We start from the raw sequence: 57,671 nt of genomic DNA, 5'->3' as shown, positions 1-57,671 counted from the left end.
ACCCGGTTCATCAGCTCGTGCAGCAGGACGGCGATGTAGGTGCTCTTCCCGGCGTTCTTCGCCCCGACGAGCGCGACGATCCGGCCGAGGGAGTCGCAGTACGCCGACGGCAGCGGGTTGTGGCACTCGGGGCAGGCGCGGTTCCCGGTCGGCACGCCGCACGCGGGGCAGTCGGCCCGGCCCTTGCGCCCGGACGCGGCGAACACCGGCGGCAGCGACGCCCCCGCCGTCGACCCGGTGTAGGCGGCGAGCTTCTCGTCCAGGACGGGGGCGCAGCCCTGCCGCCGCCCGGCCTGCCCCCGGCACCGGAACAGGATCCGCTGCGGCGCGACCGAGGCGAAGCAGTAGGGGCAGGTGACGCCCTGCCGGGACGGAACGCCGGGGATCGCCACCCGGGCCAGGGGTCTCGTCATCAGGGGACCTGCAGTCGGCGGACGGGGGGATCGCTCAGCTCGACGGCGTCGTCGTCGGCGAAGCAGCGCAGCCAGTACGGCCCCGGCGCGCGGGGCGCGCCGAGCGACAGCTCGCCCGGCACGGGCACCTGGTCCCACGCGGCGAGGGTCTCGCCGTCGGCCGCGCGCTGCGGCATGACCCGCCCGGCGCGCAGCACCAGCGACAGCCGCGCGACCCGCAGCGGGCGGGACGAGGTGAGCCGGATCGTCAGGGCCCGCCGCCACGGCGGGCCCGACCGCAGCACGTCGTACCGGACGACCGCGGTCGCCGCGACCTCGGCGGTCACCGGCGGGCCGGTCACCCGCGCGCCGCCCACCGTCCCGGCGGCGGCGACGGACAGCTCGACGGGCTCGTCCTCGGGGACGGGCAGGCGGATCCCGCCCTGCGTGTCGTAGGCGGCCCGGGTGACGCTCTGCGCGGCTCGGACCGGGACGGCCGCCGGGTCTGCGGTGTGCGCGGGGTCGCGCCCGATCCGGTAGGCGATGTCGACCTCCGCGACGTCCGGCGGCCAGTCGAACCCGACGTGCACGTACGCGCCCCGCCGCTCGGCGACCAGCCGGCGCGGCGGCGGCAGGTTCACGTGCCGGTGGTACGCGCCGATCGCGGCCGTGCCCTCCGCGACCGTCACCGCGAGCAGCCACCCCCCGGCCCCCGGCCGCACGGCGAGCCCGCCCGGCGCCGGCGCGCACGCCAGCCGCCGCGTCTCCCGCCGCACCTCCTCCAGCGGGACCAGCGCGCTGCGCGGCCACGGCGGCGGCCCCTCGCTCAGCACCAGCTCCACCGTCCCGTGCGCGGGCGGCTCGAACCGGGCCCGGACCAGCCCGGGGTCGGCCGCGTCGGTCTCGGCGGCCAGCTCGTACACCGGTTCGGGCGGCGCGCTCGGCGTGGCCGACGCGGCCACCCCGTCCGTCACGACCTCCCGCCCGGACGCGTCGAGGTAGACGGCGGAGACCCGGTAGTGGTGCGTGCGGCCGTTCGGCACGCGCTCGCGGAACCCGTCGCGGCCCGCCGCGACGGGCTGCCCGTCCCGCAGCACGACGACCCGCGCCGCCTCCGCCGGGCACCGCCACCGCCCGGTGACCTGCCCGTCCCCGGCGGTCAGCTCGACCTCGTCCGGCTCGGGCCGCACGACCACCGGCCCGGCGACCGCGGGCGCCGCGGCGGCCTCGCCCCGCACCGCGAACACCCCGTAGTACAGCGGCACGTTGACCGGGGGGCGGGTGTCCAGCGCCCCGCCGACGGCCGTGCCGTCGCGCACGTCGCGCGGAGCCCTGCCCGCCTGCCGCACGACGTGGTGGGCCACCTCGCCCCCGGTGGACGGCGAGTCCTCCCAGGACACCCGCACCGACGCGCCGTCCACGTCGAGGCGCGCCGCCTGCGCCGGGCGGGGCGGCAGGCGCCGCAGGCGGGCGGCCGCGCCCGGGAGGTCGCGTACGAGGCGCAGCGCGTCGGTGAGCATGCCGTAGGCGCGGTCGGGGTCGGGTTCGGCGGACGCGGCCTCGCGCAGGCGCAGCGCGGTGGCGAGGCGGTGCCGGGCCTCGGCGGCGAGCACCTCCTCCTCGGGCGCCTCGGTCCCCGAGGAACCCGGGGACGGGGGCGGGACCTGCGCGGCGTCGGCCAGCTCGGCCGCCGCGTGCACCTCACCCGCGTCCAGCAGCGCCCGGAGCCGCCCGGCGAGGCCGCCGCCCGGGTCGGTCTCGCGCACGACGGCGAACACCAGGCGGCGGCCGTCGCCGTGCTCGACGCCCAGCTCCTCGACGGCGTACCGGAGCAGGGCGCGCTCGGACGCCCGCTGCCGCAGCCGCTCGCGGAGCCGGTCGGCCACGTCGAACAGCAGCAGTCCGGGCAGGTCGGCGCCCGAGCGCAGCGCGGCCAGCACCGTGTCGGCGTGCGTGGTGCTGGTGTCGCGGCTGCGGCGCGCCCACTCGGCGCCCGCGGCGGCGACCGCGTCCGCGTCCGGGCGCAGGCCGCCGCCCTGGACCGCGAAGCCGTCCAGGACGCGGAAGGGGCCGGTGAGGCGGGCGCCGAACAGGAAGTCGGCGAGATGCCGCTTGCCGAGCACGTCCAGCGACTCGCGCACCTTCCGGTACGCGGGGTAGGGCGCGGCGGACGGCAGCCGGTCGGGCTCGCGGATCTCGATGCCCTCGGCGGCGGCGAGCTCCACCAGCTCGGCGCCCCGCACCCCGGCGGTGCGGGCGATGGCCTCGACCTCGGCGGGCGCGGCCATTCGCAGCGTCCCGGCGGCGTCGGCGAGGCGGGCGCGGGCCCCGCCGAGGCGCCGCTCGGCGCGTTCCCGGCCGCCGCGCAGCCGCGCCTCCAGCGGGCGCAGGTCGCCGCGCTCGGCGGCCGAGAACAGCGGCATCAGCTCGCGGTGCTCGGCCTCCAGCCGGTCGATGAGCTTGCGGTACTTCAGCTGCCCGCGCGCCCGCCGCCAGAACTGGCGGACCTGCTTGACCCGCGCCGCGACGGCCGCCGCGTCCAATCCGCCATCGAGCGCGTAGCGGGCGCGCAGGTCCTCGGGCGGCTGGTCGCCCGCGGCCCGCGCGGGCTCCAGCACGTCCCGCCGGTAGTCGTCGTCGAACGCCACGGGCGCCTCCAGGGGCTCCGCCGCCCGCTCAGCTGACCTGGACCCGGGAGAGGGCCTTGCGGGACCGCTCGACCTCCTCCTCCGACATGCCGCCGACGTCGACCTTCAGCTCCAGCCGCTCGCCGGTCTCCTTCTCCACGGCCGTGACGTTGAGCAGGCCGGAGGAGTCGAGCGCGAACGTCACCCCGATCGGCCAGCCCGCCTTCTTGCCCGGCGGGACGCGGATCTCCCCGGTCGCGATCTCGGTGTTGTCGATCAGGTCGGCGGACTCCACGACGCCGGCCTGCTCCATCACCCGGATGTCGGCCGAGGCCTGGTCGTCGTAGACGGTGAAGAAGTCCTCGGTCTTGGCGGCGGGCAGCTCGTCGTTGGCGTGCACGAGGTGCGCGACGCTCTCGGCGCCGGTCTCCCGGTCGACCACCACGATCCCGAACGCGTGCGAGGCGACCGTCCTGATCCGCCGCCCGGCGATCTGCCGCTGCTGCTCGGCCGACAGGCCCGCCCGGGTCGCCATCTCCTCGGCGCGCTCGGCGGCGCCCTCCCGGACGAGCCGCCGGTAGGTCTCCTCGAACGCGTACAGGGCGGCGCCCTTGGCGACCGCGAGGTCGGGGTCCTGGAGGCGGGGGGTGATGCCGAGCTCGGTCGCCAGCCGCGCCGCGACGACCGGCATCTTCGTGGAGCCGCCGACGAGGACGAGGTCGTCGTAGTCCTCCACGCCCTTCTCGGCCGCGGTCGCCAGCGTCCGGCCGGTGATCTCCACGGTGCGGTCGAGGAGGTCCTTGGTCAGCTCCTCCAGCTTCTCGCGCGTCACCTCGACCGCCGCGACCCGCCCGCCGTGCATCACCCGGACGGTGTGGGACGTGCGGGTGGTGAGGGCCTTCTTGGCGTCCTCGGCGTCGCGGCGGAGCTGCTGCTCGGTCTGCCGGTCGTCCAGCGGGTCGCCCGCCTCGGGGTGCTCGGCGCGGAACCGCTCGGCCAGGTGCTCCACGAGCCGCGCGTCCCAGTCGGCGCCGCCGAGCTCGTGGTCGCCGTCGGTGCACACCACCTCGATGTGGCCGCCGCGCAGCGCGATGACCGTGGTGTCGAACGTGCCGCCGCCGAGGTCGTAGACCAGGATCGTCCGGTCGGCCTCGGGGTTGAGGACGCCGTAGGTGATCGCGGCGGCGATCGGCTCGGACACGATGTCGATGACGTTCAGCCCCGCGATGCGGCCCGCCTTGCGGGTCGCGTCCCGCTCGGCGGCGCCGAAGTAGGCCGGGACGGTGATGACCACGTCGCGGGCGTCCTCGCCCGTGGTGGTGCGCGCGTCGGTGGCCAGCTTCAGCAGGATGAACGCCGACACCTCCTCGGGGGTGAAGTCGATCCCGTGGATCGGGCGCGTGACGTCGCGGCCCATGTCCCGCTTGATCAGGCTGACGACGTTGTCGGGCTCCAGGACCGCGGTGTCCTTCGCGGTCTGGCCGACGACGACGTTCTCGCCGCTCTCGAAGAACACGACGGACGGGGTGGTGTCGGTGCCCTCCAGGTTCCGCAGGACCGCGGGCCGGCCCACATCGTCGATGGAGGCAATGCAGGAGTACGTGGTTCCCAGGTCGATCCCGTAGACGGCCATGTCCCTCTCACCCGCTGTTCGTCGTCTGTCCGTTGTGCGTCGCCTCGCCGGCGGACGCCGGCTCGGCGGGCCTGGCGGCGGACGCCGGCTCGGCGAGCCTGCCGACGCTGACCGCCGCCTTGCGCAGCACCTTCCCGCTCTGCTCGAACCCGTCGGACTGGACGGCCGTGACGGTGCCGTCCGCCACGGGGTCGTCGACCGGCGTGACCGCGACCGGCCGGTGCCGGGACGCGTCGTAGGGGGCGCCCGGCTCGACGGTGAACCGCTCGACGCCGAGTCGCGCCAGCGCGTCGGCGACCTCGTCGGCCACCGCCGCCAGCAGCGCCGCGGTCCGCCGCGGGTCGGGCGCCTCGGCGAGGTCGGGCGCGCGGAGCCGGTCGGACTCGCGGCGCGCCTGGTCGTGCAGCCGGTACAGCGCCGCGCGGACCGGCTCCAGCATCGCCTGCAGCTCCCCGCGCCGCAGCCGCTGGTTCTCCTCGTGCAGCCGGTCGATGACGGCCTCGCGGTGCGCGGCGCGCTCGTGCTCGCGGTCGAGCCGTGCGGCGAGCCCGGCGAGCGCGTCCCGCACCTCGGCGTGCAGCGCCGCGCCGACGCCGCCGACGCCGCCGGCGTCACCGGCTCCGGCCGGGGCCGCCTCGTCCCCGGCATCTCCGGCATCCCCGGTGGGCGCCGGCTCCGGCTCGGCTCCGGAGTCCTCGCTGACTGGGGGTTCCCCGTCCCTCGACACGTAGAGTCACCTTAATGATGGGCGGCAGGAGACGTCAGGCCATTCGATGACCTCCACCGGACTCTAGTTTGACCTGTACCACCCTTCCAGCACCGACTTTCCGTGCCGTTTTCTTGGGACGACACGTATGGGTAACACGGGGGAAACGGGGGTCGCCCAAAGTGGAGACCTCGCACGGAGACTGGAGGTGGCGATGTTGCTGCGGATACGGGTGCGCCTGCCGGACCGTCCCGGATCGCTGGGGCAGGTCGCGCGCACTCTGGGCGCGGCGGGCGCGGACGTCGTCCAGATGGCGGTGCTGGAACGCGCCAACGGGCGGGCGATGGACGACTTCACCGTCGCGTGGCCGGCGGGGGCGGGCTCGGAGCGGCTGGCCGAGGGGCTCGGCTCGGTGCCGGGCGTGGAGGTCGTCGGGATCTGGCCGACCGCCGAGCCGCAGGGCGCCTTCCCGGACGCGGCCGTGATCGGGCAGGTCGCGGCCGTCCCGGAGCGCGGCCTGGAGGTCCTCGCCGACGCCGTCCCGGCGATCCTGAGCGCCGACTGGGCGGGCCTCGCCGAGCTGAAGGGGGAGGGCGAGGCGGTCCTCGTGCACGCCAGCTCCGGCGGCACTCCGGGCACCGGCCTGCCGGAGCTGCGGCCGCTGCGCCCGCGCGCGTTCACCGCGCCGGACGGCGTGCGCTTCGCGGTCTGCCCGCTCGCCACGGGCACGATCGCGCTGGTGGTCGCCCGGACGGGCGCGCCGCCGTTCCACCGGACGGAGGTGTTCAGGCTGGAGCAGCTCGCCGGGGCGGCGAACGCCGTCCTGTACCGGGACCGCCGCACGGCACAGCTCTGAGCCCGCGTCGCTCCCGCTCCGTGCGCTTCGTCGGCGTCACCCCAGGAGGGCGAGGACCGCGTCCAGGTCGGTGAGGCAGGCGTCGGAGCCGAGCCCCTGCGCGACGGTGGCCGCCGCGGCGGTGCCCCAGCGCGCGGCCTCCAGGACGTCCTTGCCGTGGGCGAGGCCGGTGATGAACCCGGCGCAGTACGCGTCGCCGCAGCCGGTCGTGTCGACGACCTCGACGGGCAGGGCCGGCAGCCGGTGCGCGCCCTCGGCGGTGGCGACGAGGCTGCCGCCCCCGCCGAGCGTCACGACGACGGTGCTCGGCCCGCGCGCCAGCAGCGCGGCGGCGGCCCGCTCCGGGTCGTCCTCGCCGGTCATCAGGGCGGCCTGCTCCCCGTTGGGCAGGAAGTGGTCGACGTGGGGGAGGAACGCGGCGGCGCCGGTCAGCAGGTCGGGCATGTTGGACAGCAGGTCCATCGTGACGACGGTGCCGGCCTCGCGGGCGGTGTCGAGCATCGCGAAGAACCCGGGGTCGTTGAGCCCGAACGTGACGTCGGGGCCGCCGAGGTGCACCGCGCTCGCCGCGCCGAGCAGGCCCGGCCCCACCGCGCCCGCGGTGAGGGTGAGGTTCGCGCCGGGGACGTGGAAGCTCGGCCGCCCGCCGTCCGGCCGGATCGGCAGGATGGACGCGCTGGTCTGGTCGGCCTTCCGCCGGACGAGGCCGCGCACGTCCACGCCCTCGCGCGCCATGATCCGCACCAGCAGGTCGCCGAGGTCGTCGTCGCCGATCGCGCCGACCGAGACGACCCGGTTGCCGAGCCGGGCGAGGGCGACGGCGGTGCCGGCGGCGGCGCCCGCCGCGGTCACCCGGATCTGCTCGACGACGACGGTGTCCTGCCCGTCCGGGATGCCCTCCACCGGGCGGGCGAGCACGTCCAGGATGTGCGCGCCGAGAGTGACAACGGTCATGGCCGGCCCCTTAGTGATCGTCCGGGCCGTAGCGTACGCGGTGCAGGCCATGAAATGTGAGAGGTATTCGCATGTTGCTGAGGGACGAGCGGGACGCGCTGTGCGAGGTCGGCCGCAGGCTGGCCGCGACCGGGCTGGTGACGGGCGCGTCGGGCAACGTCAGCGTCCGGTCGGGCGATCTGGTCGCGGTCACGCCGGGCGGGATGATGCTCGACCGGATGGAGCCCGCCGACTGCCCCGTCGTGAACACCGCCGGGCAGTGGGTCGACGGCGACAGGGCGCCGTCGTCCGAGACGCCCATGCACCTCGCGCTGTACGAGGAGACCCCGGCCGCCGCCATCGTGCACACGCACTCCACCTACGGCGCCGTGGTGGCGACGACCATGTCCGAACTGCCGCCGATCCACTACAACACGCTGCTGCTCGGCGGCGTGGTGAAGGTCGCCGAGTACGCCACCTACGGGACGCCCGAGCTCGCCGAGAACGTCCGCGAGGCCATGGCGGGCGGCAAGCGCGCCGCGCTGATGGCCAACCACGGTGGCGTCACGATCGGCCGCGACCTGGAGGAGGCGTACGAGAACGCCCGCCTTTTGGAATGGCTCTGCGGCGTCTACGTCCGCGCCAGGATGATCGGCGAGCCGCGCGTCCTCACGGACGAGGAGCTGGCGAAGGTGGTCGAGCGGGGCCTCGCGCCGCCCGAGTTCCCCCGCGTGTAACCTAACGCTTGTTAGGTCACTCTGGGAGGCCCGCCTTGCCCTTCGTCCTGGTCGACAAGCCGCGCCCGAACGTCACCCTCATCACCCTCAACCGGCCCGAGCGCATGAACGCGATGGCGTTCGACGTGATGGTCCCCTTCCGTGAGGCCCTGGAGGAGGTCAGCCGCGACAACGGCACCCGCGTCGTCGTCATCACCGGCGCCGGGCGGGGGTTCTGCTCCGGGGCCGACCTGGAGAACCCGGGGAGCATCCCCGGCATCGACGGGCTGACGCTCCCGACGATCGCGCTGCGCTCGATGGAGCTGCTGGACGACGTGGTGCGGGCGATGCGGCGCGTCCACCAGCCGGTCATCGCGGCGGTCAACGGCCCGGCGATCGGCGGCGGCCTGTGCCTGTCCCTCGCCGCCGACATCAGGCTCGGCGCGGAGACGGCCCTGTTCCGCGCGGCCGGCATCAACAACGGGCTGACCGCCAGCGAGCTCGGCCTCAGCTACCTGCTGCCGCGCGCGATCGGCGCCTCCCGCGCGTTCGAGCTGATGCTGTCCGGCCGCGACGTGGACGCCGCCGAGGCCGAGCGGATCGGCCTGCTCTCCCGCGTCGTCCCCGGCGACAAGCTCCTCGACGCCTGCTACGAGCTGGCCGAGCGCATCGCCGGGTTCAGCCGCCCCGGCACCGAGCTGACGAAGCGCATGCTGTGGTCGAGCCTTGACGCCGCGAGCCTGGACGCCCACATGGGCCAGGAGGGCCTCGCCCAGCTCTACGTCCGCCTCACCACCCACAACTTCGAAGAAGCCATCAAGGCCCGCCGCGAGAACCGTCCCCCGGACTTCCAGGACTGACGCACACCGGCAGGGTCCGCCGCTGGTACGACCACGCCGCGGCGCCCACCGCCACGCCGTAGGCGGCGAACGCGCCGATCCCGCACGCCGCGACCGTCCAGCCCGACCATCCGCTGATGAGCCCGTCATGGGGGAGACCGCCCAACCCCAGGACGGGCGGCAGCAGGTAAGCGACGGACCCGACGACCCCGTAGGGGCCGAGCGTCAGGGCGCCGAGCCAGGCCGGCGCGAGCGGCAGCCAGCGCGGCACCCGGCGCCCGGCCAGCGGCGGCGCCCATCGCGGGAAGACCTGCCCCCACTCATGCGTGAGCCCCATCAGCAGGAAGACGCCGGCGAGCGCCGCCAGGGTGGTGAAGTCCAGCCCGTACCTCTCCAGCGTGAGGACCAGCCCGGACGCGCCGTTGCGCTCGAACTCGGCGACGACCCGCTCGCCCTCGATCCCCGCGAACGAGCCCCCGAGCGCCCACGTCGTCTTCATGGCGATGTAGGGCGCGAACCCGAGCGCCCCGGCATAGGCGGCCCACCGCACCGCACGCGGCGCGGGGGACACGGGCGCCGGGACCCTGACCGTCCCCGCCTCGGCGTGCGCTCGGCCGCATCGCGCGCACGTCCCCGCGGTGGCGCGCTGGTAGGCCAGGGCCGTCGCCGCGAGCAGGGCCGCGCCCACCGCGCACAGGACCTCGACGCCGAACCTCGGCCAGTCGTCGACCGTCCCGTCGAAGACGAGTTGCAGCGCGTTCATCACGAAGCCGAACGTTCCGGCCGCCGCCAGCACGCACGCCGCCCAGAGCCCGGTGAGGGGCCACCAGCGCGGCATCTGCCGCCCCACCTCGCGGACGCTCGACACCGCCATGATCCCGCCGACCCCGAGGAAGGCGGCGATCACCCACGCCGCCGCTCTCGTGCCCGCCGACGGGGACCCGGCATCCCCGCCGCCCGCCCAGTACAGGGCCACCCCTACCGCGACCACCGACCATGCCCCGGCCGCGTACCCCGCCCAGCGCGGCCGCAGCCTCCCGACCGATTCCATGGGACGAGCCTCTCCGCGCTTCCGGTCGCGGCACCTCCCGCCCAAGGGCGAATGCCCTGCCCCGCGCGGGGGAGCGGCGTGGGAGGGTGAGGGGGTGCCGAAGCTTGCGCCGGACGAGGCGCGCCGCCTGCTGACGACCGTGCCGGTCGCGCGCCTCGCGACCGTGGGGGAGGACGCCCGCCCGCATCTCGTCCCAGTGACGTTCGCCGTCCACCGCGGCGCCGTCTACACGGCCGTCGACCACAAGCCCAAGAGCACCCGGGAGCTGCGGAGGCTCGCCAACATCCGCGCCAACCCGCGCGTCGCGCTCCTGGCCGACCACTACGAGGACGACTGGGACCGCCTCTGGTGGGTCCGCGTCGACGGCCACGCGACCGTCGTCGACGACCCCGCCCGCATGGCCGACCCCGTCCGACTTCTGGCGGACCGCTACCCCCAGTACCGCGACCACCCGCCGGAGGGCCCGCTCATAGCCGTCACCATCGAAGCCTGGACAGGCTGGTCCGCGTCCTAGAGGGAGCGCTGGAAGGTGGTGACGGCGGCGGCGACCTCGTCGGGGAACTCCACGTGCGGGTGGTGGCCGCCGCCGTCCAGCAGGACGACCTGGCCGTTGAGCCTCTGGGCGACCCATTCGGCCTCGGCGGCGGGGTCGGGCCAGTCGATGTCGGCCGTGCCCATGATGACGAGCGTGGGCGCCTGCACCCGGTCGAGCCGCGCCTCCGACTCGGCGTGCGACATGCTCAGGTACTCGGCGATGACCTTGTCGCGGCCGGGCTCCTTGAGGTTGGCCTTCAGCTTCGCCTTGTGCTCGGCGAAGTCGGCGGGCGGCTTCGGCTCCCACTTCGGGTAGTAGGCCATGTAGAGCGGCAGGGCCAGGCCGGGGACCCGCATGAGGGCGGTGGTCAGCCGCTGCGCGAACCCGCCCTTGCCGTCGCGGACGAACGGCGCCGCCAGCACGAGGCCCTTCACCAGCTCGGGCGCCTCGGCCGCGACCCACACCGCGGCGGCCGCGCCGTTCGAGCACCCGTAGACGAGGGCCGGGCCGGCGTCGAGGTGGCGCAGCAGGGCCAGCAGGTCGTGGGCCAGGGGCGTGCTCCCGTACTCGGGCCACCGCGCGCTGGTCTCGCCCATCCCGCGCTGGTCGACGGTCACGACCCGGTACCCGGCCTTCAGCAGCAGCGGCTTCAGGAACCGGTACTGCGACCGCAGTTCGAGCATCGGGGGCAGGCAGACGACCAGCGGGCCGTCGCCGTCGTCGTCGTAGGCCAGCCGCCCACCGGGAAGGTCGAGGAACCGGGTCTCGCTCATCGCGCACTCCTTGAAGCTATGTAGCTCTATAGCTAATGAGATTAGCTTCAGGGCGGGCGAGAGTCAAGAGCGGTGCTCTCGCGGGATCAGTCCCAGGCTCCGCCGAGCCTCGCGAGGTCGTTGGCGTACTCGATGCGGGCGGACCATTCGGCGGGCCAGGCGTCCATGCCGAGGCGGGCGCCCGCGAACGCGCCGGCCAGGCAGGCGATCGAGTCGGAGTCGCCCGAGCTGGCCGCGCCGCGCCAGATCGCCTCGACCGGCTCGTCCGGGAACAGCAGGAAGCACAGCAGGCCGGTGGCGAGCGCCTCCTCGGCGACCCAGCCCGCGCCGGTGGTCTCGCAGGGGTCGGACGCCCGGTCCGCGCGCGCGACGGCCTCGTCCAGGCGGTCGAGGACGGCCAGGCACTCGTCCCAGCCCCGGGCGATGAACGCCTCCGGAGTGTCCATGCCGGGCCGCTGCCAGAGCGTGCCGAGCCAGCGCTCGTGGTAGACGGCGCGCTGGTCGTGGCAGCGGGCCCGGAGCGCGCCGGGCAGGTCGGACGGGGCCATCCCGTCGGCCAGCCACCGGACGGCGAACGCGGTCAGCTCGCTCGCGGCGAGCCCGGTGGGATGGCCGTGGGTGAGCGCGGCCTGGAGCTGGGACGCCCCGGCCCGCGTCTCGTCCGACAAGCCCGGGGCCAGGCCGACCGGCGCGACGCGCATGTTGGCGCCGCACCCCTTGGAACCGGTCACGGTGGCCTCCACCCAGGGCTTTCCGGCCGCCAGGCCCCGGCATGCGATGAGGCAGGTGTTCCCGGGCGCGCGGTTGTTGTCGGGGCTGTTCAGCCAGTCGACGAAGCGCCGCCGCCACATGGGCGTGACCAGGTCCGGGGCGAACGGGGGGTTGGCCAGGGCGTCCAGCAGCCCGAGCCCGACCGCGATCGCCATCTGCGTATCGTCGGTGACGAGCGCCGGATCGCCGTTGAGCTGCGTGGGCCCGTGGTCGCCGAAACGCCTGTGGATCTGCTTCATGTCGAGGAACTCGGTCGGCGCCCCCAGGGAGTCCCCGTACGCCAGCCCGAACATCGCACCGCTCGCCCGTCTCATGGCGGGCATTCTTCCCCAGACGCCCTCAAACGGCCGACTGGAAGCGTCCGGGCGTCATGCCGTAGCAGCGGACGAACCAGCGCGTCAGATGGCTCTGGTCGGCGAAGCCGGTGCGGGCCGCCACGTCCCCGATGGCCTCGCCCCGGGCGAGCAGGCGGCGCGCGGCGCGCAGGCGCAGCTGGCGCTGGTAGTCGCTCGGCGCCATGCCGTACTCGCGCCGGAACCCCCGGTACAGCGCGAACCGGCTGCACCCCGCCGCCTCCGCCAGCGCGTCGGCGCCGATGTCCTCGGTGCAGGACTCCTCGAGCCGCCGCCGGGCCCGCTCGACGAACCCGCCGGCCGGCGACGCGCGCACCCGCCGCATGGCGGCCCGGTCGACCAGCGACCCGACGGTCGCGGTCAGCAGCTCGTCGCGCCGGAGGGCGGGCGCGCCGCCGAGCAGCGCCGCGTGCAGCGCGCGCAGGGTCCTCGCCAGGCCGGGGTCGGGCACCACGGGCGCGTCGAACAGCGGCAGCCCGACCGGCCGGTCCGCGATGTCGGCGAGCACGTCCGAGATCAGCCCCGCCCCGATGTGGACGATCCGGTACGTGAAGCCGAGCTCGTCGGCGGGGTGGCCGTCGTGCGGGTCGTCGGGGTTGAACGCGAGGACCATCCCGGCCGCGCTCGTGTGCGCCCCGCCCCGGCACCGGAACGCCTGACGGCCGTCCTCGGTGACGCCGAACGAGTACGTCTCGTGGCTGTGCCGGTGGTAGACGTGCCGCTCGAAATGGGCGTGCATCGCCTCCAGGGGACGGTCGGGAGACCGCCAGTACCTGCTCCAGTCCACGCCTCCAGTCTGGCGCACGAGCGTTCAAGACGGCGCGGCACGACCAGGGGAAGGATCGGCCGCATGCGTTTCGACACCAAGATCGGGATCGTGGTCCGGGACGACCTCGCCGCCTGGCAGCGCCTCAACGTCACCGCGTTCCTCGCCAGCGCGGTCGCGGGCGGCGTCCCCGGCGTCATCGGCGAGCCGTACGAGGACGCGTCGGGCAACACCTACCTGGCGATGTTCAGGCAGCCCGTCCTGGTCTACGAGGCCGGCGCCGAGGCGATCGCGCAGGCCCACGCCCGCGCCCTCGCCCGCGGCATGGACACCGCCGTCTACATCGAGGACATGTTCAAGACGGGCCACGACGAGGCGAACCGCGCGACCGTCCGGGCCGTCACCGCCGAGGAGATGCCCCTCGTCGGGTTCGCCGTCCACGGCCCCCGCAACGGCGTGGACAAGGTCCTCAAGGGGTTGCGGCTGCACCCGTGAGCCCGGCCAGCGCGGCCAGGCGCTCGCGGTGCCGGTCGGGCGACCCGAAGAGCTCCCGCGACGACTGGGCCCGCTTGAAGTACAGGTGCGCGTCGTGCTCCCAGGTGAACCCGATGCCGCCGTGCAGCTGGATCGCCTCGCCCGCCGTGTGGAAGAAGGCCTCCGAGCAGTACGCCTGGGCCAGCGCGGCCGCGGCCGGCAGCTCCTCCGGGCTCTCGTCGGCGGCGGCCGCCGCGTTCAGCACCGCCGACCGCGCCGACTCCACGAGCACGAACATGTCCGCGCACCTGTGCTTGATCGCCTGGAACGATCCGATCGGACGTCCGAACTGGTTGCGCACCTTCGCGTACTCGACCGTCATGTCCAGGGTCCGCTGCGCCCCGCCGAGCTGCTCGGCCGCCAGCGCCACGGCCGCGACGTCGAGGGCCCGCGCCAGCGCCTGCGGCCCGCCGACCCGGCGCGCCGGAACGCCGTCCAGCTCGATCCGCGCCAGCTTCCGCGTCTGGTCGAGCGTCGGGAGGGCCCGCCGGACGAGCCGCGCCGCGTCCTCGACGGCGTAGACCCCGACCCCGTCCTCACCCCGGGCAGCCACGAGGACGAGATCTGCGATGTGCCCGTCCAGGACGTAGTTCTTCGTCCCCCGGAGCACCCCGCCCTCGAAGACCGCCCGCACGGAACCCGGATCCCAGGACCCGCCGTCCTCGGCCACCGCGAAAGTCGCGATCACCGACCCGTCGGCGATGCCGGGCAGCAGGTCGTGCCCGCCCTCCCCGGCCTCCAGCGCCGCCGCGGCCGTGATCGCCGCGAGGAAGGGCGCGCACACCACGGCCCGCCCCATCTCCTCGAACACGACGGCCAGCTCGCGAACCCCGAAACCCGCCCCGCCGTGCTCCTCGGCGATCGCGAGGCCCTGCAGCCCGAGCTGCTCGGCCATCTGCCGCCACACCTTCGGGTCGTAGCCCTCGGCCGTCTCCATCAGCCGCCGCACCTCGGCGCCGGGGGACCGGTCGGCGAAGAAGCGCCGCAGCGCGTCCCGCAGCTCGCGCTGCTCCTCGGTGACGACGAGCTTCATCGGGCGTCCTCCCACACGTGTCCCAGGCCTACCGGGTCATCGTGCCGTACGCCCGGCGTCCGCTTCCAGGCCTTCCCGGCCACCGGGACGGTCAGGGCGCCCAGTCGTGCGGCCCGAGCACGTACCCCTTGCTCGTCGAATGCAGGTGGTTGATCGACACGAGGTGCCCGAGCGCGGCCCACAGGTCCTCCTCGGGCGCGTCGACGAGCGCGCCGATCGTCTCGAAGTCGGCCGCGCCTCCCTCCTTGTCGATCTCCGCCACGGTCTCGTACACGGCCAGCTCGAAGTCCGACAGCTCCTGCACGTCCCCACGCGGAACATCTCGCTCATCCATAGACACACCGTGCCCACTCGCACTCGTTCTAAGTCCCGCGCGGGGTGCGGCACCGTACGCTGGGATTGGAAAGCTCGGCAACTACGTTCTGTATGCGAAAGGTGGCGCTCTGCTTATAGACTCGCTCGCGAGGAAAGGAGCAGGGCATGACTGTGATGGTTCAAGAGCCTCTGTCGCGCGATGACGCTGACGTCGTCCTGGAAGGTTTCCTCGCCCTCGACACCCCGGAGGGCTTCCGAGCCGAGCTGATCGACGGAGAGATCGTCGTGACCCCACCCCCCCTTGGCGACCATGAGGACTGGATCGCCGAGCTGTCACTGCAAATCGTGCGCGACACGCCGCGCAGGTTCCACTGGGCGGGCCAGAAGGGCCTGGTCATCCCGGGCGACGACGAGCACCGGGAGAACCGTGTGATCCCGGACATGGTCATCGCTCCCGCCGAACTGCGTCTCTTCCGGGGAGCTCCGGAGTGGATGCGGGTCGAGCCCGAGGGCATCGCCATGGTGGTGGAGGTGACGTCCTCCAGACCGGAGAACGACCGGGAAGGCAAGCGATACGGGTACGCGAGGGCCGGGATCCCGCTCTACCTGCTGATCGACCGGGACGAGCGAAAGGTCCTCCTGTTCAGCGGACCGGACGGCGGGGACTACGCGCACATCGATCAGGTGCAGTTCGGTAAGCCGCTGCCGCTGCCGGAGCCCTTCGACATCGATCTGGACACCTCCGCGTTCGGCTGAGCGCGTGGCCGCGGTGGTGTGTCCGGCTGTCACAGGGGCTGGTGGTGTGTCGTCTCCCTGGGGAAAGCAAGGAAGGTAGAGGGGGACGCCCATGAAAGCTGTACGCATCCACAAGCCCGGCGGTAGTGACGGGCTGGTGTTCGAGGACGCGCCGATGCCGAGTCCGGCCACGGGCGATGTCGTGGTTCGGGTGCACGCCGCCGGGTTCGTCCCGGACGAGTTGGACTGGCCCGGCACGTGGGTCGACCGGGCCGGGCGCGACCGGACGCCGTCCATCCCCGCGCACGACGTCGCCGGGGTGGTCAGCGAGGTCCGCTACGGCACCGCCGGGCTGGCCGTGGGCGACCGCGTCTTCGGTCTGGCCGACTGGCACCGCGACGGGGCGGCGGCCGAGTACGTCGCGGTCGAAGCCCGCAACCTCGCCCTCATGCCCGAGTCGCTGACCTACACCGAGGCCGCGGCGCTGCCGCTGTCCGGGCTGACCTGCTGGCAGGGGCTCTTCGTCCATGGCGGCCTGGAATCCGGGCAGACGGTGGTCGTCCACGGTGGCGGGGGCGGCACCGGCGCGCTGGCCGTCCAGCTGGCCCGGCAGGCCGGAGCGCAGGTCATCGCCACGGGCCGCGGCCGGGCGGCCGACCTCGCGATCGAGATGGGCGCGCACACCTTCGTCGACCTGGAACGGCAGCGCTTCGAGGACGCCGTCGAGCCGGTCGACCTGGTCTTCGACACGATCGGCGGGGACCTCCTCGCCCGGTCGGCGGGCAGGGTGAAGCCGGGCGGCGCGCTGGTCTCGATCACCGCGCCGCCCCCGGTCGCGCCGGAGGGCGGGCGCGCCGTCTTCTTCATCGTCGAGCCCAACCGCGAGCAGCTCACCGAACTGGCGAAGCGGGCCGAATCGGGAGGCCTGCGAAACCACGTCGGGGCCGTCTATCCCCTGGCACGGACGCGCGAGGCGTTCCAGGCCAAGCGGAACGGCATCCCGGGCAAGGTCGTACTGGAGATCTGATCTCGGCGAGGGGCCCGCGCCGCTTCCCGGCACGGGCCCCGCCGCTGCTGCTGATCGATGCAGCCCGCCAGAGCTTCCTCGCGGCGGCGGGGCGCCTCATCGGGGGTTCTCGCTGAGATGGCCGCCCGGGTGACAGGTCATGCGGGCAGGGCGCCGTCCTGCAATTGCAGGACGGCGTGGACCAGCGGCGCGAGCGCGGGGTCTCCGGCGGCCTCGTCGAGGGCCTCGCGCAGAGCGGTGTTGTGGGTGGGGCGGGCCTCCTCCAGCAGGCGCAGGCCGGCCTCGGTGACATCGGTGTAGATGCCGCGCCGGTCGGTGGGGCACAGGTAGCGGGAGAGCAGTCCGCGGTCCTCCAGCCGGGTCACCAGCCGCGTGGTGGCGCTCTGGCTGAGGACGACCGAGTCGGCGACCTGCCGCATCTGCAGGTGCCCGCCCTCGCCGTCGTGCTGGCGGCTCAGCACGTCCAGCAGTGAGTACTCGCGTGCGCTCAACCGGTGCCGGGCCTGGAGCGCGCGTTCGACCCTGCTCTCGATGCGCCCGTGCAGCAGCGAGAGGGCCGACCAGCCGTGCGCCAGTGCGGTCATCGCCGGGTCGGTGGCGGTCATGAGCGGCTCCCTCGGTCGGGCCGTGCGAGCGGACGCGTCGGCGGTGCGCCTGCCGCCGTGTTGCGGACCTCACTATACCCGCGTTTGCCAATAGTCCGCGTGTGCAAATATTGTCAACGCCGGTAGAGCGCTTGCACAACTTTGCCCGGAACGTCGAGAGGACCGCCACCATGCCGCTCGCGCTGCTGGCCCTGGCCATCGGGGCCTTCGGAATCGGCACCACGGAATTCGTGATCATGGGGCTGCTGCCCCAGGTCGGCGCGGACCTCGGCGTGTCCGTGCCGACGGCCGGCCTCCTGGTCACCGGCTACGCCCTCGGCGTCGTGATCGGCGCACCGATCATGACCGTCCTCGGCACCAGGATCTCCCGCAAGACCATGCTCATGCTGCTCATGGGCCTGTTCATCCTCGGCAACCTCATCTCCGCCGCCGCGCCGGCCTTCGCCGTCATGCTGATCGGCCGGGTGGTGGCATCGCTGGCCCACGGCGCCTTCTTCGGCATCGGCTCCGTCGTCGCCGCCCAGCTCGTCGCGCCGGAGAAGAAGGCCGGCGCCATCTCCATGATGTTCACCGGCCTGACCGTGGCCAACGTCGTCGGCGTGCCCCTCGGCACCTTCGTGGGGCAGACCGCCGGCTGGCGCGTGACCTTCCTGATCGTCGCCGCCCTCGGCGTGATCGGCCTGGGCGGCGTCGCCAAGCTGGTGCCGGACGTCCCCAAGCCGGAGGGAGTACGGCTGCGGCACGAGGTGGCCGCCCTCAGGAAGCCCCAGGTCGTCCTGGCCATGGCCATGACGGTCCTCGGCTTCGGAGGGGTGTTCGCCGCTATCACCTACATCGCGCCGATGATGACCGAGGTCGGCGGCTTCGCGGAGTCCTCCGTCACCTGGCTGCTGGTCGTCTTCGGACTGGGCATGGTGGCCGGGAACCTCATCGGCGGCCGCTTCGCGGACCGCAGGCTCATGCCGATGCTGTACACCGCCCTGGGAGGCCTGGCGCTGGTCCTGCTGCTGTTCACCTTCCTGGCCTCCGGAAAGGCCGCGTCCGTCGTGGCGGTCTTCCTCATCGGGCTTCTCGGCTTCGCCACCGTCCCACCGCTGCAGAAGCGCGTCCTGGACCACGCCCACGGCGCGCCCACGCTCGCCTCCGCGGCCAACATCGGCGCCTTCAACCTGGGCAACGCCCTGTCCGCCTGGCTCGGCGGCCTGGTGATCTCCGCAGGCCTCGGCTACACGGCGCCCAACGCCGTCGGGGCCGTCCTGGCCGCCGGCGCTCTGGTGCTGGCCGTCATCTCACGGCGGCTCGAAGTGCGCCAGGCCCGCACCAGCGCGGCCTCCGCGCCGACGAGCCCCGCGCCCGCCGAACACGGCGCCACTGCCGCCGCACCGGAACCTGCCCGCTCCTGACCCCGCACCTCCGCCGCACCGACCCGGCCTTCGATCACTGGGCGGTCCAGCCTCCGTCCACGGCGATGAGAGCGCCGGTGATGAAGCTGGAGGCGCCGGGCGACCCCCGCGTGCGGCAGGTGCTCGCCGAACTGCTGGAGCGCAGCCCCGAGTTCGCCGAGCTGTGGGGGCGGCACGACGCGCGCGGGAAGGCGCTGGAGCGCAAGCGCTTCGGGCACCGGCACGTCGGGCCGCTGACGCTGACCATGCAGACGTTCGACGTGCGGTCGAGCCCGGGGCAGGAGCTCGTCGTCTACCACGCCGAGCCCGGCTCGGAGAGCGCCGATGCGCTCGCCCTCCTCGGGTCGCTCGCAGCGACCGGGCGTCAGCCGTAGCGCTTCATCTCGTGGAAGAAGTCCGGCACGGTGTTCAGCGCGCCCGACGACGCGACCTGGTCGTAGACGTACTTCGCCACGGCCAGGTCCAGGACGCCCAGGCCGAACGGTGAGAAGACCACCGGCTTGTCGGCGGGCGGGGTCGTCTTCTCCGTCAGGACGTCGTACAGGGTCCCGGCGACGAAGTCGCGGTTGCCGACCCGCTGCTCGGCCAGGTGCGGGGACGTGTTGGCCTTCATGCAGTGCTCGACGTCGTCCACGACGTTGTAGGACGCCAGGATGATCTCGGGGGAGAGGTCGCGCAGCGACACGTGCAGGACGAGGGGGTTGTGCGCGAACCAGTCCGGGTCGGTGACGTGCGGCTCCCCGGCGACGGTCGCGAAGACGACCAGGTCGGACGAGCGGATCAGCGACTCGGCCGAGTCGTGGATCGTGATCTCGCCCTTCTCTGTGCGCTCCAGGTAGCCCTGGAAGCCCTCGGCGTGCTCGCGCGACAGGTCGTGGACGCCGAGCTCGTCGAAGGTGAAGCCGTTGCCCGCCAGATAGGTGTGGATGTACCGGGCGATGAGGCCGACCCCGACGAAGCCGACCCGGCGGGGGCGGGCGCCGCGGCGGTCGGCGAGGGCCGCGGCGGCCAGCGCGGCGGACGCGGCGGTGCGGGCCGCGGAGATGATGGAGCTCTCCAGGCACGCGAACGGGTAGCCCGTCTCCGCGTCGTTGAGGATCAGCACGGCCGACGCGCGCGGGATGCCGTTCGCGACGTTGCCGGGGAAGCTGGAGATCCACTTGATGCCGTGCACCCCGACCTCGCCCTTGACGGACGCGGGCAGGGCGATGATCCGGTCGGACGGGCGGTCAGGGAAGCGCAGGAAGTAGGAGTCGGGGTTGACGGTCAGGCCCTCGCCGTGCAGCCGGTAGGCCGCCTCGACCATCCGGGTGACCTCCGCCTCGCGCCCGGCGACCGCCTCGTGGACCTGGGCGCCGGAGACGACGGCGAACGTGGGGGCCTGCGTCATGGGGAGAACTCCGTCTTTCTGTAGATGATCAGTCGCCGAGGATGGCGGCCGGGTCGCCGAAGTGCTCGCGCACCCAGTCGTCCTCGTAGATGGAATCGAGGTAGCGTTCGCCGAGGTCGGGGGCGATGGCGACCGCCACGGGGTCCTCGCCGGGGTACTTGGCCTCCAGCCAGCGGGAGGCGCCCGACACGACGGTCCCGGTGGAGCCGCCGAACAGGAACCCGCGTGCGGCGAGCGCGTGGACGGTCCGGATCGTGTCGGTCTCGGGGACGTGCACGACGTCGTCGATGAACGACTCGTCCACCAGCGCCGGCTTGCTGCTGGTGCCGAGGCCCGGCACCATCCGCCGCTCGGGGATGCCGCCGAAGGTGACCGAGCCGACCGCGTCCACCGCCACGATCGTGACGGGCCGGCCGTGCTCGCGGAAGTAGCGGGCGCAGCCCATCAGGGTGCCGGTCGTCCCGGCGCCGACGAACAGGACCTCCAGGTCAGGGAACTCGCGGTCGATCGCCGGGGCGGTGCCGCGGTAGTGCGCCAGCCAGTTGTTCCGGTTGGCGTACTGGTTCAGCCACACGTACTCGTCGCCGGACGCGCACAGGTTGCGGACGTAGGCGATGCGCCCGCCGAGGTAGCCGCCGTTGGCGTCCCGGTCGGACACGACGCGGACCTCCGCGCCGAGCGCCCGCATGACCCGCATCGACGCCGGGTTGCAGCGCGGGTCGGTGACGCACACGAAACGCAGGCCGCGGCTCGCGGCGATCAGGCTGAGCGCGATCCCGAGGTTGCCCGAGGAGGACTCCACGATGATCGAGTCCGGGGTCAGCGCGCCGTCCCGCTCGGCCGCCTCCACCATCGCCGCGGCCGCCTTGAGCTTCACCGAACCGGCGAAGTTGAAGCCCTCGCATTTAAGGTAGAGCGGGCGGTCAATGACATGCCGAAGATCGACGTAAAGGTCGTCGACATTGAATTCCTGCGGCGAGGTTATTATCGGCACGCTGCCACCCTGAAATGAAGAAGCAATTCCCTCGTCTTCCCCCGAAGTTCGCCGCGGGCTTCACGCCAGAGCCATGGCGGAGCATCACGGTACCTTCGGGCATCTTGCTGCCGCAACCCCCTGATTACCCGCCGGTAGGGCAGAATGCGTGGTGCTTCTGCCGGGCCGGACTTAGGCTATGGCGGCCGCTTTGTTCCGCTGTTACAGCGGAGAAGTTCTACAACACGGAGAGTAATGATGAGTGCTCGCGGACCCGCCGTGGACCGGCTGCTGCCCCTGGCCGGGCTGCCCGCGCTGGACGTGCCCGCCGCGCAGGCGGAGCGCGCCCGCGAGCTGGCCGCGCGGCTCGGGATGCTCCGCGAGCGGGACGTCGACCTCGCCGACCCGGTCATCACGCGGGTGGAGCGGATCGCCGCCGAGCGCGACCGCCCCGCCGTCGCCGACGAGCACCGCTCGCTCTCCTACGCCGAGCTGGCCGCCGAGGCGCGCCGCCTGGCCGCGCTGCTGGAGGACGAGGGGGTCCGCCCCGGCGAGGTCGTCGGCGTGGGCGGCGGGCGCTGCGCGGGCGTCATCGCCGCGTTCCTCGCGATCGAGCTGGTCGGGGCCCTCTACGTCCCGGCCGACGAGACCTGGCCCGCCGGACGCGTCCGCGACGTCCTCGACCAGGCGGGCGCTTCTGTGCTGGTCACTGTGGACACGCCAGAACAGGTCGCGCCGGCGCTGCTGGAGGGGGCGGCCGAGGCGGGGTGCCGCGTCGTCGCCGCGTCCCGGGCGGACGGCTTCGCCCCCTGGCCGGGCGAGCCGCGGCTGAGCGCGCCGGACCAGCCGCGATACGTGCTGTTCACCTCGGGTTCGACGGGCCGGCCCAAGGGCGCGGTCGTCGAGCACCAGGGCATGCTCAACCACCTCTGGGCGAAGATCATCGACCTGGAGCTGACCGGCGCGGACGTGGTCGCGTTCACCGCCCCGCTGGGCTTCGACATCTCGATCTGGCAGATGCTCTGCCCGCTGCTGATCGGCGGCCGGGTGGACGTGGTCGGCGACGAGACCGGCCACGACCCGGTCGCGTTCGCCCGCGCGGTGGACGCGCAGGGCATCACGGTCGTCGAGCTCGTCCCGACCATGGTCAGGCACCTGCTGGACGACCTGGCGGGCTCGCCCGCGGCCGGGGGGCGGCGCCCGCTGGCGGGCCTGCGCTGGATGATCGCCACCGGCGAGGAGCTGCCGGCCGAGCTGGCCCGCCGCTGGCTGGAGGCGGCGCCGCACGCCCGGCTGCTGAACGCCTACGGCCCGACCGAGTGCTCCGACGACGTCACCCACCACACCGTGACCGCCGGTGACCTGGACCTTCTCCGCCTGCCGATCGGCACGCCGGTCGTCAACGCGCGCCTGTACGTGCTGCGGTCGGACGAGGACGGCGGCACGGACGACACCTGGTCGGCGTGCGACGTCGGCGAGGCCGGAGAGCTGTTCGTCGGCGGCGTGGTGGTCGGCCGCGGCTACCTCGGCGACGACGAGCGGACCCGCGAGGCGTTCTACCGGGACCCGTTCGGCGCGTCCCCGACCGGGCGCCTCTACCGGACGGGCGACGCGGTGCGGCTGCTGCCGCCCGGCGCGGGCGGCGAGGACCGCCCCACCCTGCAGTACCTGGGGCGCGTCGACCGGCAGGTCAAGATCGCCGGGGTGCGGATGGAGCTGGGCGAGATCGAGGCGGTGCTGCAGCGCCACCCGGGGGTGCGGGCCGCCGCGGTGGTGGTGCACGAGTACCCGTCCAGGTAGCGCGACCGCCGTTCACCGAGCGTGATCGCATTGGCCGGATTCGGTTGCCAACCTTTGTCGCCCCGCGAGCGTCCGGCCGTCGCAGTCGCCCTGACAGCCGATGGTTTTGTCACTCCTGTTAGCAATGGGGCGGTGCAACTTCTGCTTTTGAGGGGATTGCGAGGCATGTGACCGGCTGGTTGACTGTGACCCCGCTACTCCTGAGTAGATCGTGGGACGCGGGCGGAAGACGGGCAAGGGCGCAAAGCGGCGGCGCTCCGTATTGGCCGGAACACAGGGCGTTGACTCCGGGATCGCGCGGGCGATCGCGTGCCCCGGAGGGAACTCGGGGTGAAAGGGGACGGGGAAACCCGATCAGTTCTGTGGTCATTCTCTTTGAATTTCTGCCCGCCGGCGCGTTGCCGGACCCGAAACCGGGCGTTAAGAAAGCCCCCTGCGACCGGGAAAGCACCGCTTGATGTCCACCGAGTACGTTCCTCTTTCGGCCGCTCAGCAGAGCGTCTGGTACGCGCAGCAGCTGGCGCCGCGGACGCCGATCCACATCGCGCAGTACATCGAGATCGAGGGCCCGGTCGACCCCGAGCTGTTCGACCGGGTGGCGCGCATCGCGGCCCACGAGTCGCCGGCGCTGAACGCCCGGCTGGACGAGCGGGACGGCGTCCCGCACCAGATCCTCGACCCGGACGCGACCGGTTCGATCCCGTTCGTGGACCTGTCCGGCGAGCCCGACCCGGACGCCGCCGCGCGGGCGTGGATGCGGGAGGCGATGGCGGCGCCGCTGCCGCTGGACGCCGAGCGGCTGTACGTCACGGCCCTGCTGCGGCTGGCCCCCGGCCTGCACCGCTGGTTCATCCGCGCGCACCACGCGATCCAGGACGCCTACAGCGGGTCGCTCATCAGCCGCCGCGCCGCCGAGATCTACACGGCGCTGGCGAACGGCGGCGAGTACGTCCCCGCGGAGCTCGGCGACTACCGCAGGGTCCTCGCCGAGGAGGAGGCCTACCGGGCGTCGGAGAAGTTCGAGCGGGACCGCGCCTACTGGACCGAGCGGTTCGCCGACCGGCCGGTCGCGGTGTCGCTGTCGGACGAGATGGCCGAGCCGACCGCCGACTACCTGAGCCTCGTCTCGGTCGTCCCGCCGGAGCGGACGGCCGAGCTGGCGGCCGGCGCGCGGCGGCTCCGCACCGCGACGCAGGGCCTGGCGATCGCGGCGACGGCCGCGTACGTGGCGCGGATGACGGGCACCGAGGACGTCGTCCTCGGCCTGGCCGTCACCGGCCGCACGACGCAGGTCGCGCTGGACACCCCGGCGATGCTGGCGACCATCCTGCCGCTGCGCGTCCAGGTCCGCCCCGACATGACGGTGGACGAGCTGGTCCGCGCGGCGACGCGGGCGAGCGCGCGGGCGCTGCGCCACCAGCACTACCGGCGCGAGGACCTGCTGCGCGACCTGAAGCTGCTGGGCGAGCGCCGCCGCCTCTACGGCCCGGTCATCAACATCATGGCGTTCGACTACCGGCTGGACTTCGCGGGCCTGCCGGCGCGGATGCACGCGATCACCACCGGCCCGATCGACGACCTGTCGATCAACATCTACGACAACTTCGACGGCGCCGGCATGCGCGTCGACTTCGAGGCGCACCCGGACCTGTACGCCGAGGACCAGGTGGCAACGCACCTGGACCGGTACATCCGGTTCCTGGGCGTGCTCGCCGACGTCGACCCGGCCACGCCGCTCCGCGAGGTCGAGCTGCTCGACGACGCGGAACGGGCCCGCGTGCTGGGGGAGTGGAACGACACGGCGGCGCCGGTCGAGCCGGCCGTCGTCCCCGAGCTGTTCGAGGCGCAGGCCGCCCGCACGCCGGACGCCCCGGCCGTCACCCGCGGCGGCACGACCCTCACCTACCGGGAGCTGGACGAGCGCGCCAACCGCCTCGCCCGCCACCTGATCGCCCGAGGTGTCGGCCCGGAGGACTTCGTCGCGCTGGCCCTGCCGCGCGACGAGGACCTGGTGGTCGCGGCGCTGGCCGTGCTGAAGGCGGGCGCCGCCTACCAGCCGATCGACCTGGCCTACCCGGCCGACCGCATCGCCTACATGCTGGAGGACGCCGCCCCGGCCTGCGTCATCACCACGTCCGGCGCCGACCTGCCCGGCACGACCCCGCGCGTCCTGCTGGACGCCCTCGACCTCGCGGGCCGCCCGGCGGCGAGCCCGTCCGACGCCGACCGCGTCCGGCCGCTCCGCCCGGGCAACGCGGCCTACGTCATCTACACCTCGGGCTCGACGGGACGTCCGAAGGGCGTCGTCGTCTCCCACGCCAGCGCCGTCGACCTGTGCGCCTGGGCGGGGAGGGACTTCGGCCCGGAGCGGCTCGCCCGCGTGCTGTTCTCCACGTCCCTCAACTTCGACGTGTCGGTCTTCGAGTGGCTGACCCCGCTCACGGTGGGCGGCCGCATCGAGGTCGTCCGCGACCTGCTGGAGGTCGCCGAGCGCGGCGGCTGGCAGGGGACGCTGATCAGCGGCGTCCCGTCCGCGATGTCCGCCCTGCTGGCCACCGGCGCCCTCGACCTCCGGGCCGGGGACGTGGTGCTCGCGGGGGAGGCGCTCCCGGCGCGGCTCGTCCAGGACCTGCGGGCCCTCCTGCCGGACGCGCGGATCTCCAACATCTACGGCCCCACCGAGGCGACCGTCTACGCGGCGGCCTGGTTCGACGACGGCAACGCCGCGGGCCACGCCCCGATCGGCGGCCCGATCGCCAACACCCGCGCCTACGTGCTGGACGCCTCGCTGCGGCCGGTGCCGGTGGGCGTGCCCGGTGAGCTGTACCTCGCGGGCGACGGGCTCGCGCGCGGCTACCTGCGCCGCCCCGAGCTGACCGCGGACCGGTTCGTCGCCTGCCCCTTCGGGGAGCCGGGCGGGCGCATGTACCGGACGGGCGACCTCGTCCGCTGGAACGCCGCCGGCCACATCGAGTACCTCGGCCGCCTCGACCACCAGGTGAAGGTGCGCGGGTTCCGGATCGAGCCGGGCGAGATCGAGACGGCGCTGTCCGCGCACCCGGCCGTGACGCAGAGCGTGGTCGTCGCGCGCCGCGACAACGCGGGCGACACCGTCCTCGTCGCCTACGTCGTGTCGGACGGGGCGGATCCCGCCGAGCTCCGGCGGTCCGCGGCCGCCGTGCTGCCCGAGTACATGGTCCCCTCGGCGGTCGTCGTCCTGGACGAGATGCCGCTGAACCCCAACGGCAAGCTCGACCGGGCCGCCCTGCCCGCGCCGGACCTCACCGCGCCGACGGGCGGCCGGGAGCCGCGCGACGCCCGCGAGGAGACGCTGTGCGCCGTGTTCGCCGAGGTCCTCGGCGTGGAGCGGGTGGGGATCGACGACAACTTCTTCGACCTCGGCGGCGACTCCCTCAAGGCGACCCGGGTGGTGTCGCGGGCGCGTGCCGCGCTGGACGCCGACCTGGGCGTCCGCGCGCTGTTCGAGGCGCCGACCGTCGCCGCGCTCGCCGCCCTGCTCAAGGAGGCCGACGGGGACGCGCGCCCCAGGCTCGTCCCGGCCGAGCGCCCCGCCCTCGTGCCCGTGTCGTACGCGCAGCGGCGCCTGTGGTTCATCCACGACCTCGAAGGCCCGAACGCGACCTACCACATCCCGATCCCGCTGCGGCTGACCGGCGAGCTGGACCTCGCCGCCGTCCGCGCCGCGATGCGCGACATGATGGCGAGACACGAGGCGCTCCGCACGGTGTTCGTGCAGGTCGAGGGCGAGCCTTACCAGCGCATCCTCACTCCGGACCAGATCGAGGTCGAACCGGAGTACACCGATGTCTCCCCCCTCCGGGGGGAGTGGGGGGTCGTCCCCCCACAGGGAGACGTATCCGAAGACGGGCTCCACGCCGCGGTGTTCGAGGCCGCGACGCGCGGGTTCGACCTGGCCGCCGAGCCGCCCGTCCGCGCGCACGTGTTCCGCGTCGCCGAGGACGACCACCTGCTGCTGCTGGTGATGCACCACATCGCCGGGGACGGCTGGTCGATGGAGCCGCTCGCCGCCGACCTCATCACCGCCTACGCCGCCCGCGCCGCCGGGGGCGAGCCGCGCTGGGAGCCGCTGCCGGTCCAGTACGCCGACTACGCCCTCTGGCAGCGGGACGTCCTCGGCGGCGAGGACGACCCGGGCAGCGTGATCAGCACGCAGCTCGCCTACTGGCGCGAGGCCCTTGCGGGACTGCCCGAGGAGCTGGCGCTGCCCGCCGACCGGCCGCGCCCGCCGCGCGCCACCTACCGGGGCGCCCAGCATCCGTTCACGCTGCCGCCCGCCCTGCACGAGGCTCTCGCCGCGCTCGGCCGCGACCACCGCGCCAGCCTGTTCATGGTGCTGCAGGCCGCGCTCGCCGGCCTGTTCACCCGGCTCGGCGCCGGGACGGACGTGCCGATCGGCTCGCCGGTCGCCGGGCGCGCCGACGAGGCCCTGAACGACCTGGTCGGCGTGTTCGTCAACACGCTCGTCCTGCGCACCGACACCTCCGGGGACCCGACGTTCGCCGAGCTGCTGGCCCGCGTCCGCGAGGCCGACCTCGCGGCGTTCGCCCACCAGGACGTCCCGTTCGAGCGGCTCGTCGAGGTGCTGAACCCGCAGCGGTCGATGGCGCGGCACCCGCTGTTCCAGGCGATGATCTCGATCCAGAACAACCCGTCCGCGCGGGTCGAGCTGCCCGGCCTGACGGTCGCGCTGGAGCCGGTCGACCCGGGCGTGTCCCGCTTCGACCTCGCGCTCCTGGTGGACGAGACGCGGGACGCGGCCGGCGCCCCGGCGGGGATCGACTGCCGGCTGGAGTACGCGCTCGACCTGTTCGACCCCGGGACCGCCGCCGCGATGGCGGCCCGGCTGGAGCGGCTGCTGGCGCAGGTCGCCGCCGACCCGTCCCTGCCGCTCAGCGCCGTCGACCTGCTGGACGACGCCGAGCGCGACACGCTCCTGCACCGCTGGAACGACACGGCCCTGCCGGTCGCCCCGGCCGTCGTCCCCGAGCTGGTCGAGGCGCAGGCGGCGCGGACGCCGGACGCCGCCGCCGTGGTCGCCGGCGGGACGCGGCTCACCTACGCCGAGCTGAACTCCCGCGCGAACCGCCTCGCCCGCCACCTCATCGGCCGCGGGGTCGGCGCGGAGGACTTCGTCGCCCTCGCGTTGCCGCGCGACGAGAACCTGGTCGTCGCGGCGCTGGCCGTGCTGAAGGCGGGCGCCGCCTACCAGCCGATCGACCTGGCCTACCCGGCCGACCGCGTCGCCTACATGCTGGAGGACGCCGCCCCGGCCTGCGTCATCACGACGCGGGACGCGGACCTGCCCGCGGGCGCCCCCCGCGTCGAACTCGACGCGCTCTCCCTGGACGGCCTGCGCGGCGACGACGTCACCGACGCCGAACGCGTCCGGCCGCTGCGCCCGGCGAACCCGGCGTACGTCATCTACACGTCCGGGTCGACCGGGCGCCCCAAGGGCGTCGTGATCTCCCACGCCAACGTCGTGGACTTCTGCGCCGAGTCGACGGCGAGCTACGGGCCCGCCCGGATGGCGCGCGTGCTGTTCTCCACGTCGCTGAACTTCGACGTGTCGGTGTTCGAGTGGCTGGTGCCGCTCACCGTCGGCGGCGAGATCGAGGTCGTGCGCGACCTGCTGGAGGTCGCCGAGCGCGGCGGCTGGCAGGGGACGCTGATCAGCGGCGTCCCGTCCGCGGTGTCGGCGCTGCTGGCGCGCGGCGGCCTGCGGCTGGAGGCCGGGGACGTGGCGCTCGGCGGCGAGGCGCTGCCGCCGCAGCTCGTCCGGGACGTCCGGGCGCTGCTGCCGGACGCGCGGATCTCCAACATCTACGGCCCCACCGAGGCGACGATCTTCGTCACCGGGTGGTACGACGACGGCAACACCGAGGGCCTCGCGCCGATCGGCCGCCCGATGGCCAACACCCGCGCCTACGTGCTGGACGACCGGCTCGGCCCGGTCCCGGTCGGCGTGCCCGGCGAGCTGTACCTCGCGGGCGACGGCCTCGCGCGCGGCTACCTGCGCCGCCCCGGCCTGACCGCGGACCGGTTCGTCGCGTGCCCGTTCGGCGGGCCGGGCGAGCGGATGTACCGCACGGGCGACCTCGTCCGCTGGAACCGCGCCGGCCACATCGAGTACCTCGGCCGCCTCGACCACCAGGTGAAGGTGCGCGGGTTCCGGATCGAGCCGGGCGAGATCGAGACGGCGCTGTCCGCGCACCCCGCGGTGACGCAGAGCGTCGTGGTCGCCCGCCGCGACGCGGTCGGCGACACCGTCCTCGCCGGGTACGTCGTCGGCTCCGCGGACCCGGCCGAGCTGCGCGCCTTCGTCGCCGGGACGCTGCCGGACTACATGGTGCCGTCGGCGATCGTCGTGCTGGAGGAGATGCCGCTCACCCCGAACGGCAAGCTCGACCGCGCCGCGCTCCCCGAGCCGGACTTCGCCGCGTCGCTCACCGCCCGCGGCCCCCGCGACGCCCGCGAGGAGATCCTCTGCGGGATCTTCGCCGACGTCCTCGGCCTCGACCGGGTCGGCGTCGACGACGGGTTCTTCGACCACGGCGGCGACTCCCTCAAGGCGACCCGCGTCGTCGCCCGCGCCCGCGCCGCGCTGCGGGTGGAACTGCCGGTCCGGGCGCTGTTCGAGGCCCCGACAGTCGCGGGCCTGGCCGAGTACATCGCCTCCGCCGGGGACGCGGAGCGGCCCGCGCTGCGGGCGGCCGAGCGCCCGGCGCCGCTGCCGGTGTCCTACGCGCAGGAGCGGCTCTGGTTCCTGAACCGGCTCGAAGGGCTCACCGCCACCTACAACATGCCGATCCCGCTGCGCCTCACCGGCGCGGTCGACCCCGGTGCGATGCGGGACGCCCTGCGCGACGTCGTCGCCCGCCACGAGCCGCTGCGCACGCTGTTCGCCGACGCCGACGGCGAGCCCCACCAGGTCGTCCTCGCGCCGGACGAGGCCGAGCCCTGCCTGACCGTCGGCGAGCCCGCCGACCTGCACGCCGCCCTCTTCGCGGACGCCACGCGCGGCTTCGACCTGGCGAACGAGCTGCCGGTGCGCGCCCACCTCTACCGGCTCGGCGCGGACGAGCACCTGCTGCTCATCGTCCTGCACCACATCGCCGGGGACGGCTGGTCGATGGCGCCGCTCGCCCGCGACGTGATCACCGCCTACCTGGCCCGGCGCGGCGGCGAGGCCCCCGAGTGGGAGCCGCTGCCCGTCCAGTACGCCGACTACGCGCTCTGGCAGCGCGAGCTGCTCGGCGACGAGCGCGACCCGGCGAGCCTCGCCGCGCGCCAGATCGCCTACTGGAAGGACGCCCTCGCCGGGCTGCCCGACCAGATCAGGCTGCCGCACGACCGCCCCCGCCCGGACCGCGCGTCCTACCGGGGCGGGCAGGTCGCCTTCGAGGTCCCGGCGGAGCTGGCGGACGGGCTGCGCGCCCTCGCCCGCGACCACCAGGTCAGCGTGTTCATGGTGCTGCAGGCCGCGCTCGCCGCGCTGCTCACGCGCCTCGGCGCCGGGACGGACGTGCCGATCGGCTCGCCCGTCGCGGGCCGCACCGACGAGGCCCTGGACGACCTCGTCGGCGTCTTCGTCAACACGCTGGTGCTGCGGACCGACACCTCCGGCGACCCGTCGCTCGCCGAGCTGCTCGCCCGCGTCCGGGAGACCGACCTCGCCGCCTACGCCCACCAGGACGTCCCGTTCGAGCGGCTCGTGGAGGTGCTCAACCCGGCGCGGTCGTTGGCGCGGCACCCGCTGTTCCAGGTCATGCTGACCCTGCAGAACAACCCGGAGGCGTCGGTCGAGCTGCCGGGCCTGACCGTCGCCGTCGAGCCGGTGGACGCCGGGGTCGCCAAGTTCGACCTGGAGTTCCTGCTGGAGGACGCCCGCGACGGCGCGGGCGGGTACGCCGGGACCCTCGAATACGCCCTCGACCTGTTCGACCGCGAGACCGCCGAGCGGCTCGCCGGCTGGTACCGGCGGACCCTGGAGGCGGCCGTCGGCTCCGCCGGCGCCGTCACCGTCGGCGCCCTCGACCTTCCCGGCGCCCCGCGGGACCTCCCGGCGGCGCCGCGAGCGGCGGAGGGGCCGGTCGAGAAGCGCCTCGTCGCCTACGTCGTCGCCGCGCCCGGCGAGAACCTCGACCCCGAGGAGCTGCGCGCCCACATCCGCGAGAGCCTGCCGGAGTCGATGGTGCCCGCCGCCGTCGTCGTCCTGGACGAGATGCCGCTCACTCCGAACGGCAAGGTCGACACGAAGGCGCTCCCGAAGCCGGACCTGGCGATCGCCCCGGCGACCGCCTACCGCGCCCCGTCCGGGGAGGCGGAGGAGGCCGTCGCCGCCGTCTTCGCCGACCTGCTCGGCGTGGACCGGGTCGGCGCCGACGACGACTTCTTCGCGCTCGGCGGCAACTCGCTCATCGCGATGCGGGTCGTGAGCCGGGTCCGCCGCGCCCTCGACGCCGAGCTGCCCGTCCGGGCGCTGTTCGAGGCGCCGACCGTCGCGCGCCTCGCCGCGCTGCTCGGCGACGGCGGCGCGCCCGTCCGCCCGGCGCTGGAGCCGCGCGAGCGCCCGGCCGTGCTCCCGCCGTCCTACGCGCAGCAGCGGCACTGGTTCCTCAACCGCTTCGAGGGGCCGTCGGCCACCTACAACATGCCGACCGCGCTGCGCATCCGCGGCCCGCTGGACGTCGACGCGCTCCGCGCCGCCGTCGGCGACCTCGTCGAGCGGCACGAGTCGCTCCGCACGGTCCTGCCGGACAGCGGGGGAGTGCCGCGCCAGCTCATCCTGGACGCCGCCGCGGCCCGGCCCGAGCTGGAGGTCACCGAGACCACCGAGGCGGAGCTGCCGACGCGGCTCGCCATGGCCGCCGGCTACGCCTTCGACATCTCCGCCGAGCCGCCGCTGCGCACCCACCTGTTCCGGGTCGGGCCGCAGGAGCACGTCGCGCTGCTGCTCATGCACCACGTCGGCGGCGACGGCTGGTCGATGGCGCCGCTGGCCCGCGACTTCATCACCGCCTACGCGGCACGGGCCGGGGGCGCCGCCCCCGACTGGGCGCCGCTGCCCGTCCAGTACGCGGACTACACGTTGTGGCAGCGGGAGCTGTTCGGTTCGGAGGACGATCCGGAGAGTCTGATCTCCCGGCAGATCGCGTACTGGCGTGAGGCGCTGGCGGGGCTGCCGGAGGAGCTGCCGCTGCCCGCCGACCGGCCGCGCCCGGCGCAGGCGTCCTACCGGGGCGGGACGGCCCGGTTCCGCCTCGGCTCCGGCGTCCGCGCCGGCCTGCAGAAGATCGCCCAGGAGACCGGCGCCAGCCCGTTCATGGTCGCCCAGGCCGCGTTCGCGGCGCTGCTGACGCGGCTGGGCGCGGGGACGGACGTGCCGATCGGTTCGCCGATCGCGGGGCGGACCGACGAGGCGCTGGACGATCTGGTCGGCATGTTCGTGAACATGCTCGTCTTCCGCACCGACACCTCGGGCGATCCGTCGTTCCGCGAGCTGGTCGGGCGGGTGAAGGAGACCGACCTCGCCGCCTACGCCCACCAGGACGTCCCCTTCGAGCGGCTCGTGGAGGTGCTCAACCCGCCCCGCCACCTGGCGCGCCACCCGCTGTTCCAGGTCGGGCTGACGTTCCAGAACAACCCGGAGGCCCGGCTGGAGATGCCGGGGTTCAGCGCCGAGCTGGAGCCGCTCACCGCCGGGGTCTCCCGGTTCGACCTGCTGATGATCCTCACCGAGCGGGCGGACGGCCTCGACGGCGAGCTGGAGTACGCGCTCGACCTCTACGACCCGTCCACCGCGCGCGGCCTCGTCGAGCGGTTCGAGCGGTACCTCGCGGCGCTGCTCGCCGACCCCGACGCCCCCATCGGCGCCGCCGACGTCCTCGCGCCGGAGGAGCGTTCGCTCCTCCTCGGCGAGTGGGCGGGCGGCTCCGCGCACTCCGCGGAGTGGACCACGATCCCGGCGCTGTTCGAGGCGCAGGCGGCGGCGCGTCCGGGTGCCGCGGCGGTGTCGTTCGAGGGTGTGTCGTGGACGTATGGCGAGGTGAACGCGCGGGCGAACCGTCTGGCTCGGCGGTTGGTCGAGCGGGGTGTGGGGCCTGAGCAGTTCGTGGCTTTGGCTCTGCCGCGTTCGGCGGAGCTGGTGGTGGCGATTCTCGGGGTGTTGAAGGCGGGCGCGGCCTACGTTCCGATCGACCCGGACTACCCCGAAGACCGGATCGCGTACATGGTCGAGGACGCGCGCCCTGTCCTGACCCTGCGTCCGGTGGATCTGGCCGATCTGGACGCGGCCGGGTACGACGACACGAACCTCGGTGTCTCCATCGACCCCGACCATCCGGCGTATGTGATCTACACGTCGGGTTCGACGGGGCGTCCGAAGGGTGTGGTGATTCCGCATCAGAACGTGGTGCGGTTGCTGCGTTCGACCGAGGAGTGGTTCGACTTCGGTCCGGAGGACGTGTGGACGCTGTTCCACTCCTATGCCTTCGACTTCTCGGTCTGGGAGCTGTGGGGTTCGCTGCTGTACGGGGGCAGGCTCGTCGTCGTCCCCTACCTGACCTCGCGTTCGCCCGACGACTTCCTCGCCCTCCTGGAGCGGGAGCGGGTGACCGTCCTCAACCAGACCCCGTCGGCCTTCTACCAGTTGATGGCGGCCGACCGGCAGAACCCGGGCGCCGACCTGGCGCTGCGCTACGTCGTCTTCGGAGGTGAGGCGCTCGACCTCGGCCGCCTGGAGGACTGGTACTCCCGGCACGACGAGAGCGCCCCCGTCCTGGTCAACATGTACGGGATCACCGAGACCACGGTCCACGTCTCGTACGTGGCGCTGGACCGGGCCTACGCGGAGGCCGCACCGGGCAGCGTCATCGGCGTGGGCATCCCCGACCTGCGCGTCTACGTGCTGGACGACCGTCTCCAGCCGGTCGCGCCCGGCGTCATCGGCGAGCTGTACGTCGCGGGGCCCGGGCTGGCGCGCGGCTACCTGAACCGTCCCGGCCTGTCGGCCGAGCGGTTCGTCGCCGACCCGCACGGCGAGCCCGGCACCCGCATGTACCGGACGGGCGACGTGGGCCGTTGGCTGGCCGGGGGCCGTCTGGAGTACCTCGGCCGCAGCGACCAGCAGGTGCAGCTGCGCGGCTTCCGGATCGAACTCGGCGAGATCGAGTCGGCGCTGGTGCGGCACGGCGAGGTCTCCGACGCCGCGGTGATCGTCCGGGACGACCGCCTCGTCGCCTACGTGGCCGGCAGCGGAGTCGACACCGCCGAGCTGCGCCGGTTCGTCGGCCGGGAGCTGCCGGACTACATGGTCCCGGCCGTGGTCGTGGAGCTGGACGCGCTGCCGCTGACCTCGAACGGCAAGCTGGACCGCAAGGCGCTGCCCGCGCCCGACTTCTCGGCCAAGGTGTCCTCCCGCGCGCCCCGGACGCCAGAGGAGGAGACGCTGGCGCGGCTGTTCGCCGAAGTCCTCGGCCTGGAGCGGGTCGGGATCGACGACGGGTTCTTCGACCTGGGCGGCGACTCCATCATCGCCATCCAGCTCGTCTCCCGAGCCCGCCAGTCCGGCCTGGTCATCACCCCCCGCGAGGTCTTCCAGCACCAGACCGTCGAAGAACTCGCCGCCACCGCCAGACCGGTCGGCGAAGGCGAAGAGGTCGAGACCGAGGCGCCGGGCGCCGGGGTCGGGCCCGTCCCGATCACCCCGATCATCGCGTGGCTGCGCGACCGGGTGGACGGCGACGCGTCGCTGATCAGCGGCTTCCACCAGGCGATGCTGCTGCGCACCCCGCCCGAGCTCGGCGCGGAGCGGCTGACCGCCGCGCTCCGGACCCTCATCGACCACCACGACGTGCTGCGCCTCCGCCTGGACGTGGACGGCGGCCGCTGGCAGCCGGTCGTCCGCCCGCAGGGCGCGGTCGACGCGACCGACCTCGTCACCCGCGTCGACATCGCGGGCCTGGACGGCGACAAGGCCCAGGCCGTCATCACCGAGCAGGCCGCCGCCGCCCGCGACCGCCTCGACCCGGCCGCCGGGACCGTCGCGCAGCTCGTCTGGTTCGACGCGGGCTGCGAGCAGGGGCGCCTCCTCGTCGTCCTCCACCACCTGGTCGTGGACGGCGTGACCTGGCGGATCCTGCTCCCCGACCTCGTCACGGCCTGGGCCGGGGGAGAGCTCCAGCCGGTCGGGACGTCCTTCCGCCGCTGGGCGCAGAAGCTCACCGCCGCCGAGCGGGGCGAGCAGGACCTGGAGGAGTGGCTCGACATCGTCGACGGCCCGCCGCAGAAGCTCGCGGACCGCCCGCTCGACCCGCGCGCCGACATCGCGGCCCGCGCCCGCTCGCTCACCCTCGACCTGCCCGCCGACGTCACCGGGCCGCTGCTCACCGACGTGCCCGCCGCGTTCCACGGGCGCGCCAACGACGTGCTGCTCACCGGCCTCGCCGTCGCCGTCGCCCAGTGGCGCCGGCGCCGCGGCGGGCGCGGCACCGGCGTGCTGGTCGACCTGGAGGGCCACGGCCGCGAGGACTCCGTGCCCGGCGTGGACGTCTCGCGCACGGCCGGCTGGTTCACCTCGATCCACCCCGTCCGGCTGGACGCGGGCGGCGCGGCCGGCGGCGCGGCCGTCAAGAAGGTGAAGGAGCAGCTGCGCGCCGTCCCGGACGTCCTCGGCTACGGGCTGCTGCGCCACGTGGACGGCGACGAGGAGCTGGCCGGCCTCCCGCCCGCGCAGATCGCGTTCAACTACCTCGGCCGGGTCGCTGCCGGGGACGAGGGCGGCGACTGGACGCTCGCGCCGGAGGGCCTGCCCGCCGGGGAGGACCCCCGCATGCCGATGGCGCACGCCCTGGAGATCAACGCCCTCACCCGGGACCTGCCCGCGGGCCCGGTGCTGTCGGCGACCTGGACGTGGCCCGGCGGGCTGCTCGACCCCGCCGACGTCCGGGAGCTCGCCGAGGGCTGGTTCGCGGCGCTGCGCGGCCTCGCCGCGGAGGTCGCCGCCGGCGCGGCGGGCGGGTTCACCCCGTCCGACCTGCTGGTGGACCTGGACCAGGGCGAGATCGACAAGTTGCAGACCGCGTGGAGGCAGAAGAAGTGAACCGGGGCGACCTCGAGGACATCCTGCCGCTGTCGCCGCTGCAGCAGGGCTTCTTCTTCCACGCCCTCTTCGACGCCGCCGACGGCGACGTCTACACGGCCCAGTTCGTGCTGGACCTGGAGGGGCCCCTCGACACCGCCGCGCTGCGGACCGCCGCCGAGACGCTGCTGCGCCGCCACCCCAACCTGCGCGCCGCGTTCTGGCACGAGGACCTGTCGCGGCCCGTGCAGGTCGTGCCGCGCACCGTCGAGCTGCCGTGGGAGGAGGTCACCGCCACCGGCGCCGAGGCCGACGCCGTCGTGCTGCGCGAGCGGGCGCGCGGCTTCGACATGACCGCGCCGCCGCTGCTGCGGTTCGTCCTCGTCCGGACGGGCCCGGAGCGGCACCGCCTGGTCTTCACCAACCACCACATCCTGCTGGACGGCTGGTCCACGCCGATCCTGGCGACCGAGCTGTTCCTGCTGTACATGCAGGGCGGCCACGACGCGGGCATGCCGCGCGTCACCCCGTACAAGAACTACCTGGCCTGGCTCTCCCAGCAGGACCGCGCCGCCGCCGAGGACGCCTGGCGCCGCGCCCTGGACGGCGTCGGGGAGCCCAGCCTCGTCGCCCCCGCGGCCGCCGCCCGCGCCCCCGAACCCCCCGAGCGCACCATCACCGGGCTGGACGAGCGCACCACCCGCCGCCTCACCCGCGCCGCCCGCCGGCACGGCGTCACGCTGAGCACCGTCCTGCAGGGCGCCTGGGGCCTCGTCCTCGGCCGGTTCCTCGGCAGGGACGACGTGGTGTTCGGCGCGACCGTGTCCGGCCGTCCCCCCGAGCTGCCGGGCATCGAGCAGATGATCGGGCTGTTCATCAACACGCTGCCCGTCCGCGTCCGGTACCGGCTGGACGAGCCCCTCGGCGCGCTGATGGAGCGGCTCCAGGACGAGCAGACCGAGCTCCTCGCCCACCACCACCTCGGCCTCACCGACATCCAGCGGGCGGCGGGCCACGGCGGCGCGCTGTTCGACACGATGACGGTGCTGGAGAACTACCCGTTCGACCCGTCCTCGATGGACGGCTCCCTCAACGGCGTCCGCATCACCGGGGTCGACTCCTACGACGCCACCCACTTCCCCCTGTCGTTCGTCGCCGTCCCCGGCGAGACTCTCTCGCTCCGCCTGCACTACCGGCCCGACGTGTTCGAGCCGCCCGCCGTCGAAGCGCTGCTCGCCCGGGTCCGCCGCTTCCTGGAGGCGTTCGCCGCGGACGCCGACCAGGCGATCGGCGCGGTCGACCTCGCGGACGACGCGGAGCGGGCGGCCCTGGCGGCCTGGAACGACACGGCCGCCGACGTCCCGTCCGGCACCCTCCCGGCGCTGTTCGAGGCCCAGGCCGCGCGAACCCCGGACGACACCGCCCTCGTCTGCGGCGGCGACCGGCTGACCTACGCCGACCTGAACGCCCGCGCCAACCGCCTCGCCCACGAGCTGATCGCGCGGGGGATCGGATCCGAGGACCGCGTCGCCCTCGTCCTGCCGCGCACCCCGGAGATCGTCGTCGCGATCCTCGGCGTGCTGAAGGCCGGCGCCGCGTACGTCCCGATCGACCCCGAGTACCCGGCCGACCGCATCGCGTCCACGCTGGAGGACTGCCGCCCGGCACTGGTCATCACCGCCGACGGCCTCCCCGCCGCGGCCGGACGGCCCTCCCACGACCCCTCCGACGCGGAGCGGGTCCGGAGCCTGCGGCCGGACAACGCCGCCTACGTCATCTACACCTCCGGATCGACGGGGCGCCCGAAGGGCGTGACCGTCCCGCACGTGGGCGTGCTGAACTACTTCGAGGCGCACCGGGGCGCGTTCTTCGACCCGGCGATCGAGGCCGCCGGGGGCCGCCGGATGCGGTTCGCCCACCTGGCGTCGTTCTCGTTCGACACGTCCTGGATGGGCCTGCTCTGGATGATGTACGGCCACGAGCTGCACCTCATCGACGACGAGACCCGCCGCGACGTCGAGGCCTACACCGCCTACGTGGCGCGTGCGCGGATCGACCTGGTGAACACCACCCCGTCGCACTTCACCTCGCTCCGCGAGGCCGGACTGCTGGACGCCGACGGCAGGCACATGCCCTCTCAGCTCCTCCTGGGCGGCGAGGCGGTCAGCGAGAGCCTGTGGGCGGAGCTGCGCGCGGTCCCCGGCCTCACCGCGCGCAACTTCTACGGGCCCACCGAGTCGACGATCGACACCATGAACGCCGTCGTGGCGCGCAGCGAGCGCCCGACCGTCGGCTCCCCCTACCGGGGCACCCGCGCCTACGTGCTGGACCGCGCGCTCCAGCCCGTCCCGGCCGGCGTCCCCGGTGAGCTGTACCTCGCGGGCGTCCAGCTCGCGCGCGGGTACCACGACCGGCCCGGCCTGACCGCCGAGCGGTTCGTCGCGGACCCGTTCGGCGCGCCCGGCGAGCGCATGTACCGCACCGGCGACCTCGCCCGGTGGCGGCCGGACGGGACGGTCGAGTACCTCGGCCGCGCCGACGACCAGGTCAAGATCCGCGGCTTCCGGGTGGAGCCCGGCGAGATCGAGAACGTGCTCGGCGGATGCCCGGGCGTCGCGCGCGCCGCCGTCGTCGTCCGCGAGGACCGGCCCGGCGACCGCCGCCTCGCCGCCTACCTCGTCGGTCCGGATGCCGACGCCGCCGCCGTCCGGCGGTACGCCGCCGAGCGGCTGCCGGACTACATGGTCCCCTCCCTCACCGTCCTCGACGCGCTGCCGCTCACCGTGAACGGCAAGCTCGACCGGGCCGCGCTGCCCGCGCCCGACACCGGCGCCGACACCGGCCGCGCCCCGCGCTCGCCGCAGGAGGAGATCCTCTGCGGGCTGTTCGCCGAGGTCCTCGGCGTGCCGAGGGTCGGCGTGGACGACGGCTTCTTCGACCTCGGCGGCGACTCGCTCACCGCGACCCGCCTGGTCAGCAGGATCCGGTCCGCGCTCGGCGCCGAGCTGCCCGTCCGGGCGCTGTTCGAGGCGCCGACCGCCGCGGGCCTCGCCGAACGGCTCGCCGAGGCCGGCGGGGACGTCCGCCCGCCGCTGGTGCCGGCCGAGCGCCCGGACGTCGTCCCGCTGTCGTACGCGCAGCAGCGGCTCTGGTTCCTCAACCGGTTCGAGGGCGCGCCCGCGACGTTCAACATGCCGATCGCGCTGCGCCTGGAAGGCGCCCTCGACCTGGCCGCGCTGCGCGCCGCGCTGGCCGACGTCGCGGCGCGCCACGAGCCGCTCCGCACGATCTTCCCGGACCGGTCCGGGACCGCGCGGCAGCTCGTCCTCGACCCGGCCGACGCCCGCCCCCGCCTCGACGTCGCGGAGGTGGACGAGAGCGCGCTGCCGGCGGCGCTGGCCGCGACGGTCGGGCAGGGCTTCGACCTGTCGGTGGAGCCGCCGCTGCGGGCCCGCCTGTTCGCGCTCGGCGACGGCGCGCACGTCCTCATGCTCGTCCTGCACCACATCGCGGCGGACGGCTGGTCGATGGCGCCGCTGGCCCGCGACGTGATCCTCGCCTACGCGGCCCGCGCGGAGGGCCGCGAGCCGCAGTGGGCGCCGCTGCCCGTCCAGTACGCGGACTACACGTTGTGGCAGCGGGAGCTGTTCGGTTCGGAGGACGATCCGGAGAGTCTGATCTCCCGGCAGATCGCGTACTGGCGTGAGGCGCTGGCAGGACTGCCGGAGGAATTGCCGCTGCCCGCCGACCGGCCGCGCCCGGCGCAGGCGTCCTACCGGGGCGGGACGCACGCGTTCGAACTGGACGCCGGACTCCACGCCGAGCTCCTCGCCCTCGCCCGGCAGAGCGGCGCGAGCCTCTTCATGGTCATGCAGGCCGCGTTCGCGGCGCTGCTGACGCGGCTGGGCGCGGGGACGGACGTGCCGATCGGCTCGCCGATCGCGGGGCGGACCGACGAGGCGCTGGACGATCTGGTCGGCATGTTCGTGAACATGCTCGTCCTGCGCACCGACACCTCGGGCGATCCGTCGTTCCGGGAGCTGGTCGGGCGGGTGAAGGAGACCGACCTCGCCGCCTACGCCCACCAGGACCTGCCGTTCGAGCGGCTCGTGGAGGTGCTCAACCCGGCACGGTCGATGGCGCGGCACCCGCTGTTCCAGGTCGTCCTGTCATTCCAGAACAACCCCGAGGCGCGGCTCGAACTGGACGGCCTGACCGGCGGCGCCGAGCCCCTCGCGGCGGGCGCCGCGAAGTACGACCTGTCGCTCTACCTGGAGGAGCGGCACGGCGACGACGGCGCCCCCGGCGGCATCGAGGCCGGGCTCGAATACGCCCTCGACCTCTTCGACCCCGCCACCGCCCAGGCCGTCGCCCGCCGGTTCGAGCGCCTCGTCCGCGAACTCGTCGCCGATCCCGACGCGCCCATCACCACCGCCGAGATCCTCGACCGCGGCGAGCGGCGCACCCTGCTGCGCCGCTGGGCGGGCGGCAAGGGCGGCGACGTCCCGCGCACGACCATCCCGGCGCTGTTCGAGGCGCAGGCTGCGGCGCGTCCGGGTGCCGTGGCGGTGTCGTTCGAGGGTGTGTCGTGGACGTTTGGCGAGGTGAACGCGCGGGCGAATCGTCTGGCTCGGCGTCTGGTCGAGCGGGGTGTGGGTCCTGAGCAGTTCGTGGCTTTGGCTCTGCCGCGTTCGGCGGAGCTGGTGGTGGCGATTCTCGGGGTGTTGAAGGCGGGCGCGGCGTATGTGCCGATCGACCCGGACTACCCCGAAGACCGGATCGCGTACATGGTCGAGGACGCCCGCCCTGTCCTGACCCTGCGCCCGGAGGATCTCGAAGGCCTGGACGACCCCGGCCTTCCGGGCACGGACCTCGGCGTCGCGATCTCACCGGACCACCCCGCCTACGTCATCTACACGTCGGGTTCGACGGGGCGTCCGAAGGGTGTGGTGATTCCGCATCAGAACGTGGTGCGGTTGCTGGGTTCGACCGAGGAGTGGTTCGACTTCGGGCCGGGCGATGTGTGGACGCTGTTCCACTCCTATGCCTTCGACTTCTCGGTGTGGGAGCTGTGGGGTTCGCTGCTGTACGGGGGCAGGCTCGTCGTCGTCCCCTACCTGACGTCCCGCTCTCCGGACGACTTCCTCGCCCTGCTCGCCGCCGAGAAGGTCACCGTCCTCAACCAGACCCCGTCGGCCTTCTACCAGTTGATGGCGGCCGACCGGCAGAACCCGGGCGCGGACCTGGCGCTGCGCTACGTCGTCTTCGGCGGTGAGGCGCTCGACCTCGGGCGCCTGGAGGACTGGTACTCCCGCCACGACGAGAACGCCCCCGTCCTCGTCAACATGTACGGGATCACCGAGACGACCGTGCACGTCTCGTACCTCGCCCTCGACCGGGTCCAGGCGGCCACGGCGCCGGGGAGCACCATCGGCGCCGGCATCCCCGACCTGCGTGTCTACGTCCTCGACGGCCGGCTCCAGCCCGTCCCGCCCGGCGTGCCGGGCGAGCTGTACGTCGCGGGTCCCGGGCTGGCGCGCGGCTACCTGAACCGCCCTGCCCTGTCGGCCGAGCGGTTCGTGGCCGACCCGCACGGCGAGCCCGGCACCCGCATGTACCGCACGGGCGACCTCGGCCGCTGGCGCGCGGACGGGACCCTCGAATACCTTGGCCGCGGCGACCAGCAGGTGCAGCTGCGCGGCTTCCGGATCGAGCCGGGCGAGATCCAGGCCGTCCTGACCCGGCACGAGGACGTCCGCGACGCCGCGGTGATCGTCCGGGACGACCGCCTCATCGCCTACGTCGTCGCGTCCGGCACCGACTCCGCCGAGCTGCGCCGCTTCGCCGCGAAGGCCCTGCCCGACCACATGGTCCCGGCCGCCGTGGTGGAGCTGGACGCGCTGCCGCTGACCTCGAACGGCAAGCTGGACCGCAAGGCGCTGCCCGCGCCCGACTTCTCGGCCAAGGTGTCCTCGCGCGCGCCCCGGACGCCGGAGGAGGAGACGCTCGCTCGCCTGTTCGCCGAGGTCCTCGGCCTGGAACGGGTCGGGATCGACGACGGGTTCTTCGATTTGGGCGGCGACTCCATCATCGCCATCCAGCTCGTCTCCCGAGCCCGCCAGTCCGGCCTGGTCATCACCCCCCGCGAGGTCTTCCAGCACCAGACCGTCGAAGAACTCGCCGCCACCGCCAGACTCGTCGGCGAAGGCGAAGAAGTCGAGACCGAGGCGCCGGGGGCGGGCATCGGCCGCGTCCCGCCCACCCCGATCATGCGCTGGTTCCAGGAGCTGCACGGCCCCGTCGACGGCTACAGCCAGCGGATGCTGCTCCAGGTCCCGCCGGACCTCGGCACGGAGCGGCTGACCGCCGCGCTCCAGACCCTCCTCGACCACCACGACATGCTCCGGCTCCGCGTGACCGGCGCCGAGTTCGAGGTGACCGAGCCGGGCACCGTCGACGCCGCGCCCCTCGTCCGCCGCGTGGACGTCTCCGGCCTCGGCCCCGACGACCTGCGCGCCGTCCTCGCCGCCGAGGCCGAGGCCGCCCGCCTCGGCCTCGACCCGGCCGCCGGGACGATGGCGCGGCTCGTCTGGTTCGACGCGGGCCCCGCCGCGTCCGGGCGCCTCCTGCTCACCCTCCACCACCTGGTCGTGGACGGCGTCTCCTGGCGGATCCTCCTGCCCGACCTGGTCACGGCCTGGGCCGGGGGCGATCTCGACCCCGTCCCGACCTCGTTCCGCCGCTGGGCGCAGCGCCTCGCCGCCGAGGCGTCCGACCCCGCCCGGACCGCGGAGCTGCCGCTCTGGGACGACATCCTCGCCACCTCCGACCCCGCGCTCGGCTCCCGCCCGCTGGACCCGGCGACCGACACGTTCGCGACGGCGGGCCACCTCACCCTCGACCTGCCCGCCGACGTGACCGAGCCGCTGCTCACCGAGGTCCCGGCCGCGTTCCACGGCCGGGTCAACGACGTGCTGCTCACCGGACTCGCCATCGCCGTCGCCGAATGGCGGGGCGAGCGCGGCGCCCGCGACGAGACGGCCGTCCTCGTCGACCTCGAAGGGCACGGGCGCGAGGAGATCGTCCCGGGCGTCGACCTGTCCCGCACCGCCGGATGGTTCACCTCGATCCACCCGGTGCGGCTCGACCCGGGGCGGCTGTCGCCCGCCGACGTCCGCGAGGGCGGCCAGGCGGTCGGCACCGCCCTCAAGCGGGTCAAGGAGCAGCTGCGCGAGATCCCGGACAACGGCATCGGGTATGGCCTGCTCCGCTACCTCAACCCCGTCGTCCGCGCCGGCGGCCACCCCCAGATCGCGTTCAACTACCTCGGCCGCTCCGCCGCGCCCGAGGCCACCGACTGGGGGCCCGCGGTCCAGGCGGACAGCGACGCCCTCGGCGCCGGGCAGGACGGCGCGCTCGGCCTCGTCCACGCCATCGAGGTCAACGCGCACACCCGCGACCTGCCGGGCGGTCCCGAGCTTTCCGCGACCTGGACGTGGGCGGGCGGCCTGTTCGACGCCGCCGCCGTCGAGGACCTCGCCGAGCGCTGGTTCGCGGCCCTGCGCGGCCTCGTCGCGCACGTCGTGGACGGCGCCGCGGACGGGCCCGTGGGCGGGTTCACCCCGTCCGACCTGTCCCTGGTGGACGTCAGCCAGGAGGAGATCGACGAGCTCGCCGCCGAGCTCGACGGCGAATGGGAGCTGGATTGAGCAAGTCGCAGCTTGAGGACATCCTCCCGCTGTCCCCGCTACAGCAGGGCCTGTTCTTCCACGCCCTCTACGACTCGGGCCGCGACGTCTACACCGCGCAGATCGTGTTCGACCTGCGCGGCCCGCTCGACACCGGCGCCCTCCGCGCCGCCGCCGCGACCCTCCTGCGCCGGCACGCCAACCTGCGCGCCGGGTTCCGGCAGCGCAAGGAGGGCTCGCCCGTCCAGGTCGTGCACCGCGCGGTCAGGCTCCCGTGGCGGGACGAGGACCTGTCCGCCCTGCCCGAGGCCGAGCGCGAGGCCAGGGCGCGGGAGCTGGCCGACGCCGAACGCGCCCGGCCGTTCGACATGGCGAAGCCGCCGCTGCTGCGCTTCCTGCTCATCAGGCTGGCGGACGGCCTGCACCGCATGGTTTTCACCAACCACCACATCCTGCTGGACGGCTGGTCCACGCCCGTCCTTCAGACCGAGCTGTTCGCGCTCTACCTCGCCAAGGGCGACGACACAGGCATGCCGCGCGTCGCCCCCTACAAGAACTACCTGGCCTGGCTCGCCGCGCAGGACCGCACCGCCGCCGAGGACGCCTGGCGCCGCTCCCTCGACGGCGTCCACGAGCCCACCCTCGTCGCCCCGGGCGCGCCCGAGGGCGGCGCCGACACCCCCGGACGCGTCCGGACCCGCCTCACCGAGGACCTCACCTCCGCGCTCGGTGCGCGCGCCCGCGCCCAGGGCGTCACCCTCAACACCGTCCTGCAACTGGCGTGGGGCACGCTGCTCGGCAGCCTCACCGGCTCGGCCGACGTGGTGTTCGGCGCCGCGGTCTCCGGCCGCCCCCCGGAGCTGCCCGGCGTCGAGCAGATGATCGGCCTGTTCATCAACACACTGCCGATCCGCGTCAGCGTCCGCCCCGCCGACACGGTCGCCGAGGCCCTGACCCGGCTCCAGGACGAGCAGGCCGCGCTGATGCCGCACCACCACCTCGGCCTGTCCGACATCCAGCGCCTCACCGGCGCCGGGACGCTGTTCGACACCATGACCGTCCTGGAGAACTACCCGTTCGACCCGGACGCCGCCGGCACCGACCTCGGCGGCCTCACCCTCCACGACGTCGACGGCTACGACGCCTCCCACTACCCGCTGACCTTCGCCGCCGTCCCCGGCCGCGGCCTGTCGCTGCGCATCGACCACCGCACCGACCTGTTCACCGGGGACGACGCCGCCCGGCTGATGCGCCGCCTCGTCCGCGTCCTGGAGGCCGTCGCCTACCGCCCCGACCTGCCGCTCGGCCGCATCGCGGTCCTGGACGACGAGGAGCGCGCCCGCGTCCTGGGGACCTGGCAGGGTCCGGTGACCGCCCGCCGCCCGCAGACCCTCACCGCCCGCTTCTCCGAGCAGCGGGACAGGACCCCGGACGCCGTCGCCGTCCGGGCCGCGGGGGAGTCGCTGACCTACGCCGGACTCGACGCCCGCGCGAACCGGCTCGCGCACCGGCTCATCGGCCTCGGGGTCCGCCGGGACACTCCCGTCGCGGTGCTCCTCGAACGGTCCGCCGACATCCCCGTGGTGTCGCTGGCGATCCTCAAGGCGGGCGGGGCGTACGCGCCGATCCACCACGGCTACCCGCCCGAGCGGATGGCGTGGGCGGTCGCGGAGGTCGCCGCGCCCGTCCTCGTCGTCAACGCGCCGATGCGCGACCGCGTCGCCGGCCTCGACACCTCCGCGCGGATCCTCGACGTGGACGACGACCCCGACCTCGCCGCCCAGCCCGCGACCGACCCGGCCCTCCCCTGCCACCCCGAGCAGCTCGCCTGCGTGCTGTTCACCTCCGGCTCCACGGGCGTGCCGAAGGGCGTCATGCTGCGGCACCGCGACGCCGTCGACCTCGCCACCGACGGACGGCTCAGGGGCGGGGCGCACGACCGGGTCCTCGTCCACTCCCCGCACGCCTTCGACGCCTCACTCTACGAGCTGTGGACGCCGCTGCTGCACGGCGGCACGGCCGTCGTCGCGCCGCCCGGCCACCTGAACGGGGAGGCCCTCGAAGAGATCATCGCCGCCGAGGACCTGACCGGCCTGTTCCTCACCACGACGCTGTTCAACCTCGTCGCCGACGAGCGGCCGCGGGCGTTCGCGCGGCTCCGCGAGGTCCTCACCGGCGGGGAGGCCGGCGCCCCCGCCGCGATCCGCAAGGTCCTCGCGGCCTGCCCGGACACCGAGGTCGGCAACGTGTACGGGCCCACCGAGGCCACCACCTACACCACCATCGCCGGGCAGCGGGCCCCGCTCGCCGACCCCTCCGAGACGTCGGCCGTGCTGGGCCGCCCCATCGACGACATGCGCGTGTACGTGCTGGACCAGGCGCTGCGGCCCGTCCCGCCCGGCGCCGCCGGCGAGGCCTACATCGCGGGCGCCGGGCTCGGCCGCGGCTACCTGCGGCGGCCCGCGCTCACCGCCGAGCGGTACGTCGCCGACCCGTTCGGCGCGCCCGGCGACCGCATGTACCGCACGGGCGACCTCGTCCGGTGGCGGCCGGACGGCACCCTCGAATACCTCGACCGCGCCGACTTCCAGGTCAAGGTCCGCGGGTTCCGGATCGAGCTCGGCGAGATCGAGGCCGCCGTGGCCGCGCACCCCGCGGTCGCGAACGTCGCCGTCGTCGCGCGCGAGGACGTCCCCGGCACCCGGACGCTCGTCGCCTACGTCATCGCGCCGGACCTCCCCGCGGTCGGCCACGGCCTCCGCGAGTTCGTCAGGGAGCGGCTGCCCGAGTACATGGTGCCCGCCGCGTTCGTCCTGCTCGACACGTTCCCGGTCGGGCCGAACGGCAAGCTCGACCGGCGCGCCCTCCCCGCCCCCGACTACGGCGAGGCCGCCGCGGGCCGCGACCCCCGCACCCCCGACGAGGAGCGCCTCTGCGGGATCGTCGCGGACGTCCTCGGCCTCGACCGCGTCGGCGCCGACGTCAGCTTCTTCGACCTCGGCGGCGACAGCATCGCCGCGCTGAAGCTCGCCACCCGGGCCCGGCAGGCCGGCGTCGAGCTCACCCCCCGCGACGTGTTCACCCACCAGACCGTCGAGGCGATGACCAGGGTCGGCGACCCCGAGGACCGGCTCGGCTTCGAGGTGCTGCTGCCCATCCGGACGTCGGGCACCCGGCCGCCGCTGTTCTTCGTCCACCCCGCCGGCGGGCTGGCCTGGGGCTACCTGCAGTTCCAGCGGCACCTCGGCCCGGACCAGCCGATCTACGGGCTCCAGGCCCGCGCGTTCACTCGGTCCGCGCTGCCGGAGTCCGTCGCGGAGATGGCCGACGACTACCTCGCCCAGATCCGGACCGTCCAGCCGACCGGCCCCTACCACCTCGCGGGCTGGTCGCTCGGCGGGCTCGTCGCCTACGAGACGGCCCTGCGGCTCCAGGCCGCGGGGGAGCGGGTCGCCCTGCTCGCCCTCATCGACGCCTACCACGGCCAGGACCTCGAGTCGGAGCGCCGCGAGGTCCTCCCCGAGCTGCTGGAGGCGATCGGCGTCGACGCCTGCATGGTCGCCGAGGACGGCAACCCCGACATGGCGCAGATCATGGCGGTGCTCGCCGAACGCGACGACGCGCTCGCCACCCTCGGCGAGGACGACCTCGTCAACGTCTACCGCAACTACGAGAACGGGCTCCGCCAGGCCGAGGAGTACGAGCCCGGGCGGTACCGGGGCGACATCGTCTTCTTCACCGCGCTCCGCGGCCGCACCGAGGACTCGCCGACCGGCCGCTCCAACTGGGGGCCGCTCGTCGAGGGCGAGATCGAGGACTACCCCCTCGACGTCGACCACCACCTGCTCATGGAGCCGGGCCCGGCCGCCGAGATGGGCGCCGTCCTGGCCGCCAAGCTCGACAAACTGCACAGCAGCCACTGAGACCGCACAGATCACTGAGACCGCATGGCCACGGAAAGGGAAAGACGATGACCAACCCCTTCGAGGACCCCGACGGCACCTACCTCGTCCTCGTCAACGACGAGGGCCAGCACTCGCTGTGGCCGTCCTTCGCCGAGGTCCCCGCCGGCTGGACGGTCGCCAAGGACGAGGACACCCGCCAGGCGTGCCTCGACCACATCAACGAGAACTGGACGGACATGCGGCCGAAGAGCCTCGTCGAGGCCATGGGTGAGTGACGCCGGCGGGGGCCCGCCCCCGGAGACCGCGCATCTGCGGATCCCCTCGGTCACCGAGTGGGAGATGGAGATGCTGGACGCCGCCGACCTGCGTCCCGCGCCGCTGCCGGGCGTCGAGATGACGTTCACCCTCGCCGGGCTGCCCTCCCCGGACGTCAACCGCGCCCTGTACGCGACCGTCGGGTCCCGCGTGTGCTGGACGGACCGCTTCCCGTGGACGTACGAGCAGTGGCAGGCCTGGGTGGAGCGGCCGGAGCTGTCCACCTGGATCGCCATGGCCGAGGGCACCATCGCCGGCTTCTTCGAGATCGAGGCGCAGCCCGGCGGGGACACCGAGATCCACCTGGTGGGCCTCACCCCCGCGTTCGTCGGGCGCGGCTACGGCGGCTACCTTGTCGAGCAGTGCACCCGCCGCGCCTGGCAGCGGGGCGAGCTGTGGGCCCTGGACAGCGGACCCGCCACGCGGGTGTGGCTGCGCACCAGCAGCCTCGACCACCCGAACGCGATCGCCAACTACCGGCGGCGGGGCTTCAAGGTGGCGGCGGAGAGCACCGCGGCCAAGCTCGTCCCGGACCCGCGGGTGGCGCCGTGGCCGCTGCCGCGTGACCCCCGCGTGGCGTCCCGCCGGGACGAGGAGGAGGAGTTGATCACGTGACCTGGTTCCGCTGCCCCGAGACGCGGCCCTGGGCGTCGATGCGGCTGTTCTGCCTGCCGCACGCGGGCGGGTCGGCGGTGTTCTACCGGCCGTGGGCCAAGGAGGCGGGCCCGGCCGTCGAGGTGCAGGCCGTCCAGTACCCGGGCCGCGCCGACCGGATGGCCGACGCGTTCGTCACCGACGCCCACCAGCTCGCCCGCCTGGTCGCCGGGGCGATGGCGCCGCTGATGGACCGCCCGGCCGCCCTTTTCGGGCACAGCATGGGCGCCGTCCTCGCCTACGAGGTGGCGCGGCTGCTGGAGGAGCGCGGTGCCGCCCCGGTGCACGTGTTCGCCTCGGGCGCCCGCCCGCCGGACGACCGCGGCGACGAGCGCGTCCACGAGAAGGACGACGACGGGCTGGTCGCCGAGCTGGCGAAGCTCGGCGGGACCGACGCCGAGCTGCTCGCGGACCCGGAGATGCGCGAGCTCGTCCTGCCGTACGTCCGCAACGACTTCACGCTGATCGAGAAGTACGCCCGTCGGCCCGGCCCGCCGCTGGCCGCCCCGCTCACCGCGCTCGTCGGGGACGCCGACCCGCACGTGGACGAGGAGAAGGCCCGCGGCTGGGAGCGCGCCACCAGCGGCCGGTTCGCGCTCAGGGTGCTGCCCGGCGGGCACTTCTACCTGGCCGACCAGCGGTCCGCCGTGCTCGCCGAGATTCTGCGCACGCTCGAGGTCCCCGCCGTGCGGTGAGCGGACGGGCCGCCCCCACGGGAGTCCGTGGCGGGGGCGGCCCGTCGCTGAGGGGGAGCCTCCTTCAGGGTCAGTAGACCGACACCCCGTACCTGGACAGCGGTTCGGTGACGGGCTGGAAGAACGTCGTCCCGCCCGAGGAGCAGTTGCCGCTGCCGCCCGAGGTCAGGCCGAGCGCGGTGCTCCCGGCGAACAGGGAGCCGCCGCTGTCGCCGGGCTCGGCGCAGACCGTGGTGCGGATGAGGCCGCTGACGCTGCCCTGCGCGTAGTTCACCGTCTGGTTGAGCGCGGTGACCCGGCCGCTGTGCAGGCCGGTGGTGCTGCCGCTGCGGTACACGGTCTGGTTGACCGAGGCGTTCCCGGCGCTGGTGATGTCGCGGGTGCCGCTGTAGAGGTAGACCGAGCCCTGCGTGTCGGTGGGCGTCGAGCTGTACCGGACGATGCCGTAGTCGTTGCCGGGGAAGCTGCTGCCGGCGGTGGTGCCCAGCGTCCGGCCGGAGCTGTCGGTCCACGTCGAGCCGATGTTGGTGCAGTGTCCGGCCGTGACGAAGTAGTACGTGCTGCCGCTCCTGACGTTGAAGCCGAGCGAGCAGCGGGCGCCGCCGGTGTAGATCGCCTCGCCGCCGCGGGTGAAGGTCTGGAACTTCCCTGCGACGGTCTCGGTGCGGACCGCGGCGCCCTGCTTGGCGGCGGCGGCCCGGACCTTCTTGAGCTTGGCGCCCTTGACCGTGCTGTCGACGCTGAGGACGACCTGGTTGGCGGCCGGGTCGACGGCCCAGGCGGTGCCCGGGACGGTCGCGTCGCGCTTGAGCGCGGCCTCGACCTTCTTCAGGTCGGCGCCGCTGCGCGCGACGGTCTTCGGCACCGCGCCCGCGGCGCGGACCGCCTGCGCGGCCTGCGCGTCGGTGACCGTGACGACCAGCTTGCCGTCCTGGAGGTAGGAGCCCGCGCTGCGGGTGCCCAACTGGTGCGCCAGGGCGGTCGCGACGTCGCCGGGAGCGGCGGGGGCGGCGGGAGCGGCGGGGGACGCGGACGCGGCGGGGGCGGTGGCGAGGGTGGCTGCCACCAGACCGGCCGCCGCCGTGGTGACGGCGGCGGCGCCGACGCGCCTGTGACGGATCTTCACTTGTGCCTCCACGGGGGATCGGGCGCACCCGGGTGGTGCGCCGGAGGTCACCGACATGGTGTAAGAACCGTCAAGTCGGACGTAAGACGCAGAAGGTGACCAATTCGGCGCGTGCGCGTTGGCACTCTCGGAGCGGCGTCCGTGGTCAGTCCGGCAATACCAACCCGCCGCTCGCCGGCCCGGAACGGAGTCCGGCCCTGGTCCTTCCGCCGGAAAGGCCGAAGGACCAGGGCCGAAACTCACGTGGCCTCCCGCCGCCTGGGAGCTCCGGCGGGCCGCCTGGGGCCGCTAGTAGACCTCGGCCCCGAACGCCGACAGCGCCTCGGTCACGGGCTGGAAGAACGTGACGCCGCCGGAGGAGCAGTCACCGCTGCCCCCGGAGGTCAGCCCGACCGCGCTCGACCCGGCGAACAGCGGGCCGCCGCTGTCGCCCGGCTCGGCGCACACCGTCGTCTGGATGAGGCCGCTGACGCTGCCCTCCTGGTAGTTCACCGTCTGGTCGAGCGCGGTGACCTGCCCGTCGTGGACGCCGGTGGTGCTGCCGCTGCGGGTCACGGTCTCGCCGACCGTGGCGTCCGCGGCGCCGGTGATGTCCTGGAACTGGCCGTTGACCGTGACGCCGCCCTGCGTGTCCTCCGGAGTGGAGTCGTACTTGACGATGCCGTAGTCGTTGCCGGGGAAGCTGCTGCCGGCGTTGCCGCCGAGCGTGCCCCCCGACTCGTCGGTCCAGGTGGAGCCCGCCTCGGTGCAGTGCCCCGCCGTCAGGAAGTAGAACTCGCTCCCCTTCTTGACGTTGAAGCCCAGCGAGCAGCGCGCGCTGCCGGTGTAGATCGGGTCGCCGCCCGCGGTGAACATGCGGAACTGCCCCGCGACCCGCTTGGTGCGGACGGCCGCACCCTGCTTGCCCGCGGCGCTCCGCACCTTCTTGAGCTCGGCGCCCTTGACCGTGCTGTCCATGGTGAGGACGACCTGGTTGGCCGCCGGGTCCACGGCCCAGGCGGTGCCCGGGACGGTCGCGTCGCGCTTGAGCGCGGCCATGACCTTCTTCAGGTCGGCGCCGCTGCGCGCGACGCTCTTCGGCACGGCCCCGGCTGCGCGGACCGCTTGCGCGGCCTTCGCGTCGGTGACCGTGACGACCAGGTTCTTGGTGGCCTGGTCCACGTAGGCGCCGGCGCTGCGGTCACCGAGCCGCTGCGCCAGCTCGGCTGCCACCCCGCCCGTGTCGGACCGGGCGGCGACGCGCCCGGTCGGCGCGTCGAGGGCGGCGTTCGCGGCGGGTGCGGCGACGAGGGCGGTCGCCACGAGCCCGGACGCCGCCACGGTGACGGCGGCGGCGGTGCCGCGGACGCGGTTGGAACGGATCTTCACTCTGCCTCCAGGGGGGATTGGGCGCACCCGAGTGGTGCACCGGAGGTCACGGGCAATGCTGGAAGATCGCTGAAGGCCCACGTAAGGCGAGAAAGTGACTAATCGACCATCTACGGATTGTCACAATGGGTGCGGGTTCCGTGGTCGATCCCCGGGGAGGATGGCCCGTTTGGCCGGTTTGGTACTGGCCGGTAGACAGGGCCAATGGGCGAGGGGCCGCCGAGAGCGGCACTACCCGGGACGCGGGAGAATGATCCGGTGACGTTGCTTCTGTCCCGCTCGGACCTCGAGTCGCTGCTCGACCCCGCCCGGTGCCTGGAGGCCCTGCGCCGCGGCTTCACGGCCGGGGACGGCGGGACCGCGGCCCGCCGCGTGGTCGTGAAGCCGCCCGGGGAGGGCACGGCGACGGCGCTGCTGCCGGGCGTGGTCGAGGGGATCCCCGCCTACACGGTGAAGGTCAACGCCAAGTTCCCGGCCAGCCGCCCGGCGCTGCGCGGCGTCGTCTGCCTGCACGACCTCGGGACCGGCGAGCTGCTCGCCCAGCTGGACTCGGCGACCGTGACCGCCTGGCGCACCGGCCTCGCCGCCGCGCTCGGCACCCACGCCCTGGCGCGTCCGGCCGCCGGGGCGGTCGCGGTGATCGGCGCGGGCGCGCAGGCCGAACTGGTCCTGCGGGGGCTGAGCGGGCTGCGGGAGGTGCGCGGCCTCGCCGTGTGCGACCTCGACGCCGGCCGCGCCGCGGACTTCGCCGCGCGGCACGGCGCCCGGCTGGGCGTGCCCGCGGCCGTGGCGCCGGACCCGCGCGCCGCCGTCCGGGACGCCGAGATCGTCGTCATGGCCACCTGGGCGCGCAGCCCCCTCCTGGACGCCGCCGACGTGGCCCCCGGGACGCACCTCACCTCCCTCGGCGCGGACGAGCCCGGCAAGGCCGAACTGGGCGCCGGCCTGCTGGCGGGCGCCCGCGTCGTCGTCGACGACGTCCCGCTCGCCGCCGAGATGGGGGTGCTGGCGGGCGCGCCCCCGGGCGCCGTGCGCGCCGCCGGGACGCTGGGCGACCTGCTGCGCGGCCGGGCGCCCGGGCGGGCGGACGACGGCGAGGTCACGGTGTACGCGCCCGTCGGGCTGCCCTGGCAGGACCTCGCGCTCAGCTGGACGGCCTACGCCGACGCCCGCGCCGCGGGCGCCGGCGTGGAGTTCGATTTCCTCGCCTGAACCGGTTCCGGCCCATCAGGTGTACGAACGCTAATTGGCGGAATACCCCTCGCTGGATTCCTGGTTTCCCCGGTGTCTTTGCATTGACGCGGTGAATAGTGTTGGCTCCGTCCGGTGAGACTTTAGTAGTCGCGAGGCTGTCGAAGGTGACGCAATGGAAGTTCGATTTAGCGCTGACCGAATCCCCGGTATCGTCTCGCGGCCGCCGCCCTGACGCGCTGAACGTGCTCGGTAATTCCTCTTTCTCAGGACGCGGACGGGTGGCCCTGTTGGAGACGAAAATGATTCGCATTCTGCTCGCCGAGGGCGCCCCGCTGCTGCGCGGCGGGCTCGTCGCGCTGTTCGAACGGGTGAAGGACCTCGACGTCGTGGCGGCCGTCGGCTCCGGTGAGCAGGTGCTCCGCACGGCGCGCAGACGGCGGCCCGACGTCGCCCTGATCGACGTCGGGCTGCCCGACCTGGACGGCTTCACCGCCGCCCGCGCCTTACGAGAGTCCGTCCCGGAGTGCCGCACCGTCCTCATGGCGGGCCGCTGCCGGACCGGCGACCTGCGCCGTGCGGTGGCCGCGCGGGCGTCCGGGCTCGTGCTGAAGGACACCTCGCCGAACGACCTCGTCGACGCGATCCGGCAGGCCGCGGCCGGGGCGCGCGTCATCGACCCCGACATGGCGTTCACCGAGCTGGGCTCGGCTCAGAGCCCGCTGACCGAGCGGGAGATCGAGGTCCTCACCCTGGCGTCACGGGGCGCGACCGCGGCCGAGATCGCCGAGGACCTCGTCCTGACGATCGGCACCGTCCGCAACCACCTGTCCCGCATCAACCGCAAGGTCGGCGCGCGGAACCGGGTCCAGGCCATCCGGATCGCCGAGGAGGCCGGATGGTTGTGAGCCCTCCTCCCAGCGCCCGATCAGGTCCCGGTACAGCGGGCAGACCGCGGGCAGGTCCGCGTGCCGCCCGAGGTGGGCGCGGGTCCCGTCCAGCACCAGGACGCGGCGGGCGCGCATCGCCGAGCTGATCCGGTGCGCGATGACGACCAGCGTGCCGGGCCGCCGCGCGAACGCCTCCTCCACCCGCGCCTCGTCGGCCGGGTCGAGCCGGTACGCCGCCTCGTCCAGGATCACGAGCGGCTGCGGCGCGAGGTAGGCCCGGCACAGCGCGACGCACTGCCGCTGCGCCTCGGTCAGCGCGGCCGGGTCCAGCCGCGCCCCGAGCCCGCCGAGATCGCGGACGAGCGGCGCGAGCCCCAGCGCGTCCACGGCCCGCCCCGCCTCCCCGGGGCCCGCGTCCGGCGCGTAGTAGAGGAGGTTGTCGAGCAGGGTGCCGCCGAAGACGTACGCCTCCTGCGGGACGAGCACCCGCCGGTCCGGGTCGCCCGCCGCCCGCCCGTCCACCAGCACCTCGCCCGCGCCGGGCGCGGCCAGCCCCGCGATCAGCGCCGCGAGCGTCGACTTGCCGATGCCGCTCGGCCCCACCACGGCCAGGTGGTCGCCGTGCGGGACGACCAGGTCCAGGTCCTCGATCACCGGCCGCGCGCCCTCCCCGTAGGCGAACGTCACGCCGCGCAGCTCCACCGCGGGCGCCCCCGCCGCGGGCTCGGCGGGCCCGGAGACGGGCGCGTCCGGCGCGTTCGGCGCGCCCGTCTCCAGGATGCGGCCGAGCGTCACCGCCAGCCGCAGGCCGCTGCCGCCCATGCCGTGCACGAGCGTCCGCAGCGCCGGCTGCAACCCGTGCAGGACGTAGGTCAGCGCGCCGATCAGCGTCCCCGCCGTGGCGCCGCGCCGCATCAGCCACGGCGCCGCCGCCAGGACCAGCAGCAGCGGCAGCCAGCCGCTCACCGCGAGCGCGACGGAGCGCACCGCCGCGAGCCGCGCCACCGCGCGCCCGGCCGCCGCCTGCGCCTCCACCGCGGCGCCCAGCTCCGCCCGCAGCAGGTCCTCGCCGCCGCACGCGACGGCGTCCCGCAACCCGGCGGCGAGCGCGGTGGTCCGCTCGGCGATCTCCTCCTCGCCGACGACGAGGTCCCGCTGCCGCGCGGCGGCCCGGCCGAACACCGCCCCGAACAGCACGAGCCCGAGCACCAGCGGCGGCACCACCAGCACCGTCACCTCGGGCGTCATCGCCGCCAGCCCCAGCAGCGCCGCCCCGGCGGTGAACACGAACCCGCGCGCGACGACGAGCAGCCCGCCGAAGGTGTCGCGGACGATCTCCACCTGGTGGGTGAGCCGCGCGACCGCGCCGGTGTCGGGCCGTCCCCGCAGCGACCGGTGCAGCGCCCCCGTCGCGACCCGCCGCACCAGGTCGTCCCGGAACGGCTCCACGATCGCGGCCAGCGCCGGATACAGCCGCCGGCTCCCTGCCGCCCCTACCAGCGCGGACACGGCGAGCACGCCGAGCCAGACCGCCGCGGTGGACGTCCGTCCCGTCCGGAACGCGTCGGTGGCCTCACCGACGGCCCGCCCGAACACCGCCGTGGGGACCGCCTCCACCGCCGACCATCCGGCGGCCCGCGCCACCGCCCGGGGCCGCGCCCGGACGGCGTCCCCGGCGCTGCGCCACAGGACCCGCGCCGCCTCCCGCCTGCCGGTCACGCCGTGCCTCCGAAGACCGCGCGGTAGTCGGGATCGGCCCAGAGGACCTCGTGGGGGGCCGTCCGGCGCACGCGTCCCCCGTCGAGCCAGACGACGAGGTCGGCGCGGGCGGCGGTGGAGGCGCGGTGGGCGACGATCAGGCGCGTCCGGTCGGCGAACCGGTCGAGCAGCGCGTCGGTGATCTGGAGTTCGGTCACGGTGTCGAGGCTGGAGGTCGCGTCGTCCAGGACGAGGACGCGCCCGGCGTGGGCGAACGCGCGGGCGAGGCCGAGGCGCTGCAGCTCCCCGCCGGACAGCGGCGCCTCCGCGAGCGGCGTTCCGTACCCGTCCGGGAGGCGGCGGACGAAGCCGTCGGCGCGGGCGGCCCGCGCCGCCTCGCGCAGCCGGGCGTCCGGCGGCCGCGAGGGCCCGAAGGCGATGGCGTCGCGGACGGTCGCGCCGAACAGCGCCGGCCGGGCGAAGGCGTAGCCGATCTCGCGGCGCAGCGCCGCCCGGCCGAGGCGGGGGAGCGGCGTGCCGTCCAGCAGCACCTCGCCGCGGTCGGGGTCGGCGAGTCGGCCGGCGAGCGCGGCGAGCGCGGAGGCGCCGGAGCCGGACCGCCCGACGACGGCGACGGCGCGTCCGCCGGGGACGGTCAGGTCGAGGCCCGGCGCCCCGGCGACGGCGACCCCGCGGAACTCCAGGCGGCCGGGGCCCGGCGGGGCGTCGCCGGTGCCGTAGGTCGGCGCGGGCCACGCCAGGACCTCGGCGGCGCGGCGGGCGCCGGCGCGGGCGCGGCCGAGGCGGAGCAGCTGGGTGAGCACGGGCCCGAACCCGGCGGCGAGGCCGGCGTACTGGACGGTCGCGACCAGCTCGCCCGGCGTGATGCGGCCCGCCGCGAGCTCGGCGCCGGCGACGCCGACGGCCGCGACCTGCAGGAGCAGCAGCGCCAGCAGGCCGCGCGCCGCGATGCCGCCCTGCACCCGCCACATCGCCTCGCCCTCCGCGCGCAGGCCGGGCAGCGGGCGCAGGATGCGCGCGGCCTCGCGGTCGGCCGTGCCGGCGGCGGCGATCGTCCGGGCGCCGGCGAGGGCCTCGGCGAGGCGTCCCGCGATCGTGCCCTGGACGGTGAGGTAGCGGTGCGCGGACGCGGTGATGTCGCGGACGAACGCGCGCATCAGCAGCGCCACCGCCGGCACCGCGACCGCGATCGCCGCCGCGGTCCGCCAGTCGATCAGGTAGAGCGCGGCGAGCGCCCCGGCGGCCGGCAGCAGCGCGGCCGCGGCCTCGGTCGCGGCGGCCGGCGCCACGCCGGCCTCGGCCGCGCCGCCCACCATGCGTCCAGCCACGTCCCCCGGGGGGAGGCGCGGCGCGGGGCCCGCCGCGAGCAGGTGCCGGACGAGCGTGTGCCGCAGCCACGCGGTCGCCCGGGCCGCCGTGCAGCCGGTCGCGAGCTCCGACAGCACCTCGGCCGCGGCGGCCGCCGCCACGAGGGCGGCGCAGGGCCAGAGCGCGGCGGCGGCCGGGGCCCCGCCCGGCGGGACCGCGTCGATCGCGCGGGCCAGCGCGAACGGCAGCAGGACGGCCGCCGCCGCGTCCGCCAGCGCCGCGGCCCCGACGAGCGCCGTCCATGCGCGGGCGTGCCCGGCGGCGCGCAGCAGCAGCCGGTCCGCGCCGGCCGCCGCGGGAAGGGAGGTCATGGGGTCTCCAAACACGGCGACGGCCATGGCCCCGGGAAGGGGCCATGGCCGCCGGCGTCATCACAGGCAGATCGTGATGCTGTGGGAGCTGTGGCAGAGCAGGCTCAGGCTGCTGTTGCCGCCGTCGCCGCCGTTCTCGCTCACCATCCCCTGAAGGTCGAGAAGCGCCATGTTCTTCACCTCCTTTCGGGCTGGATAGAGGTGGCCGCCGTGGGGGCTCCCACGGAGGGTCGGTGCGCCGTCCCGAAGAACGGCAGTCCTGGGGCCGGGTCGTGCAGGGCCGCGCCGAGCGCGAGCAGCACCCCGGCGGTGCCGGTCGCGAGGTCCATCGACAGCCGGTACATGTGCTCGCCCGGCATCGCCAGCCCGCCCGCGTACGGCAGCGCGTGCCAGGCGAGGTCGCGGACGTGCTCCGCCACGCGGGCCGCGTCCTCCGGGCGGCCCTGCCTGGCCAGGTGGAGCAGCATCCCGGCGCGCCCGCTGAACAGGCTCGGCTGTGCGTAGTAGCGGGACATCGCGGCCAGGCGGACGGCGCCGCGGGCCGCCTCGAAGCTC

At 74.5% G+C, this 57,671-nt stretch carries 37 protein-coding genes and 1 pseudogene (2 of these 38 cut by a window edge); 18 read left to right on the top strand and 20 right to left on the bottom strand.

The window, feature by feature from the left end:
• The 4 genes in view from K4S16_RS36460 to grpE are tightly spaced (at most 28 nt apart) and all read right to left on the bottom strand, a layout consistent with a single transcriptional unit that may run on beyond the window.
• Nucleotides 1-413 carry the 5' end (the start) of a GTPase gene (locus K4S16_RS36460; RefSeq protein ID WP_149263634.1) on the bottom strand. The gene continues 835 nt to the left of window position 1, outside the view, so 413 of the gene's 1,248 nt are visible here — the first part of the coding sequence; its start codon is at nucleotides 411-413; its stop codon lies beyond the left edge, outside the window.
• Nucleotides 413-3,040, bottom strand: a complete 2,628-nt coding sequence (locus tag K4S16_RS36455) for a hypothetical protein (RefSeq protein ID WP_149263633.1) — start codon at nucleotides 3,038-3,040, stop codon at nucleotides 413-415. Before K4S16_RS36455 ends, K4S16_RS36460 begins: the two co-directional genes overlap by 1 nt.
• Before the next feature lie 28 nt (nucleotides 3,041-3,068).
• Complete coding sequence (locus K4S16_RS36450; RefSeq protein WP_149263632.1) at nucleotides 3,069-4,652, bottom strand: Hsp70 family protein; 1,584 nt, start codon at nucleotides 4,650-4,652, stop codon at nucleotides 3,069-3,071.
• A gap of 7 nt (nucleotides 4,653-4,659) precedes the next feature.
• Nucleotides 4,660-5,379 carry a nucleotide exchange factor GrpE gene (gene grpE / locus K4S16_RS36445; protein WP_149263631.1) on the bottom strand — a complete coding sequence of 240 codons (720 nt, stop codon included), beginning with the start codon at nucleotides 5,377-5,379 and terminating at the stop codon, nucleotides 4,660-4,662.
• 193 nt (nucleotides 5,380-5,572) lie between these two features.
• Here grpE and K4S16_RS36440 point away from each other — a divergent pair, with 193 nt between their 5' ends.
• The gene (locus tag K4S16_RS36440) at nucleotides 5,573-6,214 is read left to right on the top strand and encodes an amino acid-binding protein (protein WP_149263730.1); all 642 of its coding nucleotides are present in this window, start codon (nucleotides 5,573-5,575) and stop codon (nucleotides 6,212-6,214) included.
• Between the two features lie 36 nt (nucleotides 6,215-6,250).
• On the opposite strand, the gene K4S16_RS36435 is transcribed toward K4S16_RS36440, so the two are convergent.
• The gene (locus tag K4S16_RS36435; RefSeq protein ID WP_149263630.1) at nucleotides 6,251-7,168 is read right to left on the bottom strand and encodes a carbohydrate kinase family protein; all 918 of its coding nucleotides are present in this window, start codon (nucleotides 7,166-7,168) and stop codon (nucleotides 6,251-6,253) included.
• Between the two features lie 71 nt (nucleotides 7,169-7,239).
• On the opposite strand from K4S16_RS36435, the gene K4S16_RS36430 reads away from it, so the two are divergent.
• Together K4S16_RS36430 and K4S16_RS36425 are read left to right on the top strand one after the other, a co-directional pair.
• Nucleotides 7,240-7,884: a class II aldolase/adducin family protein gene (locus K4S16_RS36430; protein WP_149263629.1), complete on the top strand. Its 645-nt coding sequence runs from the start codon at nucleotides 7,240-7,242 to the stop codon at nucleotides 7,882-7,884.
• Nucleotides 7,885-7,919: 35 nt separating this feature from the next.
• Nucleotides 7,920-8,723: an enoyl-CoA hydratase gene (locus K4S16_RS36425; RefSeq protein ID WP_149263628.1), complete on the top strand. Its 804-nt coding sequence runs from the start codon at nucleotides 7,920-7,922 to the stop codon at nucleotides 8,721-8,723.
• Here the strand turns inward: K4S16_RS36425 and K4S16_RS44670 are convergent.
• The gene (locus K4S16_RS44670; protein WP_160161153.1) at nucleotides 8,680-9,753 is read right to left on the bottom strand and encodes a hypothetical protein; all 1,074 of its coding nucleotides are present in this window, start codon (nucleotides 9,751-9,753) and stop codon (nucleotides 8,680-8,682) included. The two genes, K4S16_RS36425 and K4S16_RS44670, sit on opposite strands and share 44 nt — an antisense overlap.
• A gap of 94 nt (nucleotides 9,754-9,847) precedes the next feature.
• On the opposite strand from K4S16_RS44670, the gene K4S16_RS36415 reads away from it, so the two are divergent.
• Nucleotides 9,848-10,267 carry a TIGR03668 family PPOX class F420-dependent oxidoreductase gene (locus K4S16_RS36415; protein WP_235037303.1) on the top strand — a complete coding sequence of 140 codons (420 nt, stop codon included), beginning with the start codon at nucleotides 9,848-9,850 and terminating at the stop codon, nucleotides 10,265-10,267.
• Here K4S16_RS36415 and K4S16_RS36410 read toward each other — a convergent pair.
• The 3 genes from K4S16_RS36410 to K4S16_RS36400 all read right to left on the bottom strand — a co-directional run bounded on the left by K4S16_RS36410 (nucleotide 10,264) and on the right by K4S16_RS36400 (nucleotide 12,972).
• Entirely contained in the window at nucleotides 10,264-11,061 is a 798-nt protein-coding gene (locus K4S16_RS36410) for an alpha/beta fold hydrolase (protein ID WP_149263626.1), read from the bottom strand. The genes K4S16_RS36415 and K4S16_RS36410 overlap by 4 nt on opposite strands.
• A gap of 86 nt (nucleotides 11,062-11,147) precedes the next feature.
• Nucleotides 11,148-12,146: an ADP-ribosylglycohydrolase family protein gene (locus K4S16_RS36405; protein ID WP_235037302.1), complete on the bottom strand. Its 999-nt coding sequence runs from the start codon at nucleotides 12,144-12,146 to the stop codon at nucleotides 11,148-11,150.
• 25 nt (nucleotides 12,147-12,171) lie between these two features.
• Complete coding sequence (locus K4S16_RS36400; RefSeq protein WP_235037301.1) at nucleotides 12,172-12,972, bottom strand: AraC family transcriptional regulator; 801 nt, start codon at nucleotides 12,970-12,972, stop codon at nucleotides 12,172-12,174.
• A 63-nt stretch (nucleotides 12,973-13,035) separates the two neighbouring features.
• Between K4S16_RS36400 and K4S16_RS36395 the strand changes: the two genes are divergently transcribed.
• Complete coding sequence (locus tag K4S16_RS36395; RefSeq protein ID WP_149263625.1) at nucleotides 13,036-13,446, top strand: DUF2000 domain-containing protein; 411 nt, start codon at nucleotides 13,036-13,038, stop codon at nucleotides 13,444-13,446.
• On the opposite strand, the gene K4S16_RS36390 is transcribed toward K4S16_RS36395, so the two are convergent.
• Nucleotides 13,421-14,518: an acyl-CoA dehydrogenase family protein gene (locus K4S16_RS36390; RefSeq protein WP_149263624.1), complete on the bottom strand. Its 1,098-nt coding sequence runs from the start codon at nucleotides 14,516-14,518 to the stop codon at nucleotides 13,421-13,423. The two genes, K4S16_RS36395 and K4S16_RS36390, sit on opposite strands and share 26 nt — an antisense overlap.
• 91 nt (nucleotides 14,519-14,609) lie before the next feature.
• A complete protein-coding gene (locus tag K4S16_RS36385; protein ID WP_149263623.1) occupies nucleotides 14,610-14,852 on the bottom strand; it encodes a hypothetical protein in 243 nt (80 codons plus the stop codon).
• A gap of 146 nt (nucleotides 14,853-14,998) precedes the next feature.
• Between K4S16_RS36385 and K4S16_RS36380 the strand changes: the two genes are divergently transcribed.
• Entirely contained in the window at nucleotides 14,999-15,589 is a 591-nt protein-coding gene (locus K4S16_RS36380; RefSeq protein WP_200842321.1) for a Uma2 family endonuclease, read from the top strand.
• A gap of 91 nt (nucleotides 15,590-15,680) precedes the next feature.
• Entirely contained in the window at nucleotides 15,681-16,595 is a 915-nt protein-coding gene (locus tag K4S16_RS36375; RefSeq protein WP_149263622.1) for an NADP-dependent oxidoreductase, read from the top strand.
• Nucleotides 16,596-16,732: 137 nt separating this feature from the next.
• On the opposite strand, the gene K4S16_RS36370 is transcribed toward K4S16_RS36375, so the two are convergent.
• Nucleotides 16,733-17,200: a MarR family winged helix-turn-helix transcriptional regulator gene (locus K4S16_RS36370; protein WP_149263621.1), complete on the bottom strand. Its 468-nt coding sequence runs from the start codon at nucleotides 17,198-17,200 to the stop codon at nucleotides 16,733-16,735.
• 170 nt (nucleotides 17,201-17,370) lie between these two features.
• Here K4S16_RS36370 and K4S16_RS36365 point away from each other — a divergent pair, with 170 nt between their 5' ends.
• Both K4S16_RS36365 and K4S16_RS36360 read left to right on the top strand, forming a co-directional pair.
• Nucleotides 17,371-18,603, top strand: coding sequence for an MFS transporter (locus tag K4S16_RS36365; RefSeq protein ID WP_149263620.1), 1,233 nt, complete (start codon nucleotides 17,371-17,373; stop codon nucleotides 18,601-18,603).
• 80 nt (nucleotides 18,604-18,683) lie between these two features.
• A complete protein-coding gene (locus K4S16_RS36360; protein ID WP_235037314.1) occupies nucleotides 18,684-18,977 on the top strand; it encodes a hypothetical protein in 294 nt (97 codons plus the stop codon).
• Here K4S16_RS36360 and sbnB read toward each other — a convergent pair.
• Nucleotides 18,968-19,993, bottom strand: coding sequence for a 2,3-diaminopropionate biosynthesis protein SbnB (gene sbnB / locus K4S16_RS36355; protein WP_149263619.1), 1,026 nt, complete (start codon nucleotides 19,991-19,993; stop codon nucleotides 18,968-18,970). The two genes, K4S16_RS36360 and sbnB, sit on opposite strands and share 10 nt — an antisense overlap.
• A 28-nt stretch (nucleotides 19,994-20,021) precedes the next feature.
• Nucleotides 20,022-20,987, bottom strand: coding sequence for a 2,3-diaminopropionate biosynthesis protein SbnA (gene sbnA, locus K4S16_RS36350; RefSeq protein ID WP_149263618.1), 966 nt, complete (start codon nucleotides 20,985-20,987; stop codon nucleotides 20,022-20,024).
• 237 nt (nucleotides 20,988-21,224) lie between these two features.
• Here sbnA and K4S16_RS36345 point away from each other — a divergent pair, with 237 nt between their 5' ends.
• The 7 genes from K4S16_RS36345 to K4S16_RS36315 all read left to right on the top strand — a co-directional run bounded on the left by K4S16_RS36345 (nucleotide 21,225) and on the right by K4S16_RS36315 (nucleotide 49,143).
• Nucleotides 21,225-22,766: an amino acid adenylation domain-containing protein gene (locus K4S16_RS36345; RefSeq protein WP_149263617.1), complete on the top strand. Its 1,542-nt coding sequence runs from the start codon at nucleotides 21,225-21,227 to the stop codon at nucleotides 22,764-22,766.
• 457 nt (nucleotides 22,767-23,223) lie between these two features.
• On the top strand, nucleotides 23,224-35,907 hold the full coding sequence (locus K4S16_RS46750) for a non-ribosomal peptide synthetase (RefSeq protein WP_149263616.1): 12,684 nt from the start codon (nucleotides 23,224-23,226) through the stop codon (nucleotides 35,905-35,907).
• On the top strand, nucleotides 35,889-43,595 hold the full coding sequence (locus K4S16_RS36335; RefSeq protein WP_235037300.1) for a non-ribosomal peptide synthetase: 7,707 nt from the start codon (nucleotides 35,889-35,891) through the stop codon (nucleotides 43,593-43,595). The genes K4S16_RS46750 and K4S16_RS36335 overlap by 19 nt, the downstream gene beginning before the upstream one ends.
• Entirely contained in the window at nucleotides 43,592-47,497 is a 3,906-nt protein-coding gene (locus K4S16_RS36330) for a non-ribosomal peptide synthetase (RefSeq protein ID WP_235037299.1), read from the top strand. Before K4S16_RS36335 ends, K4S16_RS36330 begins: the two co-directional genes overlap by 4 nt.
• A 47-nt stretch (nucleotides 47,498-47,544) precedes the next feature.
• Nucleotides 47,545-47,754 carry an MbtH family protein gene (locus K4S16_RS36325; RefSeq protein WP_149263614.1) on the top strand — a complete coding sequence of 70 codons (210 nt, stop codon included), beginning with the start codon at nucleotides 47,545-47,547 and terminating at the stop codon, nucleotides 47,752-47,754.
• A complete protein-coding gene (locus K4S16_RS36320; protein ID WP_235037298.1) occupies nucleotides 47,747-48,409 on the top strand; it encodes a GNAT family N-acetyltransferase in 663 nt (220 codons plus the stop codon). Before K4S16_RS36325 ends, K4S16_RS36320 begins: the two co-directional genes overlap by 8 nt.
• On the top strand, nucleotides 48,406-49,143 hold the full coding sequence (locus K4S16_RS36315; RefSeq protein WP_305790880.1) for a thioesterase II family protein: 738 nt from the start codon (nucleotides 48,406-48,408) through the stop codon (nucleotides 49,141-49,143). The genes K4S16_RS36320 and K4S16_RS36315 overlap by 4 nt, the downstream gene beginning before the upstream one ends.
• A gap of 70 nt (nucleotides 49,144-49,213) precedes the next feature.
• Here K4S16_RS36315 and K4S16_RS36310 read toward each other — a convergent pair whose 3' ends face one another.
• Both K4S16_RS36310 and K4S16_RS36305 read right to left on the bottom strand, forming a co-directional pair.
• On the bottom strand, nucleotides 49,214-50,269 hold the full coding sequence (locus tag K4S16_RS36310; protein WP_235037297.1) for a S1 family peptidase: 1,056 nt from the start codon (nucleotides 50,267-50,269) through the stop codon (nucleotides 49,214-49,216).
• Between the two features lie 288 nt (nucleotides 50,270-50,557).
• The gene (locus K4S16_RS36305) at nucleotides 50,558-51,637 is read right to left on the bottom strand and encodes a S1 family peptidase (protein WP_149263612.1); all 1,080 of its coding nucleotides are present in this window, start codon (nucleotides 51,635-51,637) and stop codon (nucleotides 50,558-50,560) included.
• Between the two features lie 258 nt (nucleotides 51,638-51,895).
• On the opposite strand from K4S16_RS36305, the gene K4S16_RS36300 reads away from it, so the two are divergent.
• Both K4S16_RS36300 and K4S16_RS36295 read left to right on the top strand, forming a co-directional pair.
• Nucleotides 51,896-52,849 (top strand): ornithine cyclodeaminase family protein, encoded by a 954-nt coding sequence (locus K4S16_RS36300; protein WP_149263611.1) that lies wholly within the window; start codon nucleotides 51,896-51,898, stop codon nucleotides 52,847-52,849.
• 281 nt (nucleotides 52,850-53,130) lie between these two features.
• Nucleotides 53,131-53,736, top strand: a complete 606-nt coding sequence (locus K4S16_RS36295) for a response regulator transcription factor (RefSeq protein ID WP_149263610.1) — start codon at nucleotides 53,131-53,133, stop codon at nucleotides 53,734-53,736.
• A 228-nt stretch (nucleotides 53,737-53,964) separates the two neighbouring features.
• On the opposite strand, the pseudogene K4S16_RS46080 reads toward K4S16_RS36295, so the two are convergent.
• The 4 genes and pseudogenes from K4S16_RS46080 to lanKC form a co-directional block, all read right to left on the bottom strand.
• Nucleotides 53,965-54,540, bottom strand: a pseudogene (locus K4S16_RS46080) (ATP-binding cassette domain-containing protein); the annotation flags it as partial.
• Nucleotides 54,541-55,433: 893 nt separating this feature from the next.
• Nucleotides 55,434-57,116, bottom strand: coding sequence for an ABC transporter ATP-binding protein (locus tag K4S16_RS36285; protein WP_149263609.1), 1,683 nt, complete (start codon nucleotides 57,114-57,116; stop codon nucleotides 55,434-55,436).
• Between the two features lie 60 nt (nucleotides 57,117-57,176).
• Nucleotides 57,177-57,287 (bottom strand): SapB/AmfS family lanthipeptide, encoded by a 111-nt coding sequence (locus tag K4S16_RS36280; RefSeq protein WP_149263608.1) that lies wholly within the window; start codon nucleotides 57,285-57,287, stop codon nucleotides 57,177-57,179.
• A 5-nt stretch (nucleotides 57,288-57,292) separates the two neighbouring features.
• Nucleotides 57,293-57,671, bottom strand: the 3' portion of a protein-coding gene (gene lanKC, locus K4S16_RS36275; protein WP_149263607.1) for a class III lanthionine synthetase LanKC. The gene runs 2,183 nt beyond the window's last position; 379 of the gene's 2,562 nt are visible here — the last part of the coding sequence; the start codon falls outside the window, past its right edge; the stop codon is at nucleotides 57,293-57,295.

It is taken from the genome of Actinomadura sp. K4S16, from assembly GCF_008327685.1.
GTDB lineage: Bacteria > Actinomycetota > Actinomycetes > Streptosporangiales > Streptosporangiaceae > Spirillospora.
Note: the sequence above shows the minus strand (reverse complement) of the source record. Positions and strands in the feature narration are given on the sequence as shown.

Coding starts and splice junctions, on each gene's coding strand:
- K4S16_RS36450 (WP_149263632.1), bottom strand. CDS start 4,652: ATGGCCGTCTACGGGATCGACCTGGGAACCACGTACTCCTGCATTGCC.
- K4S16_RS36440 (WP_149263730.1), top strand. CDS start 5,573: ATGTTGCTGCGGATACGGGTGCGCCTGCCGGACCGTCCCGGATCGCTG.
- K4S16_RS36435 (WP_149263630.1), bottom strand. CDS start 7,168: ATGACCGTTGTCACTCTCGGCGCGCACATCCTGGACGTGCTCGCCCGC.
- K4S16_RS36430 (WP_149263629.1), top strand. CDS start 7,240: ATGTTGCTGAGGGACGAGCGGGACGCGCTGTGCGAGGTCGGCCGCAGG.
- K4S16_RS44670 (WP_160161153.1), bottom strand. CDS start 9,753: ATGGAATCGGTCGGGAGGCTGCGGCCGCGCTGGGCGGGGTACGCGGCC.
- K4S16_RS36410 (WP_149263626.1), bottom strand. CDS start 11,061: ATGAGCGAGACCCGGTTCCTCGACCTTCCCGGTGGGCGGCTGGCCTAC.
- K4S16_RS36405 (WP_235037302.1), bottom strand. CDS start 12,146: ATGAGACGGGCGAGCGGTGCGATGTTCGGGCTGGCGTACGGGGACTCC.
- K4S16_RS36395 (WP_149263625.1), top strand. CDS start 13,036: ATGCGTTTCGACACCAAGATCGGGATCGTGGTCCGGGACGACCTCGCC.
- K4S16_RS36390 (WP_149263624.1), bottom strand. CDS start 14,518: ATGAAGCTCGTCGTCACCGAGGAGCAGCGCGAGCTGCGGGACGCGCTG.
- K4S16_RS36385 (WP_149263623.1), bottom strand. CDS start 14,852: ATGGATGAGCGAGATGTTCCGCGTGGGGACGTGCAGGAGCTGTCGGAC.
- K4S16_RS36380 (WP_200842321.1), top strand. CDS start 14,999: ATGACTGTGATGGTTCAAGAGCCTCTGTCGCGCGATGACGCTGACGTC.
- K4S16_RS36375 (WP_149263622.1), top strand. CDS start 15,681: ATGAAAGCTGTACGCATCCACAAGCCCGGCGGTAGTGACGGGCTGGTG.
- K4S16_RS36370 (WP_149263621.1), bottom strand. CDS start 17,200: ATGACCGCCACCGACCCGGCGATGACCGCACTGGCGCACGGCTGGTCG.
- K4S16_RS36365 (WP_149263620.1), top strand. CDS start 17,371: ATGCCGCTCGCGCTGCTGGCCCTGGCCATCGGGGCCTTCGGAATCGGC.
- K4S16_RS36360 (WP_235037314.1), top strand. CDS start 18,684: ATGAAGCTGGAGGCGCCGGGCGACCCCCGCGTGCGGCAGGTGCTCGCC.
- sbnB (WP_149263619.1), bottom strand. CDS start 19,993: ATGACGCAGGCCCCCACGTTCGCCGTCGTCTCCGGCGCCCAGGTCCAC.
- K4S16_RS36345 (WP_149263617.1), top strand. CDS start 21,225: ATGAGTGCTCGCGGACCCGCCGTGGACCGGCTGCTGCCCCTGGCCGGG.
- K4S16_RS46750 (WP_149263616.1), top strand. CDS start 23,224: ATGTCCACCGAGTACGTTCCTCTTTCGGCCGCTCAGCAGAGCGTCTGG.
- K4S16_RS36325 (WP_149263614.1), top strand. CDS start 47,545: ATGACCAACCCCTTCGAGGACCCCGACGGCACCTACCTCGTCCTCGTC.
- K4S16_RS36295 (WP_149263610.1), top strand. CDS start 53,131: ATGATTCGCATTCTGCTCGCCGAGGGCGCCCCGCTGCTGCGCGGCGGG.
- K4S16_RS36285 (WP_149263609.1), bottom strand. CDS start 57,116: ATGACCTCCCTTCCCGCGGCGGCCGGCGCGGACCGGCTGCTGCTGCGC.
- K4S16_RS36280 (WP_149263608.1), bottom strand. CDS start 57,287: ATGGCGCTTCTCGACCTTCAGGGGATGGTGAGCGAGAACGGCGGCGAC.